Origin of the sequence: Aureivirga marina, assembly GCF_015767265.1 — a bacterium.
In the GTDB taxonomy this organism is placed as follows: domain Bacteria; phylum Bacteroidota; class Bacteroidia; order Flavobacteriales; family Flavobacteriaceae; genus Aureivirga; species Aureivirga marina.
This window is the reverse complement of record NZ_JADPIB010000012.1, coordinates 1-57671: the sequence shown is the minus strand read 5'-3', so window position 1 is coordinate 57671 and position 57671 is coordinate 1. Positions and strand designations below refer to the sequence as shown.

Genomic DNA, 57671 nt, shown 5'->3' with positions numbered 1-57671 from the left:
GTAAAAGATGAATTAATTTTATTTGAAGATATAATTTTAAGAGAAACAAATAATTTATTAGGAGAGGTAATTATCACATCTAATAAAAATAAAATTATTAAAAAAGTAGATAGATTAGTTTTTGACGTACGTAATACGATTGTTGACAAGTTTAATGGAGATGCAGTTGATATATTAAGTATAACTCCGAGTGTAATAATAGAAGATGAATCCATAAATATTTTTGGAAAAGAAAAAGTAATTGTATTGATAAATGGAAGAGATACAAATTTGACAGGTGTAAATTTATCTTCTTTATTAAAAACAATGAAAGCATCAGAGATAGAAAGTATAGAAGTGATGTCAAATCCACCTGCAAAATATGATGCAGAAGGAAATGTAGGAATTGTTAATATAATTACAAGAAAAAGAGAAATAAATTATTGGAGTTCGAATGTGACAGCTTCTTATAGACAAGGAGAATATGCTTTTGGAGAATATCTTGGAGCTTTTAATTATATGAAAGATAAATTATCTTTTTCAGCTGGATTTTTCTACACAAAAGGAAATTATGGAGGAGAGGAGAACAGCACTATTTTTTATCCAGAAAGAAAGTGGAAACAGACGACAGATTATAAGTTTGCTAAAAATTTCTTATCAACTAGATTTTCTATTGATTATGAAATAACAAAGAAATGGAGTATTGGAGGTCAATTTATTGGAAATTATAATAAACCAGATCAAAATGATGAAAGTATTGTATTTATTGAAGATTCTTTTGGATTTGATAGAGAACAAATAACGAATAATGGAAATCAGAGACGTAAAAGAGATTTAAATTCAATTAATTTTCATTCCGTATTTGATTTAAATAAGAACAGAAATTTAAATTTTGATCTAGATTATTTTAAATATACATCTTACGATGATAGAACGGTTACTTCTACACGTTTTCCATTGTTTGATAGTCCAGATTCAATTTTTGAAGAAAGTGAGATTATATCTGATATAACACAAGATATTACAAATATATCATCAAAAATTGATGTTACATATCCATATAAAAATTACAATATTAATTTTGGAGGAAAAGCATCATTTTCCAAAACAAAAAACGATTTATCCTTATTAGGAATTCAAGATGTAAATGATCAATTTGATGTTTTTGAATACAAAGAAGATATTCAAGCATTATATGTTTCTGCAAGTAATAACTTTGGATTAAAAAACTGGAGTTTTAAAGCAGGATTACGAGCTGAAAATACAGAAATAGTAATTGACAATATTACTTTGTCTAATAAAAGTACAAATTCATATTTAAAACTTTTTCCAACTCTATATGTAAATTATTCTCCAACTAAAAAGCATAATCTTTCATTGAATTATGGAAAAAGAATTTATAGACCAGGATTTCGATCTTTAAATCCATTTAGAATTTATACAACACCATACACATATTCAGAGGGAAATCCGAATTTAGTTCCTGTAATTGCAACTAATATTGAATTAGAATCTTTGTATGATGGAAAAAATTATTTTTCTCTTTATTTTGTTTATGAAGAAGATAATTTTGGACAAGTAGTATTATTAAGTCCAGATAATTTAACGCAAGCAGTAACAAGATTAAATTATTTTGATAGTTACTCTATTGGAATTAGAGAAAACTATTTATTAAATAAAGTAAAATGGTTAGAAAGTATTTTTAGAGTAAATTTATTTTACAACCATTCAAATTCTAAAATATATCCTTTAACACCTAAAAGTACTTCAGGTTTTGGAGGGATATTTAATCTAACAAATTATTTTACAATTGATACAAAAAGCAATTCATATGTAGGATTTGATTTTACATATAGAACACCTTTAAACTCCAACGATTTATCTCATAATTTTGAAAGGTATTTGTTTAATGTGTTTGTGAAGTTGTTATTCTTAAAGAAAAAATTAGAAGTTTCGATGAAAGTGAATAACATTTTCAAAGAATATAATTTTAATACTGAAAATTATAGAAATGGTATAAAAACGATGTATGATGGATATTATGATACGAGGTTTTTTAAATTATCATTGACTTATAGTTTTGGAAGTAAGAAAATACGATCAAACAAAAGGCGTGTAACAAATAGCACCGAAAAGAACAGAACTAGTTTTTAAATAAAATAATTTAAAGCCTAATTATAGTGCGCAATATGATTTGGTTTTAAGTTAATGTTGCAACAATTAAGAAGTTTACTTCGAACTTAGATTAAAATAATTAAACGGGAATATTTAAACTTAAATATTTCATGGGGGGTTGTTTTGTCTGACTTGTAAGGATTAAAAAACAAATTATTAACGAGTTTTAAGTAACTTAAAAATTAACAAATTATGAAAAAACAATTTGATATTAAAAAATTTGAGGTTTTAGAAACTTCAAATGAAGTTTTAAAAGGAGGATTTTCAACAGCTTATACTGGAGCAGGATTAGATGCTGCTTTTAAAGAAGCTAAAAACGTTTTATCTAACTGTAGTACAAATAACTGCCATGGTGGAAACTGTGCTTCAGGATGTGGATCAGATAGCCCAAGCTTACCATCTGAGGCTTAATAAGCTTTAATAAGAAAGAACATACCTATTAGGTATGTTCTTTTATTTCTAATTAATAATATTTCACTTATTTAATGTTGAAAATTTAGATGTTACATTAAAGATTAATGTATGAAATGCTGATTGATATAGTGAAAAATTTCCCAAACCACCTTAATTAGTTTACTATGAAATACAGTCAGTTTAATTCGATAATACCGTTTCAAGAGAAATATGCTTTATACAATTCATTTGAAAATAAAGTGATTTTTTTAGAGAATGATTTAAAAGAAATATTAAATGCAGGCGTTGAAGAAGGAATTGAAAATTTACAAGAAATTCATCCAACATTTTATGATTATTTAGTTGAAAATAAATTTGTGATAGATACTTCTATTGATGAAGTTGCTAAGGTAAAGGCGCTTTCAGTAAAAACCGATGAAAATCTAGAGCGATTCAATTTAACAATAAATCCAACGATGAATTGTAATTTTAAATGTTGGTATTGCTATGAAGATCATATTAAAAGTTCTAGACTTGGATCTAGTATGGTTGAAAAAATTAATAAATTCATCACAAGAACTTTACAAGAAGAAGAACTGAAATATTTTTCGCTTTCCTTTTTTGGAGGAGAACCTTTATTATATTTTAAGAGAAATGTGATTCCAATTATGACTCATTTAAAATATGAAGGAATCAAATATGATAAAATTTATAGTATAAGTTTTACAACAAATGGTTATTTGATTGATGATGATTTTATCAACTATTTTAAAGAACAAGAAATTACTTGTAGTCTTCAAATTACTTTAGACGGTTATAGAGAAGAACATGATAAAGTTCGATTTGTGAATAAAACAAAAGGTTCTTATGATGAAATAATTCAAAATATTAAAAAATTACTTGTAAATGAGTTTCACATAAGACTTAGAATTAATTACACAGACAAAAATTTAGAAGATACTTACAAGATTGTTGATGATTTAAGCGATTTAGATCCAGAAATTGTAAAAAAATATTTATTGATAGACTTTCATAGAGTTTGGCAAAATGAACAAGTAGACAATCTTGATATTACATTGAATCGAAATATGGATATCATGAGGAAAAAAGGGTTTGTTGCAAGAGGTTCTTTTAGTGCAAATAATGTTGTTGATTCATGTTATGCAGATAAAAGAAATAGCGCTGTGATTAACTATAATGGTGATTTATTCAAATGTACGGCTAGAGATTTTAAATCAAAAGATAGAGCTGGATTTATTAATGAAGAAGGAGTATTGATTTGGAATGACAATTATATGGAAACTAGAATGACTTCTAAATTTAAAAATAAACCATGTTTAGATTGTCGATTATTAGCAATCTGTAATGGAGGTTGTACACAACATGCAATGGAAAATTTAGATAGTGAATACGGTTATTGTGTTTATTCATTTGATGACGCTCAAAAAGACAAAGTAATTAAAGCAAAAATTGATGAAATTATTCAAACAGTTTAATAAAAAAAACAAATTTACTTTTTACCATCAGCTTACAAGTACAGATTGTGGAGCAGCTTGTTTGTGCATGATTGCAAACTATTTTGGTAAAAAAACAGAATTGAATAGTTTAAAGAAATTTTTTGAATTTACAAGAGTTGGTGTATCTATAAATGATATTGTAGATGTTGCTAAAAAAGTTGGTTTTTCAGCTGTCGTGACTAAGTTAACAACAGAAGAACTTGAAACTATTCCTTTTCCAGTAATTTTATATTGGAAACAAGAACATTTTGTTGTTTACAGAGATTATAAAACCAAAAAGAAATCAAAAATCTTCATTTTGGCAGATCCAGCTTATGGTGAAATTAAAATTGAAGAAGATATATTTGAAAATAATTGGAAAGGAAATAGTGAAAAAGGAATTGCAATTATATTACAACCTGAAGCTGATTTTGATAAAATAATTATTGAGAAAGAAAAAAAGGAAAAACTATTTAATAGTCCAATTTTTTCAGAAGTTAAAAAATTTACGAAGCAAAATAAATTTAGATATTTAATTGCATTTGGATTACTGATGATAAGTTTGGTAGCAAACTGGTTAATTCCATTTATTTTTCAAAATATCATTGATCAGGGAGTTATAGCTAAAAATTTACATATTGTATTTTACTTCTTATTAGCACAAGTTGTATTGTTTATTTCCTATTTTTTATCCGATTTTTTCAGTAGACTGATATTGACAAAATTTAATTTTTCTTTGAGTGTGAATTTAAAGGAAAATATGCTTTTCAAATTGATAAAGCTACCAATTAATTATTTTGATACGAGATTGAATACAGAAACTTTACAAAGAATTGGTGATCAAAATAAAATTCAAAGCTTTGTTACGTGGAAAGGGATGGAACTTGTAGTAAATAGTTTAAATATTTTAATTTTCGGTGGAATTTTAATGTATTATAATTATACCGTTTTTGCTGTTTATTTAGTTTTAAGTGCACTTTCATTTATTTGGGTTATTTTCTTTTTAAATAAGAGAGCAATTCTTGAATACGCAATGTTTTTAAGACAATCTGAAAACTCAAATAAAGTGTATGAATTTATTATGAGTATGCCAGAAATTAAAATTAATAATGCTCAAAATAATTTTATTTCTAAGATTATTCAAATTCAACATAAACTGAACGAATTAGAATTAAAATCTCTTTATTTAAATACTTATCAAGTAATTGGAGTTAACTTTTTAACCAAAATAAAAGAAATTACAGCAATAGGTATTTGTGCCTATTTCATCATTGGAAATCAAATGTCACTGGGTGTACTTTTAAGTATTTCCTATGTGGTCGGACAATTAGTTGGTCCGATGAATAATATGATTGGATTCATAAGAGAAGCTCAAGATGCTAAAATAGCAAATGATAGAATCAATGAAGTTTATTCAACAAAAGAGGAAAATATAGAGAAAGAAGTTGATGTATCACAAAATGAAATAAAGGAAATCGATATAAAAAACTTATCTTTTAAATATCCAGGGAAATTTAGTCCTTATGTATTAAATGAAATAAACTTTAGTATACAAAAAGATTCTGTAACTGCTATTGTAGGTGCAAGCGGAAGTGGAAAAACTACCTTATTAAAACTGCTTTTAGCCTTTTATGATGTAGAGTTTGACTCTATAAATATTGATTCCGTTGATATCAATAGAATTCTCCCAAATTCTTGGAGGAAAAAATGCGGAATTGTGATGCAAGATGGAAATATTTTTAGTGGAACTATAGCTGATAATATTGCAATCTCATCCAAAGAAGTAGATTATGATAAACTTGTGCATTCCTGTGAAATTGCTTGTATTTTAGATTTTATTAAAACACTTCCAATGGGATTTGACACTAAAATTGGAAATTCAGGAATTCAATTGAGCGGTGGACAAAAACAAAGAATTTTAATTGCAAGAGCAGTATATAAAGATCCAGAATTTATTTTCTTAGATGAAGCAACAAGTGCATTAGATGCTGAAAATGAGAAACAAATACAAAATAATTTACAAGAGTTTTTCCAAGGGAAAACAGTAGTAATTATTGCACATAGACTTTCAACAGTAAAATCTGCTGACCAAATAATCGTTCTTAAAAATGGTCAAATAGTAGAAAAAGGAAATCATCAATCTCTTGTTGAAAGTAAAAGTGATTATTTCAATCTTGTAAAAAATCAATTAGAATTAGGAGTATAAAAAATGATTGAATTGTTTAAATTATAAACGATTCATCATTTTTTTATTCTTTAAAAATTACCGCAAAGGTTAAATTTTTTATAAAAAATTAGTTTAATCTTTCAGAAATATAAATGTAGAACTAAATAATTACGATTAAAATTTTATTTTTTTGAAAAAATGAATAGATAAATTTATTTAAATTCATTTTTTTAAAAGAAATAAATGTCATTTCAATATTCTGTTTGTTATCGATAAGACAACCGCTAATTTCTTTAATAAAAGAAAATTGTTTGTTAAATTTACGTCGAAAAAAAATAGCTACACTTTTAAGCTATATAAATATACTTTTTAAACTGAATTTTGATCATGACAACAAAAGCATCCAAGATTATTTATACAAAAACAGATGAAGCACCTGCTTTAGCTACTTATTCATTTTTACCAATCGTTGAAGCATTTGCAGCTTCTTCAGGAATTGAAATGGAAACAAGGGATATTTCTTTAGCAGGAAGAATTATTGCAACTTTCCCAGAGTTTTTAACAGAAGAACAAAGAATTAGCGATGATTTAAAATATTTAGGAGAATTAGCAAAAACTCCAGAAGCTAATATTATTAAATTACCAAATATTAGTGCTTCTATTCCTCAGTTAACTGCTGCAATCAAAGAATTACAAGCTCTTGGATATGCTTTACCAGATTACCCAACTTCTCCAGCAAATGATGAAGAAGAAGCAATCAAAGCTCGTTATGATAAGATTAAAGGTTCTGCTGTAAATCCAGTTTTACGTGAAGGAAATTCAGACAGAAGAGCACCAAAAGCAGTGAAGAATTATGCAAGAAAGCATCCACATAGTATGGGAGCTTGGTCAGCAGATTCAAAATCACATGTTGCAAGTATGGATGCAAATGATTTTAGATCAAGTGAGCAATCAGTTACTGTAGAAAAAGCAACAGATGTAAAAATTGTTTTTGAAGGAGCAAATGGAGAAGAAAAAGTATTAAAACCAAAAGTTTCTTTATTAGATGGTGAAGTAATTGATGCTACAAGAATGAGTAAAAAGGCATTAATAGCTTTCCTAGAAGCACAAATTGAAGATGCAAAAAAGGAAGATATTTTATTTTCTTTACACATGAAAGCAACAATGATGAAAGTTTCAGATCCAATTATTTTTGGACATGCTGTTGAAGCTTTCTTCAAGCCAGTTTTTGAGAAACATAATGATACTTTCAAAGCATTAGGAGTTAATGTTAGAAATGGATTCGGAGATTTAGTTTCTAAAATTGAAAGTTTAGACGAGGCTAAGAAAAATGAAATTAAAGAAGATATCAAAGCATGTATGGCAGAACGTCCAGCATTAGCTATGGTAAATTCAGATAAAGGAATTACAAATTTACATGTTCCTAGTGATGTAATTATTGATGCTTCAATGCCTGCAATGATTCGTACTTCAGGACAAATGTGGAATGCAGAAGGAAAACAACAAGATACAAAAGCAGTAATTCCAGATAGTAGTTATGCTGCGGTTTATCAAGAAACAATTGATTTCTGTAAAGAAAATGGAGCATTTGATCCGACTACAATGGGAACAGTTCCTAATGTAGGATTAATGGCTCAAAAAGCTGAAGAATATGGTTCTCATGATAAAACTTTTGAAATTCCTGGAGAAGGAGTAGTAAAAGTGATTGATGCAAAAGGAAATGTATTAATGACACACAATGTTGAAGAAGGTGATATCTGGAGAATGTGTCAAACGAAAGATTTACCAATTCAAGACTGGGTTAAATTAGCTGTAAATCGTGCAAGAGCAACAAATACACCAGCAGTTTTCTGGTTAGATGAAACAAGAGCTCATGATGCAGAATTAATCAAGAAAGTAAATGCTTACTTACCACAACATGATACAGAAGGATTAGAAATATTAGTTCTTGCTCCAGCAGAAGCTACTCGTTATACATTAGCTAGATTAAAAGATGGAAAAGATACGATTTCAGTTACTGGAAATGTATTGAGAGATTATTTAACAGATTTATTCCCAATTTTAGAATTAGGAACTTCAGCAAAAATGTTATCAATCGTTCCATTGATGAATGGAGGAGGATTATTTGAAACAGGAGCAGGAGGTTCTGCACCAAAACACGTACAACAATTTGAAGAAGAAAACCATTTAAGATGGGATTCTTTAGGAGAATTCTTAGCATTAGCTGTTTCTTTTGAGCATTTAGGAACTACTACTGACAATGCAAAAGCTTTAGTTTTATCTGAAACTTTAGATAATGCAACAAGTACTTTCTTAGAAAATGATAAATCACCTTCAAGAAAAGTAAATGAGTTAGATAATAGAGGTTCTCATTTCTATTTAGCTTTATATTGGGCAGAAGAATTAGCAAAGCAAGATAAAGATGCTGATTTAAAAGCTCATTTTGCTGGAATAGCAGAAGAATTAAAAGCTAATGAAGAAGTAATCGTAAATGAATTAAACGGTGCTCAAGGTGTTGTGATGAATATCGGAGGATACTATGAGCCAAACAAAGAATTAGCTGCAAAAGCAATGCGTCCAAGTGAAACTTTCAACAATGTATTAGCAAAGTTGAACGCATAATCTTAATAAATTTTTAGTAAAAAAAGGCTACAATTTAGATGTTGTAGCCTTTTTTATTTATAGATTTTCTTTAAACCATTGAATTAAAATGGTATTTAATTCTTCATCTTTTCCAGAAAATTTATGGTCTGTATCGAATTTTTTAATTTCAAAATTATAATTAATTTCTCTTAATTTTTCAGCAAGAATTTCCGCTTGTTTTGGATTTACCCTTTTATCTTTTGTTCCATATAAGATCAATAAATTACTTTCTTTATTTAATTCTTCTGTCCAATGAATCACAGAACGATTTTTCAATTCTTGTTCTTTATTTTTAAAATAATCAGGAATTAATAAAGCATAAACTTTAGCTTCCATCATTGGTCTTTCTTGTATGGTTTCTTTTAAATCAGAAACACCATTTCCAACAACAGCAGTTTTAATTTTATCAGACATTTTCAAAGAAAGATACGTCATCATTCCACCTCGAGACCAACCAAACATTCCAATTTTATCAGAATCTGCTTTGTCAATTTCTTTAACTGTTTCTGTAAGATAAAGAACATCATTAATATCATTTCCTCCAAATTCATCTTGTTCTCTGTAACAACTTGCAATGACGATATAACCTTCTTGGACAAGTTTAGAAGAAGCATGAATCATGGAAAAAAGTGTTTTCATTTTTGCTCGATTTCCAATTTCTTTATTTCCTCCACGATTAAAAATAATTACAGGAAATTTTCCTTCTTTTTTTGGTTCAGCAATAATTCCACTCACTATATGCTCATCACTTTTATAAGAAATTACATGGAAATCAATTTTATCAAGATGTTTGTATTTTTCTTTTAAAGTCCCATCTTCTTTGGTAAAAGTTTTCCAAAATTTAAATTTAGAAAGATCTAGATGTTTTTTAGATTGAATTTTTCCATTTTGAGAAAAAACTGAAAAAGTGATAAAAAGTAAAAAAAGTAAAGATTTCGTTTTCATAGAATTAGATTTAATATTTCTATTTTAACGAATAACTACAAGATTTGTAACGAGGAATTTAAAGAAGTAAAAAAGAAATTAAAAAGGCTCAGATCATCCCCATTCTCCAAGCCTTTTCGTTATTTAATTTTTCCAGCGTACAGATTCCATAAGGTGTTGGATATCTTTTTGGATATAATCCACAGCTGGAACAATAGAATCATAATTTGGTCGAACCTCAAAATACAAAGCTCCAGAAAGAACATGATTTACGCTATCTGTCACATGAAATTGAAGATTTGAAGCAACATTTCCATCGATTTTCATCAAACTACCATAAACATTTTCTTCTGCATTTTCGAAAACTTTAGGAGTATTAATTGCGTCTGCTTTTTGTGTATGTTCCCAAGTTAATTTTTCAACATCAAGAAGAATATCATCCAAATTATTATGAACAGGACGATAGGTAATATGTATAGTTGCTTTTAGCTTTGGGTATTTAATTTCTCCCCAACATCTTTGATTAATTCGGAAACTAGCTTCGTCAGAATATTCAAAGATATAAGGACAATTCTCATCGAAAGAAACATAATCAGGTTTTGGATAAGAAAGTCTTAAATAACCATTTGGTTTTGGAATAACTTCATCGTTTTTACAACTGATGAAGAAAAGAGTTAGAATAAAAAAAGAAAAGATTTTATTCAGTTGTATTTTTTTCATTTTTGATTGTTACTTTGATTTGTTTAATACGAGTTCTATCGACGCTTTCAATAGTAAACGTATAATTTTCAAAATTTATTTTTTCGTTCTTTTTAGGAAATCTACCTGAAACTTCTAAAATGAATCCAGCAAGAGATTCTGCTTCTCCTTTTGCTTCTTCAAAAGGTGTATCGTCAATTTCAATTACTTTATAAAAATCTTTTAAAGTAATTTTTCCTTCAAAAACATAATTATTGCTATCAAGTTTAGAATAAGATAAATCATCATTATCGAATTCATCTGTAATATCTCCGACAATCTCTTCGATTACATCTTCTAAAGAAATAATTCCAGAAGTTCCTCCATATTCATCTACAACAATAGCTAAATGATTTTTCATTTCTTGGAAATCACTTAATAAATCATCTAATTTTTTATTTTCTGGAACGAAATAAGGAGTTCGAAGTAAAGTTTTCCAATCGAATTGTTTTTTATGAAGGTGAGGAATTAAATCTTTTGCATAAAGAACACCAACAATTTCGTCAATATTTTCATGATAAACAGGGTTTCTTGAGAATCCGTTTTTAGTAATATTATCTACAACATTTTCAAAAGAATCTTCATCAGAAATTGCACAAATATCGATTCTTGGAGTCATAATTTGACTTGTATCTGTATTTCCGAAAGTAACAATTCCTTCTAAAATTCGTTGTTCGTCTTCAGTTGTTGCATTATTAGAAGTAAGTTCTAAAGCTTCAGAAAGTCTTTCCACAGAAATATCAGATTTATTTTTTTGTAAACCTTTTTCAATGATTTTAGTTATTGCAAGAAGAATGCTTGTTACAAAATGTAAAATCCAATTTAGATAATTAAGAGGAATTGCCATCATTGTGGCGAATTTTAGAGAATTTCTATTTGCATAAACTTTAGGAAGAACTTCTCCAAAAAGTAAAATTAAAAAAGTAGCGATAACAATATCAAATATAGTTTTAAAGCTAATTTTCCAAGATAAAATAGTAAAAGTAGTTTCTTCTCCTGCAAAAATTACAGAACTAATAAAAGAAAGAAGTAATACAATTAAAATATTGATAAAATTATTAAATATAAGAATGGTACCTAATAATTTTTTTGGTTTTTCAAGTAATTTTACAACAAGTTTTTGTTGTGTAGAATTAGAATTTCCTGCTTCATCTAAGTCTTCTCTAGAAAGTGAAAAAAATGCAACTTCAGCTCCAGAGACTAAAGCAGAAAGAATTAAAAGTAATAATAATGCGATTAGATCGATAAAAGCAATCCAATCAAAATTAAAGAATAATGTAATAATACTGGCGGGTCCTGAGTCCAATTAATTATAGTTTTAAGTTATTAAAATGGTAAATCGTCTTCTTCCTTTTTAGGAGAAGGTTTCAAAACTGAATTGTCTTCTGGCACATTTTGAGATCCTTCTTCGTTAGGTTGATTTAAATCTTTTTTAGTTGTCAAGAATGTCATATCTGTAACGTGAATTTCGGTAGTGTATTTTGTCACACCGTCTTGTTCCCATTGTCTAGATTTTATTCGACCTTCACAATAAACTTTATCTCCTTTGGATAAATATTTTTCACAAATTTCAGCTAATTTATTTCGAACAACAATATTGTGCCATTCTGTACTTGTGATTCGTTCACCAGTTTTTTTGTTGACATAAGTTTCATTTGTTGCAAGAGGAAATCTTCCCAAAGAATTTCCTTCTTCAAAATAATGCATTTTTACATCATCACCTAGATGTCCAATCAACATTACTTTATTAAGAGTTCCTGCCATAGCGATTGTAATTTATTTAGTATCAAATGTACTAAAAATTCTTTTTTGTTCGAATTCTTTTATAAAATTATGGATTAAGATTGGAACTGGATATTGATGAATTTCGTCCCAATTTTGAAAATTCTTATTTGAATCGTAAGTGTTTAAAATCCAGAATTTTGTGTAAATATGTTGATGGGATAATTTATGAACAATTGGTTCTTGGTTAAATAAAGAAACAGAATCAATTGTCAAATTATAGTTTTCTAAAATCGATTTTGGCTCAAAAGTATCTTCAAAAATTTCATTTTTTGATTCCCAAAGAGGAAATTGATACATATTTAACCAAATACCTTTAGAAGTTCTTTTTTCAAAAATAGTTTGATTTTTAGGATTAATAGGTATGATATAATTAAAGTGTTTTTTTGAAATTTTTGTTTTCTTTTCTTTAACAGGTAAAACAGAAATTTTGTTTTCAGCTAAGGCGACACAACTATCATTAAAAGGACAAGAATCACAAAGTGGGTTTTTAGGTTTACATTGAATTGCACCAAAATCCATAATTGCTTGATTATAAGTTCCTGGATTCTCTTTACATAATAAAGATTGTGCAACTTCTTTAAAATATTTTATTCCTTTTGTACTATTAATAGGTGTATAAATTCCAAGATATCGAGCTAAAACACGATAAACATTTCCATCAACAACAGCAGTTTTTTCATCAAAACAAATAGAAGCAATAGCCGAAGCAGTATAATCACCAACACCTTTTAATTTGATGATTTCTTTATAAGTGTTTGGAAAATTGCTATTTAGTTCATTTACGATATATTTAGCAGAAAAATGAAGATTTCTAGCTCGAGAATAATATCCTAAACCTTGCCACATTTTTAAGATTGTTTCTTCATCTGCATTTGCCAGATTTTCTACCTCAGGAAATGACGAAACAAATTTCTCATAATAGGACAAACCTTGCTCTATTTTTGTTTGTTGAAGTATAATTTCTGAAATCCAAATGTAATATGGATTTGAAGTTTCGCGCCACGGAAGAAATCTTTTATTTTCTAAGTACCACTTTAACAGTATTTTATGAAACATAAAGCTCTAAAATTTGAAAATGCAATATTAATACTTTTATATCATTAAATTTTAATCATTTAGCTTTTTGAAGTTGATTAAAAAGCTTATATTTGCAGCCTTTAATTTTATTATAAAAAAAATACATACAAAATGACTAAAGCAGATATCGTATCGAACATTTCAGAAAAATCTGGAATTGAAAAAGCTGATGTATTAGCTACTGTTGAGGCTTTCATGGCAGAAGTAAAAGAGTCTCTAGAAAACGGTAATAACGTATATTTACGTGGATTTGGAAGTTTTATCATCAAGAAAAGAGCTGAGAAAACTGGAAGAAATATATCAAAAAACACAACGATAAAAATACCTGCTCACAATATACCTGCTTTCAAACCAGCGAAAGTATTCATTGAAGGAGTAAAGTCTAAAGTAGAAGTTGTAGAAGACTAAAAAGTTCAAATAAATTTATTAACTTAAAACATTTAAGATTATGCCAAGTGGTAAAAAAAGAAAGAGATCAAAAATCTCTACGCACAAACGTAAGAAAAGAGCGAGACAAAACAGACACAAGAAGAAGAAGTAAGCTTTTGCTTACTTTTTCTGATTGAGAGAATGTTCTTTGAAATTATTTTCAATTAGATATTAATTTACTTTAACCAAACCTATTGAGAATTTCAATTAGGTTTATAAAAACAATTCAGAGTGAAAACAGAGTTAATCATTAGATCAAGTTCCTCTGATATTGACTTTGCCTTATTAAAAGATGGTAAATTAATTGAGTTAAATAAAGAAACAAATGATAATAAAATTTCTGTTGGAGATATATTTTTAGCAAAAACAGGAAAAGTATTAAAAGGTTTAAACGCCTCATTTGTTGATGTAGGATATCAGAAAGATGGATTTTTACATTATCATGATTTAGGAGCTCAATTATTATCATTAAATAAGTTTCTTAAAGGAGTAGTTTCAGGTAAAGAGAAAGATTATGCATTAAAAAACTTTCAACCTGAAAAAGATATTGATAAAAACGGAAGCATCACGGAAGTTTTAAAGCCTGGACAGAATATTTTGGTTCAGATTGTAAAAGAACCAATATCTACAAAAGGTCCTCGTATTAGTTCAGAGCTTTCCATTGCAGGAAGGTATTTAGTTTTAGTACCTTTTTCAAACAGAGTATCTGTTTCTCAGAAAATCGGCAATTCAGCCGAAAAAGAACGACTAAAAAGATTGGTCAAAAGCATTAAGCCTAAGGGATTTGGAGTAATTATTCGTACAGTTGCAAAAGATAAAAAAGTAGCTGAGTTGGATAAAGATTTACAAAATTCTTTAGAACGATGGGTGAAAATGTGTGAACGAATTCATAGATGTACACAGACACCGACAAAAATATTAAGTGAATTAAATCGAGCTTCTTCAATTCTAAGAGATGTTTTTAATGATTCTTTTACTAATATAGTAACAGATGATGTAGTGTTACATCAAGAAATAATAGAATATTTAAAGGAAATAGCCCCAGGTAAAGAAACTATTGTTAGACTACATCAATCGAATGTTCCAATTTTTGAAAAATTTGGAATTGAACGACAAATTAAAACTTCCTTTGGAAAAACAGTATCGATGAGCAAAGGTGCTTATTTGGTAATTGAACATACTGAAGCGTTACATGTTATAGATGTAAACTCTGGAAATCGTTCTAACAAGTCTGAATCACAGGCAGATACTGCATTAGAGGTGAATTTAATCGCTGCAACAGAAATTGCAAGACAATTACAATTAAGAGACATGGGGGGAATCATTGTAATTGACTTTATAGATATGCATTCAGCTGAACATAGGCAGAAGCTTTATGAACATTTGCGAGCTGAAATGCAATTTGATAGAACAAAACATAAAATTTTACCTCCTAGTAAATTTGGTTTAGTACAAATAACGAGGCAACGTGTTAGACCAGAAATGAGCATTAATACAAAAGAACCAAATCCAAATGGAGGAGGAGAAATTGATGCACCAATTGTCGTAATAGACAAAATAGAAGGAACTTTAGAAAAAATAATTACAGATAGTAATTATAAAAAGATAACATTAAACGTACATCCATTTGTTGCTGCATATTTAAAGCAAGGAATCATATCCATACAAGTGAAATGGTTTTTAAAATACAAAAAATGGATAAAGATATTACCGAGAGATGCATATCAATATCTACAGTACCGATTTTTTAAGACAAAATAATGTAAGGTAGAGTTATACAATATCGACTAAAAAACCTGTCAAGAAGTTGGCAGGTTTTTTTTTTGATATTTATTTAGTTAGATAAAAATATTTTATGTAATTTTAGCATGTTGAAAAATTGTATTAATTTTTTAAATATTAATTAATTATGTCCCCACAAAAATTATTTCTAAAAGTATTTGTGTTAATATTTTTCATTAGCACATATGTAACTCACTCTCAGACAATTTCAGTTCCACAACTGATGTTTGATAATGCGTGCTCTTCAGCAAATCATGAAAATTTTACGGTAAAAGTTCACACAACACCGGGTTTTGCATCCAGTAACGTTTTTAGACTTCAACTGTCTGATGCAGAAGGAAATTTCAATAATCCAACAGTTGTTAAGGAAATTTCTGGTCAAAATAACATGATTAATCACAACATTACTTTTCAAGTTCCAGAAAACACTCATGGTGAAAACTATAGAGTTAGATTGGTGTCTACACAACCTCAAATTATAGGAGGTGAGTCAGATCCTTTTGGAGCTTATAAGATTCTTGATGCGAACTTAGAATTAAAAGCAGATGGTCAGGTGATGATGTCTACTTCATTAATTAGATGTGGTAGTGTTGAATTATCATTACACCTTACAGATGGAACTGCTTTAAATACTTGTTCATATAACTGGTATAGAAATGGACAATTGATTCCTAATACTTCGTATTCACCTTCTATTTATGTTGAAGAAGAAGGAGAATATTATGCAGAAGTTGATTATGGTATTTGTTCACAAGATAATAGTTATGTTCCAAGAACATTAAAGTTAAATATTAGTTTATCTCCAATTATGCAAGCAGAAATTCTTGGAGGACCACAAGTTAGCTTATGTGAAGGAAATGATTTAGTTCTAAAAGCAATTGATGCTAAACCATATTTTACTTATAAATGGTTTAAAGGAAATGAGGTTGTATTAGAAGGACAAGGTAAACATACTTTAACTGTAGCCGCAGATGATGATCCAATCGGAAATTATAGATATACTGTTAAGAATACTTTCAATTGTGAAAATGAATCAGAAGAAATTGCTGTTTCTTATGGAGTCTTGACTGTAGATTTGAATGTAGATGAAACAGTTGTTCTATTAGATAATCAAACAAAAATTATTTCTGCTAATGCAAATTCAGACAATGTAATTTACAGATGGTTCAAAGATGGGGAACTTATTACAGGTGAAGTTGAAAGTACAATTACTATTTCTGAACAAGGAACATATAAAGTTGCAATAACTTCTTCAGATAACTGTGATGCAACAGTTGAATCTCACGATGTTTTAGTATTAACACCTACAAACATTGAGGTAGGAATTGATATTGAACAAGATGAAGAAGAACAAGATCCTTGTAGTCAATCAGAAGTTTTAATTCAATTATCAAATGCAAAATTTGTATTATCTAATGGAGAGAAAGTTTCATTGACAAGTGATCAAATTTATGAATTAGATATTGAGTGGTATAGAAATAATGAATCTATTCAAAATACAGGAACTGTATTTGCTTTAGAATCATATGAAGACAGTGGAAATTATAGAATTAATGCTTCTTTTGGGGATTATGAAGCATTATCAAATTCAGTTCCAGCTGTATTATTACCAGAATTAGAAATTATTGCAAGTCATGATAAACTTTGCGAAGGTAGTGAAGTAAACTTATCTACTTATCAAAATGAATCATTAACATATAAATGGTATAGAGATAATTCTCCAATCGCAGATTCAAATTCATATATGATTCAAGTAGGAAATGCTGGAACATATTATGTAGAAGTTGAATTAAATGGATGTGTTATTGGAAGTGAATCTTTAGAAATTGAAACGTTTAACGAATCAAGTGTTACAGTTTCTCCTTCTACAAATATTGTAATTAATAGAGGAGAGTTCCAAGATATCATCGTTGAAGGAGCTGAATTTTACGAATGGTATGATACAGATGGTAATTTATTATCAAGTTCATCTATTTATTCAGTAAATGAAGCAGGAGTTTTTACAGTAAAAGCAATGTCTAATGAATGTGAAGTGATTAAAGAAATTACTGTAGAAATGAATGATAATACAAAACAAGAAATTCCAAATGTTGTAACTCCAAATAACGATGGATATAATGATAAATGGGAATTACCTGTTGAGTATACGAATAGTCAAACGAAAGTTCAAATTTTAGATACAAGAGGTAAAACAGTATTTTCTGCTGTTAACTATCAAAATACATGGCCAACTCAGAATGATCTAAGCAAAGCTAATAATTCAAAAAACACACCAGTTTTTTATTATATTATTAAAACAGATAATTCTATCAAGGCTAAAGGAACTATTACTATTATTAGATAGTAATTTTTAAAAATAACTTAACCCCCTTAGAATGCCGAATAAAAAAACTATTATATTAACATTAATTGTATTTATAGGATTATTTAACATTCAGAACACTTATGCTCAAAGTAATGAGGAGCCTCAGGATCCGACTAGAATAGGTGTTTCTATTAATATTCCAACTCACACTTTTGTTAAATATAATAGTTTTTTGTTGAATCCAACTTTCTCATTTATTGTTCAAAAAAATAGAGCAGCGACTTTATATAGCAGAACACAATGGGTTGATTTTGAAAATTCACCTGAAATTCTAATGATTAATTATGCTGGTAGTATAAATGATCGAAGTGGAATTGGGCTTGGAATTTACCAACATACTACAGGTGTAATTAAAAACTTTGGAGGATTGGCAAATTATGCATATGGTATTAGATTGTCTGAAAAGATAATGTTATCATTAGGGTTTAATTTAAATTATTTTAAGAGTGGATTAAATTTGGCTGATATTCAAACATCAGGTGTTTATGATCCATTATTAGAAGAGATAGGAAATGAATCTTTAGTTACATTTGCTCCAGGGTTGAATCTTACTTTTGGAAGTTTTGATGTAGGTGTTTATTCAAATAATTTAGTTGATTATAATTTTAGAACAAAAAAAGAATTAACAAAATTTGATGATAAGACGTTCTCAGGACATTTAATGTATACTAAAAGATTTGATTCTGGAAAATTGTTAAAAAACGGAAGATTAAGTGTTCTTGCTCAAGCTGAGAAAGAAGGACAAGCAGATCCTAGCTATGGAGGAAATGCAATTTTAGAAATTCCAAGAGTATGGATTAATGCAGGTTATAATAGTTTTTATGGAGTATCTGCAGGAATCGGAGTTAATTTTGCTGGAGGAGCTTTATCATTAGGTTACACTATTGAAAAAGGATTGAGTAATGAATTACAATATTTTGGGGCAACTCATGATATTTACTTTAGTTATAATTTCTTGAAAGCAAGTGAAATTAATTTACCACCTTTAGATGTTGAAAAATCTGAAGGAGATCGCTTGGATGAAATACTTAAAGACCGAGAAGAAAGAGATAAAGAGTTAAACGATAAGATTACATCTTTAGAAGAAAAATTAGATAAACTAAATAATAATAATTCAGAAAATAATAATAGGAAAACTAAATCTAGAAATGGAAGTTCTTTAATTCCTAAAATTAAAACGATAATTTTAGATTCAGAAGTAGAAGGATATTATTTGGTTGCATATAACTCAGATTTAGAGGAAGATGCAGAAGAGTTTTCAACTCAAATTAATCAGAGTAGAAATATTTCAGGAAGTAGAGTAATATTTAATCCATATAAAAGAGAATATTATAGTTACTTAAATGTTTATAAATCGAAAAAAGAAGCTCTTGATGAATATTATCAATTAGCAGATGATGATTTTGATGGTTTATGGATTTTAAGAATTATAAATGAAAATAAATCTTTAGGAGATTCAGAAGAAGATTCAAATGATGAAAATGAAAATTCTGAAGAAGATAATTTTGATGGAGAAGATTATGAAAATGAGAATGAAGATGGATATGAAGAAGAATTTGCTAATAATACTCCTAAAGCAAAAACTGAGGAGGAAATTATCAAAGTAGAAATCAAAAGAACTCATAATATTGATCCTGGTTACTATATAATTGCTAATGTATTTTCAAGTGAGAAGAATGCTATGCAGTTTATGAAAAAATTACAACAAAATAATCTAGATGCAAACTATTTTATAAGACCATTAAATAATTTCTATTACGTATATCTAAGAAGGGTAGATTCGAGATCAGAAGCTTTAAAACTTTACCATTCTAGTGTTGATGGAACTTACTTTGATGAAATATGGATATTACTTGTTAAATAAAAATTTATACCCCCGTAAATAATGAAAATAAAAAATTTTTGTATGCTGCTTATAATACTAGCGACTGGTATTATTCAAGCACAAACAGAAGTAAATTTAACATTTCCAATTGACGCTAGTGAATGGGATGTGGGAGGAAGCGCTTCTGTTAGTAACGACTTTGATAATAATGGATTTTTAGATGAGTTAACCATTTGTCCAAATATACCTGGAAGAAATGGTTATATTTATTATAAAGAGCCATTGAATTTGACTGCATGTTCTAAATGGACAGTTGATTTTAAGTTTAGAATCTATGATGGAAGTTATATACCTGCTGATGGTATTGCTTTTAGTTTTTTAGAAGAAATTCCAACGGGATTTATTACTGGGCAAGGCTTAGGGGTGCCTAATTCACCAAATACAAGAGGATTAGTTATTGGATTTGATATTTATAATAATGAATCTACTGGAACAGGTAGTAATCATGATAATCCTGAAATTCAATTACGAGAAGTAAATGTTGCTGCAAATGTTAGTTATGAAGAATATGTAGGTTTACCACCAAAAGTTAGTTCTCCAACAACGATTAAATTAGGACAAGGAAACTTCTATAATAATAAAAACATCTTAAGACATGACGCATATTCTAAAGCTAGAATTGAATATGTTAATGGAAATATAACAGTTTATATTGATGTAAACCAAGATGGAAATTTACAAGAAATATTAGGACCAACACCACTTCAGTTTAATTATAACTATAGTGGATTTTTAGGTTTTACAGCTTCAACAGGAGCTTATACAGACAACCATTCAATTAAAGATGTAAAAATTACTTTAGATTCAGTAAGTAATACTTTAGATGAAGAAGTAATTTTATGTGAGGGTTCAGTAGATGCTGCAATTTTAGAAGCAGGAGATGGGTATAATTCGTATGTATGGACAGATTCATCTGGTGCCCCTCTTGTTGATAATGATCCATCAGATCCTTCAAATGTGTTAGTAACAGAGCCTGGAGTTTATCAGGTAGTTAAAGATAATCCTTGTGGAACTATTACACACACTTTTACAGTAATTGAAGAACCTGAAATTACAGATCATCCTTTGGCAGATTATGGTGTAATTACTATCGATCCAAGTACTGGAAATGAGATAGTAAATATCATGTTATGTGGATTTGTTGATGAAATTCAATTGGATCCTGATTTTGGAACACCTTCTACTGTAGAATGGATTAAAATTCTAGAAGATGGAACTGAAGAAGTTAAATCTACCGACTATTTTTATTTATTAACAGGGGACGACGCAGAAGGAGATTATAAATTATATTATCAAAATGCAACTTGTGCTAATGAAGCATATTTTACAGTTCATAGAAATGTGATTATTCCAATTGCAACAGAATTAAGCCCTATTACATGTACAGGAGAAAGTGCTGTCGTAAAAGTTAATAATGTACCTTCAAATTATTTATTTTCATTAGATCAAATTAACTGGCAAAATGATCCAGTATTTGAATTCGATACAGGAGGATACTATGAAATTTATGTAAAATCAGGAACGGCTATTGAAGAGTCTTGTATTTATACTGCTGCAATAACAATTTTAGAACCTGCAGATATTGTACTTAATGCAACTGCTGAGTTAGCAACTACTTGTCCTGGTTCACCAATTAATATTGATTTACAAATTGTAAATGCCGCAATTCCTTATACTATTAAAGTAGAGGGGTTACTTTATTCAGGTGAAACAAGTGGACATACTACAAATTTTGTTCAATTATCGAACTTACAAAATAATGGAGCTTATACAATAACAATAACGGATTTTTATGGATGTCAAGAAGTTGTTGTTGTAAATGAAATAGAAAATGACGCAGAAATTGACGTTCATGTGGAAGTTTTAGAAGATTTACACTGTGGACCTGCGAAAATTAATGTTATTGTAAATGGTGGAGTTGCTCCTTACTATTATTTACTTAAAAAAGTAGGGAGTACAACTGTAATTCCTCAATTTGATAATCCTGAATTTGATGTTACTTCTTCGGGAGATTATATAGTAACTGTTTATGACGCAACTTTCGCTTGTGAAATAGATAGTCCAATTTTTACAATTAATGAACCTGTTGAAATAGAATTTGATGTAGATACTGTAGATATTAATTGTTTTGGTTCTGATGATGGACAATTAACAATCAATGTTTCTGGAGGTGCTTCTCCATTAGATTTTAAAATTTCAGGTCCAGTAACTACAAATTATAGTACACAAACTACTTATACAAATTTACCAGCAGGAACTTATAATGTTACTGTAAGAGATAAATATGAATGTACAAGTTCACAAGAAATTATTATTTCTGAACCAGCTGTAGGAATTGCTGCTGATGTTGTTCTTACACAAGATTTTACTTGTACAACTGAAGGAATTATTGAAGTTCAAAATGTAACAGGTGGAGTTGCTCCTTATCAATATTCAATTGATGGAGTGAATTTCCAAGCTTCAAATCAATTTACTGGATTAGTAAATGGGATTTATAACCAAATTGCAATTCAAGATGCAAATGGTTGTACAGTTGTTTTAGATGAATTAACAATTAATGATTTACCAGAAGAACCAGTTGTTACTTCTTTAATTGTTTATGATTGTACTGGAAATGGAACTGTTGAATTAACAACAAATCCAACAGGAACTTATTCGTATAGAATTACAAACCCAACGGTTTCAGCTTGGCAAACATCAAATATTTTTGCTGATTTAGCCGTAGGAAATTATACTGTTGAAGTTGATTATGGTTCTAACTGTATTGTCGAATATACTTTCCAAGTTGAAGATGGAAATCAATTAGGAGCAGAATTATTATTTGTTCAAAATAATACTTGTAAAGATAGTAACGACGGAATAGTTAAACTTCTTGTTTCTAATTATTATACAAATTATCAATATTCAATTGATGGTGGAGCAACATTTATAGACGCTTCAACAGATGAAGTAACTATTGGAAATTTAGAAGATGGAACTTATAATGTGATTGTAAAAAGTCCAACAAATGCATTATGTGAGGTTACTACAAATAATATTGAAATTTCTGAACCAACAGATATTACAGTAACTGTTGATATTTTAAACCCTAGTACGTGTGCGAATCCAGCAGCTGAAATTCAAGTTACAGCAACAGGTGGAACACCTACTTATGAATATAAATTATTAGATTTTGCTAATAATACAATTGTTGATTTCCAAAATTCAAATATTATTGGAGGTTTAACTCCAAACACATATTTTGTTGAAGTTAGAGATGCAAATGGTTGTACAGTAACATCAGCACAATTTGAAATCACAAGTGCTGAAGTTCCAACAGTAGCTATTACAACTCCAACTTTATGTTATGATGGAGATAATAATGCACAGGTGATTGCAACTGTAACTGGAGGAATTGCTCCTTATGAATATAGTTTAAATGGAGGTGCATTCCAAGCTTCAAATACATTCAACTCTTTAACAGACGGAACTTATACTGTTCAAGTAAGAGATGCTTATGGGTGTATGTCAACTTCAAATACAGTGACTATTTTCCCACAATTAATTGTAGGAGCAACATTAGAGGAAGATTTAGTTTGTTTTGAAAATGCAGTTATGAAAATTGAAGTAGCTGGAGGAAATCCACCATATGAATATTACTTATCAGATGGTGTTACACCAACTTCAAATAATGATATTCATGAAGTTAATTTTGGAGCTACTTATACTTTTATTGTTAAAGATGCTAATGGATGTACATTAGAGACAAACGAAGTAGTTGTTACTCCAAACTTACCACCTTTAATGACAATTAATCAACCAGATCCAATTTTATGTTTTGGTGATTTAACTTATATTGAAATTGATGCTACAAATGGAACTTTCCCATATGAATATAGTATTAATGGAGGTTTAACTTGGCAAACAGGAAATGTTTTCTCTGGATTAACTGCTGGAACATACGATGTAGTTGTAAGAGATAGCAAAAATTGTCAAGTTTCACAATCATATGAAATTACACAACCTGATGAATTAAATGCAAATGTGGAATCTATTGAAGAATTATCATGTGTTGCAGGAGAATCAAAAGGGCAAATTCACTTCTTAAATATTGCAGGAGGAACACCTCCATATAAGTTTAGAATTATTGATAATGATGAATCAACTACAAATGCTTATGAAGTTTGGTCAATGGATTATGTTGGTATTACTGTAATGAGTTATACTGATTTACCAGCTGGATTAATTTATTATCCAGAAATTCAAGATGCAAATGGATGTATTGTAACATTTGATTCTGTATATATTTATTCACCACCTACAGAAATTAGTTTAGATGTAACAAATGTTACTGAAGCTACATGTAGTAGTGGTGCAACTGTTAAATTAACAGTATTAAATGCTCCGCCACCTCTAACAGGTAATCCTGAATATCAGTTTACATTAGATGGAGGATTAACTTGGACACCTACGCAAATGGAAGAGGATTATACATATACAGGTCTTGTTCCTGGTGTGACTTACTATTTTGGAGTTCAAGATAAGGCTGGATGTAAATATTTACATGAACCTTATGAAATTGATAATACAGATGCAGTACATGTTGATATTATTAATACAAAAAATACTTGTTTTGGTGATACAAATGGAGAAGTTGAGTTTACAATTAATAATACTGTAGATACTCAAGTTGAAGTAAAATTATTTGATATTGAAACACAAACTTATATCGCAGATTTTATTGCAAATACAAATGAAAATCCATATTCATTTACTGGAATTCCAGCAGGTATTTATAGAATTGAAGCATACGAACAAGGTCCTAATTTCTGTTTAGGAGGAACTCCTGACTTCGATATCTTTACTCCTGAATTTGATTTAACAGGAACAGTTTCTGATCCAGCAGGAATCAAATGTAGTTCAGAAACTACTGTTGTAATGGCAGGAAATGGAGGATTTACTCCTTACCAATATGCATATGTTCCACAAGGAGGAACACCAACAGATGCTGACTATTCAAATAACCAAGTTTTACATATTTCTACAGAAGGAATGTATGATTTCTATATCAAAGATAATGCTGGTTGTGATGTATTAGTTGATACAAAAGAAGTAATTAAAATTCCAGAGCCAACTTTAGCTTTAACGAAGAATAATTGTACAACTGACGGAGTATTTACAATTGATGCTACGATTACTGATTTAGCTGGTTCTAGTTTATTTGTTTATGAATTAAATGGAACAATTGCAGCAGTTGTACCTAATACAACTTATCAATTTGAAGTTGGAACTGTAGGAATTCATACAGTGAAAATTACAGATGTAAATGGTTGTTCTGTTACAGAAACAATTGAAATTCATCCAGAGATTGAATTAGATTATACTGTAAATAAACAAATAGATTGTTCTGCAAATCCAAGTGCAACAGTTACAATTAATGCAACTGGTGGAACGGGAGATTTTACATATTATGTTACAGCTCCTGACGGAACAGAATACAATAATGGATTATTTGGTTTATTTACTGCCAATATAACAACAGAAGGAGATTATATCTTTAAAGTAGAAGATAATATCAATGGATGTGAAAAAGAAATTACAGTACATTTTGACAATCCAAATCCAGTTGAAATTAACAACATTGATGTTGAAAATATTTCTTGTAATGGATTAACAGATGGAAAAATTATTGTTAACATTAATAATAATGGAGATATTCCTTATGAATATAGTTTAAATGATGTTATTTATCAAACAGAAAATGTGTTTGAGAATTTAGCAGCTGGAACTTATACTGTATTTGTTCGTTCTTCTAAAGAATGTAAAGTAAGTCAAGATGTAACGATTACAGAGCCATTAGAGTTAACATTTACTACAAATGTTATAGGATTCTCTTGTAATGCTGATAATTTACCAATTTCAGCGAAGATTGAAGTGAATGCTCAAAATGGTACAGCTCCATATGAATATGAAGTGTTGAATGCTGCTGATAATTCAATTTATGCTGGTTATAATTCGGATAATATAATTGACATTGCAACTTCAGGAAACTATATTGTAAATGTGAGAGATTCACAAGGATGTATCGAAACAAGTGCTCCTATCTTTATCGAAGTATTCCAAGAAATTACTTCAATTGATTTTACAACAATAACAGATATAACATGTACAAACCCTGAAACGGTTCAATTAAATGTTATTGGAGGTTCGGGAATTTATGAATATGAATTAATCCAAACTCCAAGTGTAATTAATAATACAGGAATTTTCGATTTAGAAATTGGAAGTCACTTATTACAAGTTACAGATTTAACAACTGGATGTACTTTTGCAACAAGTTATTTAGTAGAAGATCCAAATGTATTTGATATTAATGTTCAAGTTGTAGCTCAAGTTTCTTGTTATGGAGGAAGCGATGGAAAAATCAATGTTGAGCTTCAAGGAGGAATTTATACAGGAAGTATTTCTTATGAAATTGTTCCAATTGGAACTTCAACACCAGTTATTACAGGAACAAATCCAGATGTTGCAACATTTGAAATTGATAATATTCCAAATGGAAATTATATATTAAACATTACACAAGATGTAAATCCAAGTTGTACAATCGTATCTGACGCATTTACAGTTGGAGGACCATTAGAAGCTTTAGAAGGAAATGTAATTGTTACAACACCATTTACTTGTGCTACTACAGCTGCAGTGAAAGCTTTAGGTAATGGAGGATGGGATAATTATTCTTATGCTTTATTCCAAGGAACAACGGAATTAGGAAACAATTTAACTGGTATTTTTGAAAACTTAAATCCAGGGAACTATGTAATTCAAATTACAGATGATTTAGGTTGTCAAATTGATTTACCATTTACAATTGATACTTATGAAGATATTAATGCTGATTTAGTATTAGTTCAAGATATTACTTGTAGTGGTGATGCTACAGGAATTATGGAAATTACAAATTTAGTTGGTGGTGAAGGATTATTCTCATTCTCAATTTATAGAGATGGACAATTCTTAATTACAGAATATGATACCGTATTTGATGGATTAATCACTGGAGAGTATTATGTTGAAATTGCAGATCAATACGGATGTACATTTACAACGAATACTGTACAATTAGGAAGTCCAGACCCATTATTAGCAGCTGTAAATGTTCATGAGCAATTAGGATGTGATGTTCCAGGTCAAGTTGAAGTTTCAGGATTAAATGGATCAGGAAATTACTACTATAGTAATAATGGTTTATCATTTAATCCAAATCCAATTTTCTTAATTACTGAGCCAGGAGAATATACTTTCTACGTTCAAGATTTAGATACAGGATGTGTGTCATTACCAACAACAATTGAAATTGATCCAGTTCCAGAATTATCTGTAAACTTAATTTTAACAAATGCAGTAATTAACTGTCCAGGTGAAGAAAATGCTTTCGTGACATTTACAACAAGTCCAGGACAAGGTAACTTAGAATATTTCTTATACCAAGGAAACAATGTTGTTGCTGGTCCAACTACAGATTATTTCTTTGATAATTTAGGAGCAGGAACTTATAGAATAAAAGTTGTAAGTAACAATGACTGTTTTGTATTCAGTGATGAATTTACAATTGAAGAGCCATTACCATTATCATATACTTTCCAAGATATTGTTCATATTGATAACTGTAATAACTTAACAGGAAGCTTTACAGTGGATGTGCAAGGAGGTCAAGCGCCTTATGTTTATGATATTGTAGATGGAACTTTAAACTTTACTTCTGATAATGTATTTGATAATTTAGAAGCTGGAGTATATCAATTAGAAATTACAGATGCTCTTGGTTGTATTATTGTAACGGATGAAATCGAAATTATTGGTAAAGAAGTTCTAGGTGTAACAGGTGAAATATTACAACAAGAAATTTGTGAAGGAGATTCAAATGCTGCTTTCGAAGTTCATATTACTGGAGGTCAAGAACCATATTCAACAAGCTTAGAATATGATGGTGAATATGTAGAAAACCAATTCATTTTTGATAATCTTGAAGGAGGACAGATGTATGTTGTTTATATTAAAGATGCTAATGGATGTGAAGCGGGAACTGCTATTACATTTGATGCACCATTTGATTTTGCAGCAACTTACGCTCCAGATTATAGCAATTGTTATACACAAAATGATATCATCATTTCAGTGACTGAAGGTGTACCAGAAGATTATACTTATATCTTAAATGGAGATGATTATTATAATACAAATGTAATTACAGATTTAGCTGAAGGAACTTATTCTATGGAAGTAGTTCACAATGATACAGGATGTAATTATTTCATAGAAAATATAGAAGTGGAAACTGTAGAAGAATTAAGTTTATCAATAGAAAGAACTTTTATAAATGAACTGACATTCTCTGCAAGTGGAGGTATTCCACCATTAACTTACACAATAAATCCAGAGGAATATATGACAGAGATTTCTCCACAGGTTTATGAAGTAAGCGAATCAGGTGTGTATGAAATTACTGTTACAGATGCAAATGGTTGTTCTGTAACACAATCGATAGAGTTTGATTATATAGATATTAATATACCTAATTTCTTTACTCCAAATGGTGATGGAATCAAAGATTTCTGGTACCCAGAAGGATTAGAATATTATCCAGATGCTAAAGTTTCAATCTTTGATAGATACGGAAGAAGATTAGGATACTATCAAGGAGAAAGAGAAGGATGGAATGGTGAATATGATGGTAAAGCTTTACCTTCTGATGATTACTGGTTTACTTTAGAACTATCAGATGAAGAAAACCGACATTTCAAAGGTAATTTCACACTTTATAGATAATACACAAGTAAAAACTGAAAATGAAAAAATACATATTTATAGTTATTGCCCTTCTGTCAGCTTATAATATTAATGCACAGGAGATTCCTAGACAGAATCAATATTTATCGGATAATCCGTACGAAATATCTCCAGCTTGGGCAGGTATTGGAGATTGTTTCAAAATTAGATTAAATGGTGTTGCCCAATGGATAGGTTTAAAAGATGCACCAAGAACTCAAGTTTTATCAGTAGATGGAACTGTTGGGAAGCAAATGGGTGTCGGAATGATATTGACAAATGATAAAAATGGAAATACATCTCAAACACATTTTGCAGCAACATATGCTTATCATTTGGTGATTGATTATTATTCTGATCAGTTTTTATCTTTTGGTATGAGTGCTAAATTAGCTCATTCTAAAGTTGATATTTCGAATTTTATCGATGCACATGAAGATCCAGGTGTTGAAAATAATAGATCTTTTACACAAGCAAATTTTGATATCGCTGGTTTATATAGATATAAAAGATTTTATATCAACTTAACTGCAACAAATTTGTTAAATAAAGAAACAAAAGCTTTTGCAGATTCTGAGCCTGAAAATATTAGAAGTACTTATTTATATACAGGTTATAAATTTGAAGCTGGAGAAGATTTATTTTTTGAGCCATCTCTTTTATATCACTATTATTTTGGTGATGGAAGAGCAGAGATGGATATTAATATGAAATTCTTAAAGAATAATAGAGATGAGAATTATTTTTGGTTAGGAGCAACGTATAGAATGGCTGCGGAACAAAGTCCAAAACCAATTTCTTTTGCTCCAATGGCTGGTATGAGATATGAGAAATTTTATTTAGCTTATGGTTACCAGTTGAGTTTAACGAAAATTCAAAGAACAAATACAGGTTCTCACTTCATTTCTTTAGGTTATAGTTTCTTATGTAACAAAAATTCAGATTTATGTACTTTCTGGTACTAAAAAATCTTAATACATATTAAAAATTAAAAGGAGAGCTTCAAGTTCTCCTTTTTTTATCTCTAATTTCTGTGTTCTATTTTTATTAAAAAAAATAAAAGAAACTTTTGAAAGAGATATTTTATTTATTTTTGGTCAATGATTTAGATAAATCAAAATTATTTTTCAAAAAGTATTATGAGATTAAACATTTTATTGGTTGCAGTTTTAATTCCGTTATTCTATAATTGTTCTTCAGATAAAAAAGAGACAGAACAAAAAGAAGAAATTTTACAAAATGATTCAACTTTAACTTCACAGAGAAAAGTGGAGGAAATTGCTCCTTTGACAAATGAAGCGAAAAAAAATATAGAAGAATGGAAGTATTATAATCAATTAAATGAACTTGTAGAACGTTTAAAAACAATGTCTGTTGCTGAAGCTTTTAGTAATGCAGATGAATTAACTTTTTTGACAAGGTCTTTAAAAGATTCGATTTCTGTAGATGATTTAGATATTCCTGAAATTAGAATTCGTCTTAATTTATTAAATAATGAAGCTTTAAAATTAAAAGATTTATCAACAATTCAAGGAATCAGTTTGGATAGCCAAGCAAACAATGAAATTCAAAAAATTGTAGAGACATTTTCTGGAATTAATAATCGTATTAATTCAGTATATTATTTAAAAGATCTTCAAAGCAATCCTCAAATGAATGCAATGGATTCTTTATTCTTAAAAGATTTAAAAAGTTTAAAGGACACAACGGAAGTTATAAAAAAGCAAAAGAAAACAAATGATACTTCTAAAACCAAAAAACCTTCTAAAATAAAACCTAAAATATCTTCTAGATTACTTAAAAAAGAGTAAAATAGATTCTCATATTCAATAAATTAGTAAATTTAACTTTCAACCCTTGGATTGTTATACCTCTAAATAACAACTATATGAAGTTAAATTTACAAGATGTTGAACGAGTTTCATCAATCTCTAAGGAAGAGTTTATAGCAAAATATTATAAGCCACAAAAGCCTGTTATAATTGAAAATCTAACAGATAGTTGGAATGCTAAAAATAAATGGAGTTTCGAGTATATTGCAGAGAAAGTAGGAGACAAAATTGTTCCGTTATACGATAATAGTCCAGTTGATTATTCTAAGAAGTTTAACGAACCTGTGGCGAAAATGTCTTTCAAAGATTATATTAAACTTCTTAAAAAAGAGCCAACAGATTTAAGAATTTTCTTATTTAATATTTTAAAAGAAGTTCCTGAACTTCGAGATGATTTTGAATTTCCAGAAATTGGTATAAATTTTATCAAACAAATGCCAATGTTATTTTTTGGAGGTCAAGAATCTAGAGTTTTTATGCATTATGATATTGATTATAGTAATTTGATGCATTTTCATTTTCATGGAGAAAAAGAATGTATTTTATTTCCACCAAGCGAAACCAAATATTTATATAAAATTCCTTATTCTTTAATAAGTAGAGAAGATATTGATTTTAATAATCCAAATTTTGAAAAATGGCCCAATTTAGCCAAAGCAAAAGGATTTAAAGTACATTTAAATCATGGAGAAGCTGTATATATTCCAGAAGGATATTGGCATCATATGTTTTATAAAACAGCTGGTTTTTCAATGACTTTAAGAGCATATCCAAGAAATATCAAAAGTTTGAGTATCGCATTATATAATATCATTTATATGCGAAATTTTGACAATCTAATGCGAAAAATTCAAGGTCAAAAATGGCTTGAATACAAAAATAATAAAGCGATTAAGACAATTGTATAAAAATACTAAAAGGCATTATGAAAATAATGTCTTTTTTAACCTCCAATAGTTGACATACTTTCAGAAACATTTGGATTTTTTCGTCTATTTTCTTCTGCGACAAATCCATTTTTAGGTTTTTGAGGAATAATTTCTAAGAATAAATCTTTTAAATCTTCATTACTAATATCTTTATTTAAAACTTCTTTTAAATTAAAAACACCATCATCAAAAAGACAATTTTTAATCATTCCTGTTGCAGTAATTCGAACACGATTACAATCATGACAAATAGTTCTTGTATATGCTGGAATAATTCCAAAATTTCCTGTAGAATCTGGAAGTTTAAAATTTTTAGAAGTAGAAGATTTTTCATGATCTAAAATTTCAAATTCAGGATGTGATTTACGAATTTCTTCTAAAATCCTGTTATAATTCCAAACTTCATCGATTGTTCTTTGTCCTGTTCCATTAAATGGCATTTCTTCAATAAAACGAACAGAAAGATTTCTTTCTTGAGAAAGTGCGACAAAATCGCCTATTTCGTCTGTATTAACTCCAGGTTGAACAACAATATTTAGTTTTAAATTGATTTTACTTTTTTCTAAAAGATTTAATGTGTCAAAAACATCATGGAAATTATTTCTTCTGGTAATTTCAAAAAAGCGTTCAGGTTTTAAACTATCAATACTTAAATTAATCGTATTAATGTTTAATTCTTCTAGTTTTGGAATATTATGTTTTACTAAAGCTCCATTTGTTGTAATATTAATTTTCTTTAGTAAATCATTATAAGAAAGCATTTCTAAAAGTTGCATAAAATCTTTTCTAACAAAAGGCTCTCCACCTGTAAGTCGAATTTTATTGACACCAAGTTCTGTTAATGCTCTAGTAATTCTGTAAATTTCTTTATAGGAAAGTAACTCTTTACGAGGAACAATTTTAATACCTTCAGCTGGCATACAATATTTACATCTTAGATTACATCTGTCTGTAACAGCAAGCCTCAAATAGGTAATTTGTCTTCCATATTTATCAATCAGCTTATTCATCTTTTTAAATTACCGTAGAAGTAAAACTTCTTAATTGTTAGAAAACACAAATTTAGAGAAAAAAAAGCGCTTAACTGATTATTCTCTACTAAATTGGTCCAATTTTTTTAAAATTGTAGGTATTCTATACTTACCGTGCATGATTTTTATCATATTTTCACAAAAATCGACATCAATTCCTTTAGAAGTGACAAATAATGGCTTTTTACTTTCTCCTCTAAAAACTTCTCTTTTATTCGGATTTTCATCTGAAAAATCGTTTTTTGCAACACCAATAATTGGATATTTTTCGTTTAAAGCATGATACAAATATCCACCTAATCCATCTTTGGTTTTTGTTAAAGTAACATATCCATCTACGATTAAAATAGCATCTTCTTCTAAATTTATTTTTTCTAATAAACTTAAAAGACAAGGTAATTCTCTTTTATAAAAAGAACCACTTTCATAATTTCCAGGAATAGTGATTTCTTCTTGAAAAATTTCTAAGATAGATTCAGATTCCCAATTTCTAAATTTTACACAAACTGTTTTTGCAGTTTTTTCTTTATAATAAGTGTCAAATGCGTAAATCATAGCTTAATTATTAATAATAACTTTTCCTTTATATAATTCTAATATATCTATTTCCTCAGGTGTATTATACAAAATAATATTTCCTAAAGAATGAATTGTTCCTGATATTTTATCTATTGGATGAAGTAATATATCATTTGTACTTTCTTGTCGAATAGAAGTGTTTTTAGAAATTAAATTTTTTCCATCCAAAAATGGAGCTCCAGAAAAGAAAGCAATATTTAAATTTTCGGTTCTGCCTTCTATGGAAAAATCAGCAAATTCAACTCCAAAAATATTTAAACTCAAACAATTTACTTTTAAATCAAAAGTTCCAACAGCCAAACCAGAATTTCCTTCTTCCAAAGTAGAAAGTGTTAAATTAGGAAAAAATAAAATCTGAGTTGAATAAATTTTATATTGTGTGTTATTTTCAATTTTAGTTAAATGATCTGTGATTAAAGTAATATTTGTCGCTTTTAAATTTCGTGTCAAATTACAAGTTTCTTCCATATTTAAAACTAATTTACCATCTTCAATAAAATGAGTAAAGTTTTCAATTCGGTTTTCACTGGTTTTAACAATTAATTTTTTCTCAAAACCAAATTTTACTTCTAAAGAAATATTTTCATTTACTATAACTTCATCAAAAGATGTTAAATCAAAATCATATTCTCTAATGTCGCTACTATTATAAAAACATTCGCCAATATCTTCCGCAGCACAAGAAGAAAATAATGTTATAAGAAAGAGAAAATAAATATTTTTTGTCATGATTAAATTCGAATTCCTAATCCAAAACCAAAAGATTCTGCTTTTGCAGAATGTGCTTTTAGTTGAATTTGAGAATAAATGTGTTTAGTTAAATAATACTTGATTCCGATATTTTCATAAATACTTCCTTCTATTTTAAAAGGAGAATAAATGTAATAACCTAATTGAACAATAGCGGAAACTTTATTGATAAATAATTCGTGTCCAACAATAACAGAAACTCTTTTGTAATCGGGTAATTTTTCAGGAATATCAGGATAATAAGAAAGAGATTTATAATAAATATGTTCTTTTAAAAATTTAGAATTGAAATACTCGAATCCAGCTTGAAAAGCAGATTTTTTAGAAATACGTTTGTCTGCATATAAACTTATATGATAAAAAGGATAACGATCACTTCCGATGACATCAGATTGGTTTTTTCCTGTTAAGAACAAAAGATTCACTTTTATTCGTTCTTTTTTAGGAATCGTACTTTTTAATCTTCGTGTAGAACGTTTTTGCTTTTTTCCAAGAGAATAATTTATCCCAACAAAAGTAGAAAAGACATTAGAACCAGAATTTGGAGATTTTGAACTTCCATTTGAATTATGAATGATCGAAATTCCAGCTTTAATTCCAAAATTTTTAATTAATAAAAGTCTTTGATAATATAAATTAAAGAAAATACTTGCATTTACATGAGAACCGAAAATGTTATTCTTCTTGTTTTCATAACGGTCATATGGTTTTGTAACATAAGAAAGTCCAGTTCCAACTTTTAAAACAACCTGATTTCTTTCTTTAAAATGTCTTAAATAAAAACTATAATGACCATTAATTGCATATAATTTTCCAAGTTTTTCATTGTGATAATCTTGTGTGTAGAATGTAAAACCATAATCTGGATAATTATAAATACGTTCCCATTCTTTCTTTCCAATAGATCTTTGATTAAAACTGAAAATAAAACCAGTTGGGTGATTTTGGGTTAAATGACTTATAGATGGTTTATGTTTTATGATGGAACCATAGTAAGTTGAAACATCTATAAAATATTTTGAACTTTTAAGCTTAGACCTTTGCGAAAAAACAAAAAAGCAGTTGAGGTAAATTAAAAATAGGGTTAATTTTTTCATATTCTCCAAGAAAGCGCAAAGATAGAGTTTTAACAATTTATATGAAATATTTTCATAAAATCGTGATAATCTGGCAGATTTAGTATGTCAAATTGTTTGATTTGTTATTTTGGATATGTTTTTGTGACTAAGTAGCAAAAGGATAAAAAATGGATGAAAATGTAAAATTAGGACCACAGATTCATAAAGCAATATTTTTTGTATTGCCAATGTGGATTGTATATATAATAGAAATTGTTTTAAATAAAAATTTTAATCATTTAGGAATTTATCCAAAAGAATTTTTTGGATTGAGAGGAGTGTTGTTTAGTCCATTTTTACATGGAGATTTAAAACATTTATTTAATAATACAATTCCAATTTTAGTTTTAACAACAGTTTTGTTTTTTTTCTATAGAAAGATTGCGAATAAAGTATTTTTCTATGGTTTTTTCTTAACGGGAATACTAACATGGATTATCGCAAAAGATTCCTATCATATTGGAGCTAGTGGAATAGTTTATATGTTATTTGGTTTTATATTTTTTAGTGGAATTATTAGAAGATATTTTCGTTTAACAGCTTTATCATTTATGGTGATTTTTCTTTATGGAAGTATGTTTTGGTATATTTTTCCAATAGAAGATAAAATTTCATGGGAAGGTCATTTATCAGGTTTATTAGTTGGTTTGGCATTTGCAATTTATTATAGAGCACAAGGTCCAAAACCAATTCCTTTTAAATTTTCAAAAACAGAATTTGATTCTTGGTTTGATGACGAAGGAAATTTTTCTCCACCAGTTGTTGAAGAGGAAAAAGAAGAAAATCAAGAAGAAGAAACTGAAAATAAAAAAGACAAGCCTAAACTTCAAATAAAATATTATTATCAAAAAAGAAAAATTGATGAAAAAAATGTAAACAAAGAATGAAAAATTGATAAATAATTACCAAGTATTAGTTGTGTATTTATAGAAATAATGTTAATATTGTATATAAGTAAAAATTAAAAATATAATTTTAGTATAATCTTATTATCAATTATATAAAAATTAACAGATTACTTTTACTTTAAATTGCTTAAACTAACATTATAATTGCAATTGTTGCAAGCAACTTATACTTATATCTATGAAGAGAGTATTATTATTAATTTTCTTATTAGCCCCTTTTCTAGCTTTTACCCAAAGTAAGTTGTTTGGTGTCGTGAGAGACATGTCAAGTAATGTTTCCTATGCGAATGTTGTATTAACAGATACAGAAGGGAAAATAATTACACATGATGTAACAGATGATAATGGTTATTTCGAAATAACTGTTAAGAATGGTGTTTATATTATAAAGATAACTTATGTTGGATTTGATACTTGGGAAAGACACTTAGAAATATCTAAAAATACAGATTTAGGAATAATTTCTTTAAAAGAAAATAGTGAAAAATTAGATCAAGTAGAGATTACTTCATATCGAAATTTGGTTAAAAGAAAAGAGGGTAAAATTCATTTTAATGTAAAAGATAGTCCTTTTAAAGAAGGGTATGAAGCAATAGATATTTTGCGAATTTCACCACAAGTATTAGTAGATATTGAAGGAAATATTTCTTTACCACAAGGAACTCCAAAAGTGTTTATTAATGGAAGAGAAGTGAAACTTTCAGGAAAAGATTTGGCAAATTATTTAGCAGCAATTGATTCAAAAAATATTGTTAGAGTTGAGGTTGATGTAAATAGTTCTGCAAAAAATGCTGCAACAGGAAATAATGGAACGATTAACATAGTTTTAAAGGAATTCCCAGTTGGAATTAGTTCAACATTTCAAGGGAGGCTTTGGTATAAAGATGAAAATAATATAGATAAATATATTGGAAATTCTACCCTTTTTGGTTCAAAAAAATGGAATGGATATTTGATTTCAGATTATGGAAAATCTTTTAATGAGACTAAAAATACTTTGATAAATGAATATGACTCAGGAGATATTTTGAATAATAAATCAATTGCTAATATTAATAGTGATTTTATTCGTTTTAAATCAGGATTATTATTTTATCCTTCTAAAAAACTAACTTTTGGGATAGATGGTTTTTACTCAAATTATAGATCAAATAATAATGATAACGGATTGATTAATTTATTTCAAAATTCACAAGAATCAGTTTCCTCTAATATTTTAAATTCAGAAGACAAGTATGATTATTGGAATGCAACTATTGATATTTCTTATGATTTAGATACTTTAGGAAGTAAAGTAAAATTTGTTGGAGAAATTGGAGATAAAAAATACGATAATCACAATATTCTAGATATTAATGATGTTGTAAATGAGTATTCTGAAAAAAATATTACGAATTCTAATTCTGATTCGAAATTTTCTGAATTTCGTTTAGATTGGAATCAAAAATTAAAAAATAATTTTGAATTTTCTTTGGGAAGTAATTATTCGAATATTGATAGGTTTAATTTATTAGATGTAAATGTTTCATATGATAATCATATCTTTTTTAATGATGAAAATGAAGACTATGAAAATAAAGAAACAATTTTAGCAAATTATTTTACAATAAATAAAACACATAAAAAACATTATTTCGATTTAGGATTAAGAATAGAATCAACAGATATTAAAGGAATTGATAAAATTCAAAATAATGAAATTAAACAAAAATATACGGATTTCTTTCCAACTTTAAATTACTCTTACCAAATTTCTAATTATAAAAATTTATCCTTTGGTGCTTCAAGAGGAATTCAACGTGCTTCCTTTTTTGATTTAAATCCCTATGTAATTAAAATAAATGATAAAAATTATTTAGAAGGAAATCCAAATCTTAGACCTTCTTATAATTATACTTTAAACTTGAGTTATAATTATAAAAAACACTCTTTTTCTTTTTATTTTAAAAACATAGATGATATTATTGCTCCATTTTCAAGAAATGTTGGAGAAGATATTATAGTAACAAGACCTGAAAATTTAAATACGAATCGAACTTATACTTTAAATTATACTTTTTCAGGAAAAATTCATCCAAAGATTTTTGTGAATTTTAAAAATAATTTCTTCTATACAGAACAAGAAATAGGTAATGAACTATATGAAACTCCTGGAATTACTAGTAATTTATTAGTTTATTATTTTATGAATAAGAAAACGACATTTTATATTACTAATAAATTTGCATCAAAATATAGAACAGGAATATTGTTAGAATCAGCTTTTGATAGATTTTCAATTGGATTAAAAAGAAAAATGTTTAAAAATAAAGGCGTTTTAACTTTAACACTTTATGATGTATTTGATACGTTTAGAACAGAAACAAATGCAGACTATGGAACTTTTTCTCAATATAGTCACTCCAAAAGTTTAACTAGATCTTTTGTAGTTCATTTTAAATATACTTTCTCAAGTAAAAAGAAATTTAAGAACAAGAAAATTCAACATAATTCTGGATTTGAAGGAAGATTATAAAATTGTATAAAAAGTATAAACTTTTAATAAAATCGTATTAAAAAATTGAATCTTAATATAGTAACTTTGAAATGTGGGTTACTAACTAAAAATATCTTTTTTTCACAACCATCTTTGTTTTGAAGATGGTTTTTTTGTGAATTAAAAAAGCAGACAATAATTATTGTCTGCTTTTTAGATTAACTTATAATATAGAATGCTTTGATATTTTTATTGAAATAAACCTTGAATATTTGAAGCAAAAAGTTTTACAGCAATTGCTAAAAGAACTACTCCAAAGATTTTACGAATTACATTAATTCCTGATTTTCCAATTACATTTTCAATCTTTTTGGAAGATTTTAATACAATAAAAACAAAAACCATATTAATTATAATTGCTAAAATAATATTCACGGTATGATACTCTGCTTCTAAAGAAAGAATAGATGTCATTGTACCTGCTCCAGCAATTAAAGGAAATGCTAAAGGAACTACACTTGCAGTTTCAGGGTGATCGTCTTTAAATACAGAAATACCTAAAACCATTTCAATTGCTAAGAAAAAGATTACAAAAGAACCTGCAACAGCAAATGAATTTACATCAATACCAATTAATTTTAAGATTTTCTCTCCCACGAATAAAAAGGTAATCATGATAATGGTGGCAACAATTGAAGCCTTTTCAGATTGAATATGCCCAACCTTGTTTCTTAACTCTATAATTATTGGAATACTACCAATAATATCAATTACGGCAAATAATACCATTGTACAAGTTACGATTTCCTTAAAATCAAGTACCATATTTTTAATATTTAATTTTTTTGCAAATATATTTTATTAATTCAATAATCAAAGTAAAATTAACGTTAAATTAAATTAGCATTTTTTTAATTAAAAAATGATGTATTTTTGCCTTATGTTTCAATTAGGTAAAACCATCGTTTCTGAAGATATTATAGAGAAAGATTTTGTTTGTAATATCTCAAAGTGTAAAGGAGAATGCTGTATTGACGGTGATGCTGGCGCTCCATTAGAAGAAAATGAATTGCAAATTATGCAAGATGCTTATCCAGCTGTTAAACCTTTTTTAAGAGAAGAAGGAATTAAAGCTGTTGAGGAGCAAGGATTATATACAACAAATGAGTTTGGAGAACATGAAACAACTTTGATTGAAGGAAAAGAGTGTGCTTATGTGATTTTCGATGAAAAAAACACGGCAATGTGTGCTTTTGAACAAGCTTACAATCAAGGTTTAATTTCATGGAAAAAACCAATATCATGTCATTTATATCCAATACGTGTACAAGATTACTCCGGATTTGCTGCTGTGAATTATCATAGATGGCAAATTTGTGATGATGCCTGTTCTCTTGGAAAAGAATTACAGGTTCCTATTTATAAATTCACAAAAGAAGCTCTTGTAAGAAAGTTTGGTGAAGATTGGTATATGGAATTAGAAAAAATTGCAGAAAAAATAAAAGAAGAATATTAAATTTTGAAATTCATGATATCGCTCATATTTCAAAAAAATAAATCACTTTATTTTTGCAGTAGATTCACATACAAAATACATGATATTTTAAACCCCGAATAGTTAATTTTCATTTTATAGTTAAAAAAAGTCGCTGTTTGCGACTTTTTTTCTTTTATTATTTTTAGTTTTTTATACACTTAAAAACAAAATTTGTTGTAATATCTAAAGCAACTCCTGTGGAATCATCACTTTGTGTATCACTCATTGTTAAAGTTAATTCTGTATCACTTATTTCTGTTATTTGTAAAACAATATCTTCACCTGTTTCTGGTTCTTGAATAGTTATTGTTTCAGCATTTTCATCGATAATCCATGCGCTATCGAAATTATAATCTACATTTTCCTCACTAATATCTTGTGTATTTCCATTCATATTAATGGTTGCATGTAAATCAAAATCACCTGTTGATACTACATTTTTTGGATTATCTGTGATATCAAACTTTAAAGTGATATTTTTTCCAATTCCAGAAATATCCCCTAAAGCAACTCCTCCTGTTGCTACATCTCCTGTTAAATCAATAGAAGTAACATTCCAAACTCCAATTATTTGTTCCGAAAGAGATTGTTGATTTTGATTGTTGTCATCACTCGTATTGGATTCATCTTGATTTTCATCATTTTGCTCTTGTTGCTGTTGTTGGGTTGTAGTTGTTGAATCGTCATCACTACTACAAGCTGCAAAAAATGAAAGAGTAATTGCAATTAATGATAATTTTAGTTTTCTCATCGTTGTAAATTTTTTGATTACCAAGCTATACAACGAATTAATTATATAATTGTTACTTATATTGTTAATTTTTATTTTTTTCCTCAATCCATTTTGACATATATTTGGTACTTTTCAATGAATGATGTTGTAAAATTTGACCTATAAAATTCTTTTCTCGATGGTTTTTAAGATTAATATTTTGAATTACTTGAATAAATTTCTTCTTGAATAATTCTGCATTAAATAATTTATTAATTATAAAAACTCCTCTTTCTTGAAACTTATTCCATTCTTCTTTTTCTAAATATATTTTTTCTGTTTCTGAAATCATTTTCTCATAATTATCAGTAATTATTCCTGGCCAAAAATCATTTTCAAACATTCCTTCTGCACCAATTGTTGTTGTAATACTAACACATCCATTTTTCATAGCATCAATAAACTTTCCCTTTAATCCTGCGCCAAATGGAATCGGAGCCAAACAAATCCTGTGATTTTTCATTACTTCATTTACATCTTCTGCAAAGCCTTTTACTAAAAATCTTTCTTTAGGATTATGCAATTGTTTCACTTTTTGTGAAGCATACGCTCCATAAATATGTATTTCAATATTTGGAAGTTTTTTACGAAGTTTTGGCCAAATTTCTTTTTTCAAAATCTGCACAGTTTGCCAATTTGGTTCGTGATAAAAATTTCCTATAAAACAAATATCTTTTCTTTCTTCAAATGAATTCCAATTTTGAATGCCCTTCTCAGTTAATTTTTCTTCTAAAAAAGGTAAATAAAATAAAATATGTTCTGGTACTTGAAAAGTAGTTTTTAAAAGTTCAATTTCTTTTTTTGAAATAATTAATGTTAAATCGGAACGAAAAATACTTGCAATTTCTCTTTTAGTAATGTCTGAATTTAAAAGTTCATCAGCTTCTTCAGTTTGTTTTTTTCTAGCTTGTAATCTAGCATTTCTCAAAGAATGTAAATCTTCTGTATCTAAAATTTGAATAGCTTCAGGACAATTTTCTCGAACTCTCCAACCATATTGTTCTTCCATCATAAAACGATCATAAAGAACAATTTCAGGATTTATATTTTTAATTAAATCATCAAAAGAACTATTATTAACTTGAATTTTTAAAGGTTTAATTCCAAGTTCTTCTAAAGGAGCTTTATTTTCTGTCTCTTGTGCAGAAGTTGCAAAAATAATTTCCCAATTTTGTTCTAGAAATAGATTGATGATTTGCATCATTCTAGTTCCTGCCGCCGAAGATTTTGGTTCTGGCCAAACATATCCAATAATAAAAACTTTCATAAATTTTAATTATGTGTTCCTGAAACATAAAACCATTCCCCATTTTCTTTTACAAAATAGGAATTCTCATGAATTATTTTTTTCTTAAATAACTCTTTAAAATGTGCTTTAAATTCTACAAAACCTTCTTCATCATTTTCTAATCCATCTTTTGTATTTAAAACTTCTAATTTTAACCATTTTACACGTTTTGCCCATTTTTTGATTTCCATATACTCACTTAAAGGTCTTGAAGAACTATGATGTGTTTTCATTATATAATCGATTTCTGCTAAAGTGTAAGCTGTATAACGTGAACGCATTAAATCTTCTGCTGTTAAAGCTATTTTTTTCTCTTTAATTAATGGTAAACAACATTCTGAGAGTTGTTTTTTTCTTCCACAAGGGCACTGATCTTCCATGACTAAATATTTTTACAAAAGTACTTAGAAAAATGAAATTGAATTTTGATTTGTTTAGGAGAAATAAAAAAGGAGAGAAGCTATTAAAAGTTTCTCTCCTTTTTTTATAATTACAGATAAATAATTGCAAAAAAAAATCCTGATAATTTTATCAGGATTTTTTTGTACTCGGGATGGGACTTGAACCCATACGGACTAATGTCCACTGGATTTTAAGTCCAGCGTGTCTACCAATTCCACCACCCGAGCCGTTGTTTTTTTAGCTCTTGAGTTTTTTTAATTTCTTAGAACTTGCATTGCTTTATCAATGCGGGTGCAAATATAAAACTTATTTTTTATTTGCCAAACTTTTTTTAAAAAAGTTTTAAAAAAAGTACTCGGGATGGGACTTGAACCCATACGACCTAATGGTCACTGGATTTTAAGTCCAGCGTGTCTACCAATTCCACCACCCGAGCAGTGCACTAATGAGCGAAAAACGGGGCTCGAACCCGCGACCCCGACCTTGGCAAGGTCGTGCTCTACCAGCTGAGCTATTTTCGCAATTCAATTCTTTAAAAGACCGTTATCGCTTCATTGCGGATGCAAAAGTAACACAAAATTTTAATCTGGCAAGTAAATAGTAAAAAAAAATAAAAAAAAATTAGAAAAGAACTCTTATAAAGGTTGTTATTAAATAAATAAAAAATATCTTTGCACAGATTTTAATCGGTTTTTATGCAAACTACATCTAGTACCATAGAAAAAAAAGTGAGTTTAGTTAGAATTTTAGATGATTTCAAAGAGATCACAAAAATGCGCTTATCTTTAAGTGTAGTGTTTTCTTCCATCATAGGATATTTATTAGCAGCAGAAACTATTGAGATTTCTGTTATTATTCTTTTAGCTATTGGTGGTTATTTAGCTGTTGGTGCTTCAAACACTTTCAATCAAATTATAGAGAAAGATGTGGATGCACAAATGAAACGTACAAAAAATAGACCTTTACCTGCTGGAAGGATGACTATCAATACAGCATTAGTTATTGGGATTATTTGTACATTATTAGGAATTTATATTCTTTATACTATAAATCCTAGAACTGCACTTTTCGGAGCAATTTCTATTTTTATTTATGTAAGTGTTTATACTCCTTTAAAAGCAATTACACCATTAACAGTTTTTGTGGGAGCAATTCCAGGAGCAATTCCTTTTATGTTAGGTTGGGTAGCTGCAACAAATGAATTTTCTATTGAACCAGGAACTTTATTTTTAATTCAGTTTTTTTGGCAATTTCCACACTTTTGGGCAATTGGATGGTTAGCTTTTGATGAATACAAGAAAGTAGGATATAATATGCTTCCAATGGGAAAAAAAGATGGAAGAGCAGTAATTCAAATTATCCTTTATACAATTTGTATGATTGTTTTTTCTGTATTACCAGCTTTTGGAGTTACAGGAAGATTACATTTATCGATTGTTTCAGGAATTTTAGTTTTCTTGTTAGGGGCAATGATGCTTTATTATGCAATTAAACTTTATAAAGAAAAAACCGATAAAGTTGCAAAACAATTAATGTTTTCTAGCTTGATTTATATTACTTTGATTCAAATCATTTATGTTGTAGATAAATTTCTACACTAATTCAATCATAAAACATGGAAATTACATTAGATAAAGAATTAAAACAAGCAAAACGTAAAACAGCAAAACCAATGCTGTGGATTGCTATCGTAAGCATGATAATGATGTTTGCAGGTTTAACAAGTGCTTATATTGTAAGTAGTGCACGTCAAGACTGGGTTAGTTTTCAAATGCCAAATGCTTTTTATGTAAGTACACTTTTAATATTGCTAAGTAGTACAACTTTTTTCATGGCAAAAAAGTTTATTAGAAAAGACAATAGACAAATAACTTCAATATTATTATTAACAACTTTAGCACTGGGAATTGCTTTTGTTGTTTTTCAATTTATTGGATATAATCAATTAATTAATTCAGGATTATATTTAACAGGTCCAGAAAGTAGAATTTCTTCTTCTTTATTTTATGTGATTTCATTTGCACATTTATTACACATAATTGCAGGGCTTGTTGTTGTTTCTGTGGTTATTTTTAACCATTTTAGATTTAAATATAACTCTAGTGAAGTGCTTGGAATTGAGCTTGGTAGTATCTTTTGGCACTTTTTAGATATCCTATGGATTGCACTGTTTTTATTTTTCTATTTGAAAGGATAATAAAATATTGTACTTTTGGCGAAACTATAAACTATAACTAAAAAATAAATATACTTTTTATGGAAGCAAATTATGCTGCTACAAACGATGAAGGAAAAACTTGGGATGGAGGAAGTGTCAAGCCTTTAGGAGCAAGCTATGGTAAAATGATGATGTGGTTCTTCATCATGTCTGATGCTCTTACATTTTCTGGTTTTTTAGCTGCTTATGGCTTAATGCGTTTTAAATTTATCGATACTTGGCCAATCGCAGATGAAGTATTTACTCACATTCCATTTATACACGGAGATTACCCAATGTATTATGTGGCATTTATGTCATTTGTGTTAATCTTCTCTTCTGTAACTATGGTATTAGCTGTAGATGCAGGAAAACAAATGAAGAAAGCAACAGTTGCTTTTTACATGTTCTTGACAATTTTAGGAGGTATTATATTCGTAGGATCTCAAGCTTGGGAGTGGAATACGTTCATTAAAGGTTCTTATGGTGCTTTAAAATTAAACGATGGAAAAATGATCCAATTCGTTGATTCTAATGGGCACAAAGTTGCTTTAGAAGATTTTGTAGCTGCAACACCTTATGGTGTGAGAGAGCAACACACAAGAGATAAAGGTTTATGGTTTGTTGAAGATAATAATTTTAAAGAATTTACTGTAGAACAAGTAATTGCTGGATTTAAAGCTCACCCAGAATTAAGCATTGTTACAGAAAAAATAAATCACGAAACTAGAGAGAAACAAATTGTTCCTCATAGTGAAGCTTTTGGATTCTTAAACGAAGCAAAAACTGTTGTAGTTGGTGCGAATTTAAAAGAGAATGAATATGGTAATACATTATTTGGAGATTTCTTCTTCTTTATTACAGGATTCCACGGATTCCACGTATTCTCAGGAATTGTATTAAATATCATCATCTTCTTCAATGTTCTTTTAGGAACTTATGAAAGAAGAGGACACTACGAAATGGTTGAGAAAGTAGGTTTATACTGGCACTTCGTAGATTTAGTATGGGTATTTGTATTCACATTCTTCTATTTAGTTTAATCTGAAAATAAAAAATTAAAATGGCACACGCAGAATCACATAAAGCATTTATCTGGAAAGTATTTGGAGTATTATCTTTAATTACAGCAGTAGAGGTAATTTTAGGTATCGCGAAACCAGATGCATTATACTTAGGACAAATTTTAGGAACAAGTCCTTTGAACTGGATATTCATTATCTTAACTCTTATGAAAGCTTACGCTATTACATGGTACTTCATGCACATGGCAGATGAAAAAGCTAGTTTCAGAAGAGCAGTAGTTTGGCCAACAGTTTTCTTAATAATTTACTTAGTAACATTATTATTAATTGAAGGTTCATATATACACGATGTTTTAAGTCCATTAGTAAAATGGAATTACTAATAATATTTGAATAAAAAAAAAGAGGGTGGTTGTTAAAAACCACCTTTTTTTGCTAATACACATAAGGAAATGAAAAAATTTGCAGTCTTATTTGGAATTTTTGTACTTCCGTTAATGTTTTACATTTTTCTTTCAACAGGAGATTACCAATCGTCATCTTTACCTGTTTTAACAAAAAATGTAAAAAATATCGAAGAATTAGAAGGTAATACAGATGGTGTAACATATCGTAAGAAATTTACTGTTTTAACTTTCTTAGGAACAGATTACGCACAAATTCAAGCTTCTGTTTTTAATTTAAATCAAACAATTTATAAGCGTTATAATCAAAAAATGAGCGGAGGAAAATTCTTGTTTCAGATTGTTGCGATTTATCCAAAAGGAAGTGAAGCTGTAATTGAAAAAGTGAAAAATGAATTGGGAGCTTTTTCAAATACGAAACGTTGGCATTTTATTCCTGCCAGTTCTAATGAAATCACAGAACTTTTTACTAGCTTAGATAGTCCTTATAGTTTAGATGAAAATTATTTTACACAATATGCTTTCATTATTGGACAAAAAGGAAAATTAAGAGGAAGAACAGATGATGAAGATTATTATGACCATAAATTATATGGATATGATATGACATCTGTAGCTGAATTAAAAGATAAAATGATTGATGATATCAATATTTTGTTTTATAAGTGGAGTAAAATCACGGTGAAAAAAAGTAAAGAAAATAAAGAATCATGATTAAAAAATCATATATAGGAATTTCATTTATCGTCTTGGTATTTGGAATTTATGTTGCATATAATTTTAAGAATCAATTCTCAAAAACTTATGGAACAGAAAATAAAGAAGAAAGTAAAAAATTAGTGACTTTTGAGAAAGTTCCAGATTTTTCATTTATGAATCAAGATGGAAAAATGATTTCCAATAAAGATTTAGATGGAAAAGTTTATGTTTTAGAATTCTTCTTTACAACTTGTCCTACGATTTGTCCGATTATGAATGAAAATATGCTTTTAATTCAAGACAAATTCTACGGAAATAAAGATTTCGGAATTGTATCTATCAGTATTAATCCTGAACATGATACTCCTGAAATTTTAAAACAATATGCAAAAGATCATAAAATAGAACATAAAGATTGGCATTTATTAACTGGACCAAAAGAGAAAGTATATGAATTGTCCAATACAGGTTTTAGATTATATGCAAATGAAAATCCAGATGCTGAAGGAGGTTTTGAGCATTCAGGTTTATTTGCTTTAATTGATAAAAATGGAAATATCCGTTCTAGAAAAGTAGAAGAAGGTGGCTTTGAAAATCCAATTAAATTTTATGATGGATTAGATAAAAAGCACATTCAGATGTTAAAGGAAGACATTGAAATATTATTAAAAGAGAAAAAAGATGGAAGCAATTAAGAGACAACCTACAGATATGAAAAAATATAACAAGTGGATTACAATTTTATCAGTTGCCATTCCAGTTGTTGTAGCAATTTTATTTGGAGTGAAAATTCCTAATGTTGCACCATTATCTTTTTTACCTCCGATTTATGCAACAATTAACGGAATTACAGCTTTCTTATTAGTTTTTGCAGTAATGGCAGTGAAAAAAGGGAATATTAAACTTCATGAAACATTGATAAAAATTGCAATAGCTTGTTCTGTTGCTTTTTTAGGAATGTATGTTGCTTATCACATGACTTCTGATTCAACAGTCTTTGGTGGAGAAGGTTTTATTAAATATTTCTACTACTTTATATTAATTACGCATATTATTTTATCAATTATAATTATTCCATTTGTTTTAATAACTTATGTAAGAGGAATTACATATAATGTAGAATTACACAGAAAGATTGCAAAAATCACGTTTCCAATGTGGTTTTATGTAGCTGTTACTGGAGTTGTAGTTTATATCATGATTTCTCCATATTACGTACATTAATATTATGAAGAAAAAAATAAGTTTACTTCTATTTTCATTATTCTCTATCACTTTTTACGGACAATGCGCTATGTGTAAAGCAGTTGTAGAGAATAGTGGAAATGAAAAAGCAGCCGAAGGTTTAAATACTGGAATTATGTGGCTGATGATTTTCCCATATATTTTAGTTGGAGGCTTGTTATATGCTTTTTATAAATACAGGCAAAAACAAAAAAATTAACAAAATTATTTAAGAAAATTGTGTTACAAATTTTATATTTAATCGTTACTAATAGAAAATAATAACGAATGAAGGCTAAAATTGCTATTTTTTGTGCACTGTTTTTATCAGTTTATTCATTTTCTCAACAGAAAAAATGGACTTTACAAGAATGCGTAGATTACGCAATTGATAATAATATTTCAATAAAACAAATGCAGCTAACTGCGGATATGTCTGATCAAGACCGTGAAGCTGCAATCGGAGCTATGTTACCTAATTTAGGCGCGCAAGCTTCTCAATCTTTTTCTTTTGGTTCGAGTATTAATCAGACAAATGAAAGGGTTTCTAGTGATGTTCTACAATCTAATTTTGGCTTAAATTCTTCTGTAACAGTTTTCAATGGTTTTAAACTTAGAAATTCTTATAAACAATCAAAAATTGATTATGAATCTTCACTTTTTGATATTCAAAAAACAGAAGATGATATTACTTTAGATATTGTAAATGCTTATTTGACGATTTTATTTGATAAGGAAAATTTAAATATTGCGATTGCAAAATTAGAAATCACAAAAGAACAATTAGAAAGAACTAGAGAATTAGTTGAAGCAGGAAGTAAACCAAAAGTTGATTTATATGATGTGCAAGCTTCTTTAGCAAAAGATGAGCAAAAAGTTGTTGAACAAGAAAATAAATTAGAAATTTCAAAACTAACTTTAGCTCAAATTCTTCAAGTAGATTATCAAGGGTTTGAAATTGCAGAAGTTGAAGTTACTTTACCTTCTGGATCTATTTTATTAGAATCTTCAAATCAAATTTATAAAGAATCTTTAGCTTTAAGACCAGAAATTAAAAAAGCAGAAATAGCATTAACAGGAGCAGAATTAGCAACGGATATTGCAAGAGCAGATTATTATCCATCTTTATCTTTTTCAGCAGGATTAAGTACATTTTATTTACACCAACAAGGAGGAAATGAAATTATTTTTAATCCGATGACAAATACTTTTCTAGATAATCGTTTTAAAGAACAAGTAAGTAATAATTTAAATAAATCTTTTCAATTTACCCTTACAATTCCTATCTTTAGCAACTTAATGGTGAAAACAAATGTTGCAAAAGCAAAGTTGAATTCACAAATTGCAGAATACGAATTAGAAAGTCAAAAATTAGCTTTACAACAAACAATTCAATCTGCATATTTAGATGCAAAAGCTGCATTAAAAACATACGAAGCTTCAGAAATTTCTTTAGTTGCACAACAAAAATCATTTGAAAATGCACAGATTAAATATAATTTAGGAAGCATGACTTCATTTGATTTTGATAAAGTAAAACAAGAATTAATTGAAGCTCAATCAACATTAGTAAGAAGTAAATACGATTTTGTATTTAAAATAAAAGTATTAGAATTCTATAAAGGAATGACAATAACAGCAGAGTAAATAGTTTACGGTTTTATTTCTCTGAGAAGCATTTTAACTTTTAAGAAAGTTAGAATGCTTTTTTTTTGAAAAGAAGTATCTTTGCCTTTAATTGATAATCATAAAAAGAAAGAAATTTTGGGATTGATTTTAAATATTGAAACTGCAACAAAGAATTGTTCTGTTAGTATTTCAAAGGATGGAGAAATAATTGTGATGAAGGAATTGAATAATGGAAATTATTCACATGCTGAAATGTTGCATCCTTTTATTAAAGAAATTTTGGAAGAAGCAAATTTGTCTTTTTCAGATTTAAATGCTGTTGCTGTTAGTAAAGGCCCAGGTTCTTACACAGGTTTAAGAATTGGTGTTTCTGCTGCAAAAGGTTTTGCTTATTCTTTAGATATTCCAATGATTTCAATTCCAACTTTAGAGATTTTAGCAAATAGTATTTCTATTGATGAAGGAGTTATTATTCCGATGTTAGATGCTAGAAGAATGGAAGTTTATGCTTCGGTTTATAATTTAGATAAAGAACAAGTAAGAGAAATTAAAGCTGAAATCATTGATGAAACTTCTTTTTCAGAATATTTAGAGAAATTAAAAGTTCATTTTGTTGGAGATGCTGTTTCAAAATGTGAAGAAGTAATTCAACATCCAAATGCTATTTTTTATGAGAATAAATTTCCTTCTGCAAAAGAAATGGGGAAATTATCTGAATTAAAATTTAAAAATAAAGAATTTGAAGATGTTGCTTATTTTGAGCCATTTTACTTAAAAGATTTTGTAGTGACTCCTCCAAAGAAAAAAATATAAACATAAAAAAAGCTGAATTTTAAAATTCAGCTTTTTTACTTTTCTTATTATGCTTCGTGATTGTACACGTGAATATCTCTTTGTGGATAAGGAATTCCAATTCCAGCTTTATCTAAAGCATATTTAGCTTTTTCCATTGTATCAAAATAAACAGGGAAATAATCCCCTCCATTTACCCAACATCTTACGATGATGTTTACACTGTTATCAGCCAATTCATTTACTAAAGCTTCTGTTTCTGTATCTTTTAAAACTTTATCATTAGAATTTACAATATTTAATAAAATATCTTTTGCTTGTTTGATATCTGCATCATAACTAATTCCAAAAGTAAAATCAATTCTTCTTGTTCCTTCTGCACTATAGTTTACAATGTTTCCATTTGATAAAGCGCCATTTGGAATGATAACTAATTTATTATCTGGAGTAAGAAGTTTTGTAACGAAAATCTGAATTTCTTTTACTTTTCCAATATGACCTTGTGCTTCGATTACTTCTCCAACTTTAAATGGTTTGAAAATCATCAACATTACACCTCCAGCAAAGTTGGCAAGAGAACCTTTTAAAGCCAAACCAACAGCTAAACCTGCTGTACCAAGAATTGCAATAAAAGAAGAAGTAGGAACTCCTAATTCCTCTACAACCATAATAAATAAAAGAACTTTTAATGTCCAATTCAATAAATCTCCTAAGAATCTTTGAAGTGTTTCAGACATTTTTGATTTCTTCATTAATTTACTGAACACATTACGAATCAATTTTATAATAATTATACCTAAAATAAAAATGATAATAGCGAAAGCAACTTTTGGAATAGCATCTCTAATCACATCCGTCACCACATTCCACTTACTAGATAAATTATCTGTAAGATCTTTTGCTTTGTTTTCTAAGTCGTTTGTCTGATAGTACATTGATTATAGTTTAAAAATTATATTGTTTATACTCTTTTGAAAATCAGTTTGGGGTAGATTGCAACTATTATTTTTGCAAATATATACTTTAGTTTCTAGACTTTCTCTATTTTTTAGTAAAGAAATTTCGCTCGGTTTTACACATCCCGCTAAAATGATGTTCGGAATGTAATAATTTTTGAATTTATTTGAAATTTCTTCAATATTTTTTCCTGATATCACAATTTCATAAAATTCACCTACATAATTACACATTAAATTTAACCAATTGGAAAAACCACTTCCATACTTTTCCATTTGTTCTTGAATATTGTGTAACATTTGCTTGGAAACATCAGAATAATAGGTGTTAGAAAAGAAAAGACTAAGTTTAAAAAGATTGTTTGCCATGATAGAATTTGAAGAAGGAATCACATTATCTTCCAAATCTATTTTTTTGCTGATTAAATCTTTGTCTAAATCGGAAGTGAAATAAAACATTTTATTTTTAGAATTATAGAAATGTACAAAAGCATAATCAGTTAATTTTTTTGCTTCAAAAAGCCATTTTTCTTCAAAAGTTGCTTCATAAAGTGAAATAAAAGAATCAATTACTGTAGCATAATCTTCCAAATAGCCATTAATTGTCCTTTTTCCATTTTTATAATTGTGATAAAGTTTTCCACTTTCATCTATTTGTTTGGAAAGAATAAAATTTGCATTCTTTTGAGCAATTTTTAAAAAATGTTCTTCTTGAAAAACTTTATAAGCATCTACATATCCTTTTAACATTAAAGCATTCCATGAAGTCAATGTTTTATCATCTAATCTTGGGCGATTTCTTTTATCTCTTTCTTTATATAAGATAGATTTCCAATTTTTTACTTTATTTTTTAATTCTGAAATAGATAAATTATGTCTTAGAGCAAAATTTTCATCCCTTTCTTTTCGAATTAAAACATAGGTGTCATTTTCCCAAAGTCCATAACTATTCACATTATAATAATCTGCAAAAAAAATAAATTCATCACCTAAAAGTGATTTTAATTCTTTTTTTGTCCAACCATAAAAAGCACCTTCTTCTAAAACACCTTCTTTATTTAAGCTATCAGCATCCAATGAAGAATAAAAAACACCTTCGTCACTCATTAATTCTCTTTCGACGAATTTGGTAGTTTCCGACACAATTTCTTTATACAATTCATTTTTAGTTAAAGAATAAGCATCACTATATAAACTAACTAATTGTCCATTATCATAAAGCATCTTTTCAAAATGTGGAACATGCCATTTTGTATCTACAGCATAACGAGAAAACCCACCACCAATCTGATCATAAATTCCACCAAAAGCCATTTGATTTAGAGAAGTTTCTATATATTTCATCAATTCTTTATCTTTTGTCTGAAAAGCATAACGCATTAAAAATTGGTAATTATTTGGTAAAGGAAATTTGGGTGCAGATTGTTTTCCACCTAAATCAAAATCCATAAATTTTTTCCAATTATTTACAGTTTTTACAAGTGTTTCTCTAGTAAATTCAGGACTTGAATCTTTGATGTTAATTAAATTTATTTCTTGAATTCCTTTTGTTAGTTTTTCTGCATATTCAATAACTTTTTCAGGAGAATTTTTATAAACATCAACTAATTGCTGTAAAGTTTCTATCCAATTTTTCTTTGGAACATACGTTGCTCCCCAAATTGGTTTTCCGCTTGGAAGCGTTACAACATTCAAAGGCCATCCACCTTGACCAGTCATTATTTGAAGTGCTTGCATATAAATTTGATCAACATCTGGACGCTCTTCTCGATCGACTTTTATATTGATAAAATTTTGATTCATAATTTCTGCAACTTCCTCATCTTCGAAACATTCTTTTTCCATTACATGACACCAATGACAAGCAGCATAACCAATTGAGATAATAATTAATTTATTTTCTTTGTCAGCTTCTTGAAGATGTGTATCTTGCCACGGTTTCCAATCAACCGGATTATGGGCGTGTTGGAGCAGGTAAGGGCTTGTTTCAGAAGCCAATATATTGGTGTGTTTTTTTTGAGACATTGTAAAGTTTTAAAATTTAACGCAACTAATAATAAGTTAAGGATTTAAGATTTATCTTGAATCTTTTTTGTTGTAAATAGGTAATATTTTAATAAATAAACAATTGTATTCAGTTTTGGATACAAAGTAATTAAAAATAAGAATGTGAATTTGTGTAAAATTACCACAAAAAAATATGTGTTAGTAACATTTTAATAACATAAATTCTTTTGCGGTTTACTAATTTTGCACCTCAATTAATATAAATTTTTAGTAACTCAATGGGAGATATTTATATTTTAATGCTTATAGCGTTAGCTGTTTTAGCTTTAGTTGATTTAGTGGTAGGAGTGAGTAATGATGCTGTGAACTTTTTGAATTCGGCTATTGGATCAAAAGCTATCCCGATTAAAACTATTATGATAATTGCAAGTATTGGTATTGCAATGGGAGCATTAACTTCGAGTGGACTTATGGAAGTAGCTCGAAAAGGAATTTTTGTACCAAGTGAATTTTTCTTTAATGAAATTATGTACATCTTTATGGCAGTAATGATAACCGATGTGATTCTGCTCGATGTGTTTAATAGCTTGGGAATGCCAACATCTACCACCGTTTCAATTGTATTTGAGTTATTAGGAGCGTCTGTAGCAATGGCTTTAATTAAGATTTTAGCTAGCGATTCAGAAACGATTTCTCATTTAGGAAAATACATCAATTCAGGAAAAGCATTAGAAATTATTATGGGAATTTTACTTTCCGTTGTTGTTGCTTTTTCTATTGGAGCCATTGTTCAATTGGTCTCAAGATTGATTTATTCTTTTAATTATGAAAAGAAAAAAAGTTATGTAAACGCTGTATTTGGAGGTGTCGCAATCACTTCTATTACTTATTTTATTATTATAAAAGGATTAAAAGGAACACAATTTTATGGTGATTTTAAAGGAATTATCGATGGAAATTTACTTTTAATTTTATTAGGAGGATTTATATTATGGACAGCAATTTCACAACTTTTAATCAGTGTTTTTAAAATAAATATCCTAAAATTAATTATTGGAATTGGAACATTTTCTTTAGCAATGGCGTTTGCTGGGAATGATTTAGTAAACTTTATTGGAGTTCCAATTGCAGCATTAAATTCTTATGATATTTGGTTAGAATCTGGAATTCCTGCTTTCGAATTCGGAATGAAAAGTTTAGAAGGGAAAGTAGAAACTCCAACAATTTTATTACTTATAGCTGGAACTGTGATGGTTATAACTTTATGGTTCTCTAAAAAAGCAAAAGCTGTAATTGAAACAGGAATTAATCTTTCTCGTCAAGGAGATGGACATGAGAAATTCCAACCAAATACTCCAGCTCGTTTTTTAGTTAGAGCGGCTGTAAATATTAATAAAGGAATTGTTTTTATTTTACCAAAACAGACAAGAAACTGGATTGATTCAAAATTTGAAAAACCTGTAATTAGCTTACCAAAAGATAAAACATATGAAATGCCTGCGTTCGATTTAGTTCGTGCATCTGTTAATTTAGTGGTAGCTGCAATTTTAATATCTATAGGTACATCTTTAAAATTACCTTTATCAACAACTTATGTAACATTTATGGTAGCAATGGGTACTTCTTTAGCGGATAGAGCTTGGGGAAGGGAAAGTGCTGTATATCGTGTTGCTGGAGTTTTAAATGTAATCGGAGGATGGTTTGTAACTGCAATGATGGCATTTATTACAGGAGCAATTGTTTTATATTTTATTCAATTAGGAGGAATTGTTTCTGTTGCTGTATTATTAATTTTAGTTTTCACTCTTTTAGGAAGAAATTATGTAAAACATAAAAAGAAAGAACAAGAGGAGAAAGAGAAGAAAATGATCAAGAAGGAAGAAATTAGTTCTATTCAAGGAGTGATTGATGAAAGTTCTGCTCATATTGGGGAAGTAGTCCAAAGAGTTAGTAAGCTTTACACAAATGTAGTAGACGATTTAGCACTTCAAGATTTAAATAAATTAAAGAAAACAGAAAAACATGTTCGTAAATTGAATAATGAAATTGATGAATTAAAAGATGATGTTTTCTATTTTATTAAGTCATTAAATGAATCATCTGTTGAAGCTAGTAGATTCTATATTTTAGTCCTTGGATATTTACAAGATATTGCGCAAGCAATTGATTATATCTCCAGAATAAGCTTCAAACATGTTTATAATAATCATAAAGATTTAAAGAAAGGACAAATAAAAGATTTAAAAAACATCAATAATGAATTAAATGAAATGTTGATGGATATTAAGAAAATTTTTGAAAATCGTTCATTCCAAGATTTATCAGATGTTTTAAGTGAGAAAAGAGATTTAATAGAGAACGTTTCTAAATTAATTCAAAAGCAAGTTGATAGAATTCGTACGGATGAAACGAGTCCAAAGAATACAACATTGTATTTTAGTATTTTATTAGAAACAAAAGATTTAACATCTGCAATATTAAATTTATTACAGTTGTACGAAGATTTTTTCAAAACTTCAAAATAAATAAAAAATAAAAAGAGAATTTGTAAAAGTTCTCTTTTTTTATTTAAAGCCCTTGCAGGGCAAGAAAAAAGCTGTATATTTGCAACGCAAACATCGCGGGATAGAGCAGTAGGCAGCTCGTCGGGCTCATAACCCGAAGGTCACAGGTTCGAGTCCTGTTCCCGCTACAAAGCTAAACCATCTCTTTTAGAGGTGGTTTTTTTTTATTTCCTATTTTTTATAAGGGTATATTTTTTTATATTGCGCTCCAAATCTTGTTTAAACTATAATTTATGAAAAAAAAATACACTTCAATCCTGCTCATATTTAGAAAAAGTATAACCGAAGCCAGTTATACGAAGTTACTTGTATTTGAAAATATAAATTATAGATAGTTAATTAATTTTGAAAATTAATTAATTACTCGATGTTTTTTACTTAACTAAAATGTAGATATAATTTTTTTTTAGCATTTTACGTTATTGTAATATTATAAGGAATACATGTGAAAAATTTCTAACCAAAGATGAAAATAACCAAACTAACCTATTTTATATTATTATTACTCTTTTTTGTACCAAAAAGTAATAATGCTCAGGATAATTCAACTTATGAAAATGCAAATCCTTTTTGTGCTGATGAAGGATTGCTTTTCCCAAATGTACACGATGGTTCAACAGCACAAGCTGGTCCTGATTATTCTTGTTTAGGAACACAACCAAATGTCGCTTGGTATTTTTTTCAAGTAGGAAATTCTGGTTTGATAGAATTAACAATTGAACAAAATACAAGTCCTGATTTTAATGGAACAGGATTAGATGTCGACTTTATTTGTTGGGGACCTTTTACAGATTTAAATTTTACAGATGCAGATTTAGTTTCTGCTAATGAAATTGCTTGCAGCTATTCTATTGCTCCAATAGAAGTTTTTGAAATTCCAGCCGCTCAAGTAGGGGAATTTTATTTAATTGCAATTACAAATTTTAATGGAGCTGCCGGTTATATCAAAGTTAATCAAACAAAAGGAGGAGGTGACACGAATTGTGAGGTTCTTGCGGCGATTACTGATACAGAAGCCTGTGAAGGTGAAACTGTTGAATTAGACGGTACTCCTTCATATAACCCATTTGGAAATCCTTTAACTTACCAATGGTCTTTATTAAATACTACTACAGGTGATTTCGAAGATATCGTTGGAGAAACAGACCCACTATTTACTGTTACTACAGCAGGAACTTATGGAATTACCATTACAGATACAGTTCAAAATACGGAAACTTTTGAAGATGCTGTAATTACCTTTCATGAAACACCTGTAATTACTGCAACTATTTCTGATATTCAAGAATGTGATTTGTCAGCTGTTAATTTTGATTTTCATACTTTACTAGATACACAAGTTTTAACAGGCTTAGATGCTACAATATTTGATGTCACTTATCATTTAACTGAAGACGATGCTAATAATAATGAAAATGAAATTACGGGTAACCATACAACTACTACAAATCAAACTATTTGGATTCGTGTAGAAAATAATAATTCAACAACGTGTTTTACTACTGAAAGTTTTGAGATAATTGAATATCCTGAAGTTGTTGCAAATGAACCTGGTGATATGACAATTTGTTCAAATGTTTTAGCATTTGATTTAACAACTCAAAACAATATTATTAATAGTGATGCTGGGGTAACAATTACTTATTTTGATTCTTCAGGTGCTGAAATTACAAATCCAACTTCATATGTTGGACCTAATGCTAGTACTATTACAGCACAAGTTCAAGATGATATAACAACTTGTATTAGTCAAACGACTTTTGAAATTTTTATTAATCAAGTTCCTACATTAACAACACCACCAAATATTGTTCAATGTGCAGATAATTTAACCTTCGACCTAACAGTCCAAGATGGATTAATCACAACAGACACTGGAGTAACAATTACATATTATGATGCATCA

Annotated in this window: 42 protein-coding genes, 4 tRNA genes and 1 pseudogene (1 of these 47 running past the window's edge); 29 read left to right on the top strand and 18 right to left on the bottom strand. The window is 28.5% G+C overall.

Annotation, left to right across the window (positions count from 1 at the left end):
* From I1A51_RS17510 to I1A51_RS17490, 5 genes are all read left to right on the top strand, one after another.
* Positions 1 to 2133 carry the 3' portion of an outer membrane beta-barrel protein gene (locus tag I1A51_RS17510; RefSeq protein WP_196896228.1) on the top strand. 258 nt of this gene lie to the left of the window's left edge, so only the last 2133 of its 2391 coding nucleotides appear in the window; its start codon lies beyond the left edge, outside the window; the stop codon is at positions 2131 to 2133.
* A 213-nt stretch (positions 2134 to 2346) separates the two neighbouring features.
* Complete coding sequence (locus tag I1A51_RS17505; RefSeq protein WP_196896226.1) at positions 2347 to 2565, top strand: hypothetical protein; 219 nt, start codon at positions 2347 to 2349, stop codon at positions 2563 to 2565.
* A 167-nt stretch (positions 2566 to 2732) separates the two neighbouring features.
* Positions 2733 to 4043, top strand: coding sequence for a radical SAM/SPASM domain-containing protein (locus I1A51_RS17500; RefSeq protein ID WP_196896224.1), 1311 nt, complete (start codon positions 2733 to 2735; stop codon positions 4041 to 4043).
* Positions 4021 to 6249 (top strand): peptidase domain-containing ABC transporter, encoded by a 2229-nt coding sequence (locus I1A51_RS17495; RefSeq protein WP_196896223.1) that lies wholly within the window; start codon positions 4021 to 4023, stop codon positions 6247 to 6249. The genes I1A51_RS17500 and I1A51_RS17495 overlap by 23 nt, the downstream gene beginning before the upstream one ends.
* Positions 6250 to 6597: 348 nt before the next feature.
* Entirely contained in the window at positions 6598 to 8832 is a 2235-nt protein-coding gene (locus I1A51_RS17490) for an NADP-dependent isocitrate dehydrogenase (protein ID WP_196896221.1), read from the top strand.
* Positions 8833 to 8889: 57 nt separating this feature from the next.
* Here the strand turns inward: I1A51_RS17490 and I1A51_RS17485 are convergent, their stop codons facing one another.
* The 5 genes from I1A51_RS17485 to mutY all read right to left on the bottom strand — a co-directional run bounded on the left by I1A51_RS17485 (position 8890) and on the right by mutY (position 13356).
* Positions 8890 to 9798 carry an alpha/beta hydrolase family protein gene (locus I1A51_RS17485; RefSeq protein WP_196896219.1) on the bottom strand — a complete coding sequence of 303 codons (909 nt, stop codon included), beginning with the start codon at positions 9796 to 9798 and terminating at the stop codon, positions 8890 to 8892.
* Positions 9799 to 9921: 123 nt separating this feature from the next.
* Positions 9922 to 10497, bottom strand: coding sequence for a gliding motility lipoprotein GldD (gene gldD / locus I1A51_RS17480; protein ID WP_196896218.1), 576 nt, complete (start codon positions 10495 to 10497; stop codon positions 9922 to 9924).
* Positions 10475 to 11821 carry a gliding motility-associated protein GldE gene (gene gldE / locus I1A51_RS17475; protein ID WP_196896216.1) on the bottom strand — a complete coding sequence of 449 codons (1347 nt, stop codon included), beginning with the start codon at positions 11819 to 11821 and terminating at the stop codon, positions 10475 to 10477. The genes gldD and gldE overlap by 23 nt, the downstream gene beginning before the upstream one ends.
* Before the next feature lie 20 nt (positions 11822 to 11841).
* Positions 11842 to 12279, bottom strand: a complete 438-nt coding sequence (locus I1A51_RS17470) for a single-stranded DNA-binding protein (RefSeq protein WP_196896214.1) — start codon at positions 12277 to 12279, stop codon at positions 11842 to 11844.
* Positions 12280 to 12291: 12 nt separating this feature from the next.
* Positions 12292 to 13356, bottom strand: a complete 1065-nt coding sequence (gene mutY / locus I1A51_RS17465) for an A/G-specific adenine glycosylase (RefSeq protein ID WP_196896212.1) — start codon at positions 13354 to 13356, stop codon at positions 12292 to 12294.
* 132 nt (positions 13357 to 13488) lie between these two features.
* On the opposite strand from mutY, the gene I1A51_RS17460 reads away from it, so the two are divergent.
* From I1A51_RS17460 to I1A51_RS17425, 8 genes are all read left to right on the top strand, one after another.
* Complete coding sequence (locus tag I1A51_RS17460) at positions 13489 to 13785, top strand: HU family DNA-binding protein (RefSeq protein WP_196896210.1); 297 nt, start codon at positions 13489 to 13491, stop codon at positions 13783 to 13785.
* 252 nt (positions 13786 to 14037) lie between these two features.
* Positions 14038 to 15567, top strand: a complete 1530-nt coding sequence (locus I1A51_RS17455; RefSeq protein WP_196896208.1) for an Rne/Rng family ribonuclease — start codon at positions 14038 to 14040, stop codon at positions 15565 to 15567.
* Positions 15568 to 15715: 148 nt separating this feature from the next.
* On the top strand, positions 15716 to 17932 hold the full coding sequence (locus I1A51_RS17450; protein ID WP_196896207.1) for an Ig-like domain-containing protein: 2217 nt from the start codon (positions 15716 to 15718) through the stop codon (positions 17930 to 17932).
* A 31-nt stretch (positions 17933 to 17963) separates the two neighbouring features.
* A complete protein-coding gene (locus I1A51_RS17445) occupies positions 17964 to 19817 on the top strand; it encodes a PorP/SprF family type IX secretion system membrane protein (RefSeq protein WP_196896206.1) in 1854 nt (617 codons plus the stop codon).
* A 42-nt stretch (positions 19818 to 19859) separates the two neighbouring features.
* Entirely contained in the window at positions 19860 to 28646 is an 8787-nt protein-coding gene (locus I1A51_RS17440; protein WP_196896205.1) for a T9SS type B sorting domain-containing protein, read from the top strand.
* A 20-nt stretch (positions 28647 to 28666) separates the two neighbouring features.
* Positions 28667 to 29611 carry a PorP/SprF family type IX secretion system membrane protein gene (locus tag I1A51_RS17435; RefSeq protein WP_196896204.1) on the top strand — a complete coding sequence of 315 codons (945 nt, stop codon included), beginning with the start codon at positions 28667 to 28669 and terminating at the stop codon, positions 29609 to 29611.
* A gap of 174 nt (positions 29612 to 29785) precedes the next feature.
* Positions 29786 to 30457, top strand: a complete 672-nt coding sequence (locus I1A51_RS17430) for a hypothetical protein (RefSeq protein WP_196896203.1) — start codon at positions 29786 to 29788, stop codon at positions 30455 to 30457.
* 77 nt (positions 30458 to 30534) lie between these two features.
* Positions 30535 to 31386, top strand: coding sequence for a cupin-like domain-containing protein (locus I1A51_RS17425; RefSeq protein ID WP_196896202.1), 852 nt, complete (start codon positions 30535 to 30537; stop codon positions 31384 to 31386).
* 35 nt (positions 31387 to 31421) lie between these two features.
* Here I1A51_RS17425 and moaA read toward each other — a convergent pair whose 3' ends face one another.
* The 4 genes from moaA to I1A51_RS17405 all read right to left on the bottom strand — a co-directional run bounded on the left by moaA (position 31422) and on the right by I1A51_RS17405 (position 34864).
* Positions 31422 to 32417 (bottom strand): GTP 3',8-cyclase MoaA, encoded by a 996-nt coding sequence (gene moaA, locus I1A51_RS17420; protein ID WP_196896201.1) that lies wholly within the window; start codon positions 32415 to 32417, stop codon positions 31422 to 31424.
* Between the two features lie 78 nt (positions 32418 to 32495).
* Positions 32496 to 32993: an endonuclease V gene (locus I1A51_RS17415; protein ID WP_196896200.1), complete on the bottom strand. Its 498-nt coding sequence runs from the start codon at positions 32991 to 32993 to the stop codon at positions 32496 to 32498.
* Between the two features lie 3 nt (positions 32994 to 32996).
* Positions 32997 to 33746, bottom strand: coding sequence for a GIN domain-containing protein (locus tag I1A51_RS17410; protein WP_196896199.1), 750 nt, complete (start codon positions 33744 to 33746; stop codon positions 32997 to 32999).
* 2 nt (positions 33747 to 33748) lie between these two features.
* Entirely contained in the window at positions 33749 to 34864 is a 1116-nt protein-coding gene (locus I1A51_RS17405; RefSeq protein ID WP_196896197.1) for an acyloxyacyl hydrolase, read from the bottom strand.
* 149 nt (positions 34865 to 35013) lie between these two features.
* Here I1A51_RS17405 and I1A51_RS17400 point away from each other — a divergent pair, with 149 nt between their 5' ends.
* Both I1A51_RS17400 and I1A51_RS17395 read left to right on the top strand, forming a co-directional pair.
* Positions 35014 to 35772: a rhomboid family intramembrane serine protease gene (locus tag I1A51_RS17400; protein WP_196896195.1), complete on the top strand. Its 759-nt coding sequence runs from the start codon at positions 35014 to 35016 to the stop codon at positions 35770 to 35772.
* A gap of 199 nt (positions 35773 to 35971) precedes the next feature.
* Complete coding sequence (locus I1A51_RS17395; protein WP_196896193.1) at positions 35972 to 38308, top strand: outer membrane beta-barrel family protein; 2337 nt, start codon at positions 35972 to 35974, stop codon at positions 38306 to 38308.
* Between the two features lie 210 nt (positions 38309 to 38518).
* Here I1A51_RS17395 and I1A51_RS17390 read toward each other — a convergent pair whose 3' ends face one another.
* Positions 38519 to 39094: a MarC family protein gene (locus tag I1A51_RS17390; protein ID WP_196896191.1), complete on the bottom strand. Its 576-nt coding sequence runs from the start codon at positions 39092 to 39094 to the stop codon at positions 38519 to 38521.
* A gap of 115 nt (positions 39095 to 39209) precedes the next feature.
* Between I1A51_RS17390 and I1A51_RS17385 the strand changes: the two genes are divergently transcribed.
* A complete protein-coding gene (locus tag I1A51_RS17385; RefSeq protein WP_196896189.1) occupies positions 39210 to 39785 on the top strand; it encodes a DUF3109 family protein in 576 nt (191 codons plus the stop codon).
* A 163-nt stretch (positions 39786 to 39948) separates the two neighbouring features.
* Here the strand turns inward: I1A51_RS17385 and I1A51_RS17380 are convergent, their stop codons facing one another.
* The 6 genes from I1A51_RS17380 to I1A51_RS17355 all read right to left on the bottom strand — a co-directional run bounded on the left by I1A51_RS17380 (position 39949) and on the right by I1A51_RS17355 (position 42789).
* On the bottom strand, positions 39949 to 40557 hold the full coding sequence (locus tag I1A51_RS17380) for a hypothetical protein (protein ID WP_196896187.1): 609 nt from the start codon (positions 40555 to 40557) through the stop codon (positions 39949 to 39951).
* A 64-nt stretch (positions 40558 to 40621) separates the two neighbouring features.
* Positions 40622 to 41845, bottom strand: a complete 1224-nt coding sequence (locus tag I1A51_RS17375; RefSeq protein WP_196896185.1) for a glycosyltransferase — start codon at positions 41843 to 41845, stop codon at positions 40622 to 40624.
* A 5-nt stretch (positions 41846 to 41850) separates the two neighbouring features.
* Complete coding sequence (locus I1A51_RS17370; RefSeq protein WP_196896183.1) at positions 41851 to 42246, bottom strand: YchJ family protein; 396 nt, start codon at positions 42244 to 42246, stop codon at positions 41851 to 41853.
* A 165-nt stretch (positions 42247 to 42411) separates the two neighbouring features.
* Positions 42412 to 42495: transfer RNA gene (locus tag I1A51_RS17365), tRNA-Leu, on the bottom strand.
* A 125-nt stretch (positions 42496 to 42620) separates the two neighbouring features.
* Positions 42621 to 42704, bottom strand: a tRNA-Leu gene (locus I1A51_RS17360).
* A gap of 12 nt (positions 42705 to 42716) precedes the next feature.
* A tRNA-Gly gene (locus I1A51_RS17355) sits at positions 42717 to 42789 on the bottom strand.
* 174 nt (positions 42790 to 42963) lie between these two features.
* On the opposite strand from I1A51_RS17355, the gene cyoE reads away from it, so the two are divergent.
* From cyoE to tsaB, 10 genes are all read left to right on the top strand, one after another.
* A complete protein-coding gene (cyoE, locus tag I1A51_RS17350; protein WP_196896182.1) occupies positions 42964 to 43869 on the top strand; it encodes a heme o synthase in 906 nt (301 codons plus the stop codon).
* Between the two features lie 14 nt (positions 43870 to 43883).
* Complete coding sequence (locus I1A51_RS17345; protein WP_196896180.1) at positions 43884 to 44465, top strand: cytochrome c oxidase subunit 3; 582 nt, start codon at positions 43884 to 43886, stop codon at positions 44463 to 44465.
* Between the two features lie 59 nt (positions 44466 to 44524).
* The gene (locus I1A51_RS17340) at positions 44525 to 45508 is read left to right on the top strand and encodes a cytochrome c oxidase subunit 3 (RefSeq protein WP_196896178.1); all 984 of its coding nucleotides are present in this window, start codon (positions 44525 to 44527) and stop codon (positions 45506 to 45508) included.
* 20 nt (positions 45509 to 45528) lie between these two features.
* Positions 45529 to 45873, top strand: coding sequence for a cytochrome C oxidase subunit IV family protein (locus tag I1A51_RS17335; protein WP_196896176.1), 345 nt, complete (start codon positions 45529 to 45531; stop codon positions 45871 to 45873).
* A 69-nt stretch (positions 45874 to 45942) separates the two neighbouring features.
* Positions 45943 to 46608: a hypothetical protein gene (locus I1A51_RS17330; RefSeq protein ID WP_196896174.1), complete on the top strand. Its 666-nt coding sequence runs from the start codon at positions 45943 to 45945 to the stop codon at positions 46606 to 46608.
* The gene (locus I1A51_RS17325) at positions 46605 to 47288 is read left to right on the top strand and encodes an SCO family protein (RefSeq protein ID WP_196896172.1); all 684 of its coding nucleotides are present in this window, start codon (positions 46605 to 46607) and stop codon (positions 47286 to 47288) included. The genes I1A51_RS17330 and I1A51_RS17325 overlap by 4 nt, the downstream gene beginning before the upstream one ends.
* Positions 47275 to 47817 (top strand): DUF420 domain-containing protein, encoded by a 543-nt coding sequence (locus I1A51_RS17320; RefSeq protein ID WP_196896170.1) that lies wholly within the window; start codon positions 47275 to 47277, stop codon positions 47815 to 47817. The genes I1A51_RS17325 and I1A51_RS17320 overlap by 14 nt, the downstream gene beginning before the upstream one ends.
* Positions 47818 to 47821: 4 nt before the next feature.
* Complete coding sequence (locus I1A51_RS17315; RefSeq protein WP_196896168.1) at positions 47822 to 48037, top strand: hypothetical protein; 216 nt, start codon at positions 47822 to 47824, stop codon at positions 48035 to 48037.
* Between the two features lie 68 nt (positions 48038 to 48105).
* The gene (locus tag I1A51_RS17310) at positions 48106 to 49464 is read left to right on the top strand and encodes a TolC family protein (protein ID WP_196896166.1); all 1359 of its coding nucleotides are present in this window, start codon (positions 48106 to 48108) and stop codon (positions 49462 to 49464) included.
* A gap of 117 nt (positions 49465 to 49581) precedes the next feature.
* Positions 49582 to 50259, top strand: coding sequence for a tRNA (adenosine(37)-N6)-threonylcarbamoyltransferase complex dimerization subunit type 1 TsaB (tsaB, locus tag I1A51_RS17305; RefSeq protein WP_196896230.1), 678 nt, complete (start codon positions 49582 to 49584; stop codon positions 50257 to 50259).
* 47 nt (positions 50260 to 50306) lie between these two features.
* On the opposite strand, the gene I1A51_RS17300 is transcribed toward tsaB, so the two are convergent.
* Positions 50307 to 51173 carry a mechanosensitive ion channel family protein gene (locus I1A51_RS17300; protein WP_196896164.1) on the bottom strand — a complete coding sequence of 289 codons (867 nt, stop codon included), beginning with the start codon at positions 51171 to 51173 and terminating at the stop codon, positions 50307 to 50309.
* A gap of 3 nt (positions 51174 to 51176) precedes the next feature.
* Positions 51177 to 53219, bottom strand: coding sequence for a thioredoxin domain-containing protein (locus tag I1A51_RS17295; protein WP_196896162.1), 2043 nt, complete (start codon positions 53217 to 53219; stop codon positions 51177 to 51179).
* Positions 53220 to 53479: 260 nt separating this feature from the next.
* On the opposite strand from I1A51_RS17295, the gene I1A51_RS17290 reads away from it, so the two are divergent.
* The 3 genes and pseudogenes from I1A51_RS17290 to I1A51_RS17280 form a co-directional block, all read left to right on the top strand.
* Complete coding sequence (locus I1A51_RS17290; protein ID WP_196896160.1) at positions 53480 to 55726, top strand: inorganic phosphate transporter; 2247 nt, start codon at positions 53480 to 53482, stop codon at positions 55724 to 55726.
* Between the two features lie 94 nt (positions 55727 to 55820).
* A tRNA-Met gene (locus I1A51_RS17285) sits at positions 55821 to 55893 on the top strand.
* Positions 55894 to 56231: 338 nt separating this feature from the next.
* Positions 56232 to 57671 (top strand): annotated as a pseudogene (locus I1A51_RS17280) (PKD domain-containing protein); the annotation flags it as partial.

Bases quoted from the DNA above. Each gene is read 5' to 3' on its own strand.
- I1A51_RS17505 (WP_196896226.1), top strand. From the start codon at position 2,347: ATGAAAAAACAATTTGATATTAAAAAATTTGAGGTTTTAGAAACTTCA.
- I1A51_RS17500 (WP_196896224.1), top strand. From the start codon at position 2,733: ATGAAATACAGTCAGTTTAATTCGATAATACCGTTTCAAGAGAAATAT.
- I1A51_RS17495 (WP_196896223.1), top strand. From the start codon at position 4,021: ATGAAATTATTCAAACAGTTTAATAAAAAAAACAAATTTACTTTTTAC.
- I1A51_RS17490 (WP_196896221.1), top strand. From the start codon at position 6,598: ATGACAACAAAAGCATCCAAGATTATTTATACAAAAACAGATGAAGCA.
- I1A51_RS17485 (WP_196896219.1), bottom strand. From the start codon at position 9,798: ATGAAAACGAAATCTTTACTTTTTTTACTTTTTATCACTTTTTCAGTT.
- gldD (WP_196896218.1), bottom strand. From the start codon at position 10,497: ATGAAAAAAATACAACTGAATAAAATCTTTTCTTTTTTTATTCTAACT.
- I1A51_RS17470 (WP_196896214.1), bottom strand. From the start codon at position 12,279: ATGGCAGGAACTCTTAATAAAGTAATGTTGATTGGACATCTAGGTGAT.
- mutY (WP_196896212.1), bottom strand. From the start codon at position 13,356: ATGTTTCATAAAATACTGTTAAAGTGGTACTTAGAAAATAAAAGATTT.
- I1A51_RS17460 (WP_196896210.1), top strand. From the start codon at position 13,489: ATGACTAAAGCAGATATCGTATCGAACATTTCAGAAAAATCTGGAATT.
- I1A51_RS17450 (WP_196896207.1), top strand. From the start codon at position 15,716: ATGTCCCCACAAAAATTATTTCTAAAAGTATTTGTGTTAATATTTTTC.
- I1A51_RS17445 (WP_196896206.1), top strand. From the start codon at position 17,964: ATGCCGAATAAAAAAACTATTATATTAACATTAATTGTATTTATAGGA.
- I1A51_RS17440 (WP_196896205.1), top strand. From the start codon at position 19,860: ATGCTGCTTATAATACTAGCGACTGGTATTATTCAAGCACAAACAGAA.
- I1A51_RS17435 (WP_196896204.1), top strand. From the start codon at position 28,667: ATGAAAAAATACATATTTATAGTTATTGCCCTTCTGTCAGCTTATAAT.
- I1A51_RS17430 (WP_196896203.1), top strand. From the start codon at position 29,786: ATGAGATTAAACATTTTATTGGTTGCAGTTTTAATTCCGTTATTCTAT.
- I1A51_RS17425 (WP_196896202.1), top strand. From the start codon at position 30,535: ATGAAGTTAAATTTACAAGATGTTGAACGAGTTTCATCAATCTCTAAG.
- moaA (WP_196896201.1), bottom strand. From the start codon at position 32,417: ATGAATAAGCTGATTGATAAATATGGAAGACAAATTACCTATTTGAGG.
- I1A51_RS17415 (WP_196896200.1), bottom strand. From the start codon at position 32,993: ATGATTTACGCATTTGACACTTATTATAAAGAAAAAACTGCAAAAACA.
- I1A51_RS17410 (WP_196896199.1), bottom strand. From the start codon at position 33,746: ATGACAAAAAATATTTATTTTCTCTTTCTTATAACATTATTTTCTTCT.
- I1A51_RS17405 (WP_196896197.1), bottom strand. From the start codon at position 34,864: ATGAAAAAATTAACCCTATTTTTAATTTACCTCAACTGCTTTTTTGTT.
- I1A51_RS17400 (WP_196896195.1), top strand. From the start codon at position 35,014: ATGGATGAAAATGTAAAATTAGGACCACAGATTCATAAAGCAATATTT.
- I1A51_RS17395 (WP_196896193.1), top strand. From the start codon at position 35,972: ATGAAGAGAGTATTATTATTAATTTTCTTATTAGCCCCTTTTCTAGCT.
- I1A51_RS17390 (WP_196896191.1), bottom strand. From the start codon at position 39,094: ATGGTACTTGATTTTAAGGAAATCGTAACTTGTACAATGGTATTATTT.
- I1A51_RS17385 (WP_196896189.1), top strand. From the start codon at position 39,210: ATGTTTCAATTAGGTAAAACCATCGTTTCTGAAGATATTATAGAGAAA.
- I1A51_RS17380 (WP_196896187.1), bottom strand. From the start codon at position 40,557: ATGAGAAAACTAAAATTATCATTAATTGCAATTACTCTTTCATTTTTT.
- I1A51_RS17375 (WP_196896185.1), bottom strand. From the start codon at position 41,845: ATGAAAGTTTTTATTATTGGATATGTTTGGCCAGAACCAAAATCTTCG.
- I1A51_RS17370 (WP_196896183.1), bottom strand. From the start codon at position 42,246: ATGGAAGATCAGTGCCCTTGTGGAAGAAAAAAACAACTCTCAGAATGT.
- cyoE (WP_196896182.1), top strand. From the start codon at position 42,964: ATGCAAACTACATCTAGTACCATAGAAAAAAAAGTGAGTTTAGTTAGA.
- I1A51_RS17345 (WP_196896180.1), top strand. From the start codon at position 43,884: ATGGAAATTACATTAGATAAAGAATTAAAACAAGCAAAACGTAAAACA.
- I1A51_RS17340 (WP_196896178.1), top strand. From the start codon at position 44,525: ATGGAAGCAAATTATGCTGCTACAAACGATGAAGGAAAAACTTGGGAT.
- I1A51_RS17335 (WP_196896176.1), top strand. From the start codon at position 45,529: ATGGCACACGCAGAATCACATAAAGCATTTATCTGGAAAGTATTTGGA.
- I1A51_RS17330 (WP_196896174.1), top strand. From the start codon at position 45,943: ATGAAAAAATTTGCAGTCTTATTTGGAATTTTTGTACTTCCGTTAATG.
- I1A51_RS17325 (WP_196896172.1), top strand. From the start codon at position 46,605: ATGATTAAAAAATCATATATAGGAATTTCATTTATCGTCTTGGTATTT.
- I1A51_RS17320 (WP_196896170.1), top strand. From the start codon at position 47,275: ATGGAAGCAATTAAGAGACAACCTACAGATATGAAAAAATATAACAAG.
- I1A51_RS17315 (WP_196896168.1), top strand. From the start codon at position 47,822: ATGAAGAAAAAAATAAGTTTACTTCTATTTTCATTATTCTCTATCACT.
- I1A51_RS17310 (WP_196896166.1), top strand. From the start codon at position 48,106: ATGAAGGCTAAAATTGCTATTTTTTGTGCACTGTTTTTATCAGTTTAT.
- I1A51_RS17300 (WP_196896164.1), bottom strand. From the start codon at position 51,173: ATGTACTATCAGACAAACGACTTAGAAAACAAAGCAAAAGATCTTACA.
- I1A51_RS17295 (WP_196896162.1), bottom strand. From the start codon at position 53,219: ATGTCTCAAAAAAAACACACCAATATATTGGCTTCTGAAACAAGCCCT.
- I1A51_RS17290 (WP_196896160.1), top strand. From the start codon at position 53,480: ATGGGAGATATTTATATTTTAATGCTTATAGCGTTAGCTGTTTTAGCT.